The organism is Shimia aestuarii (assembly GCF_022814865.1).
GTDB lineage: Bacteria > Pseudomonadota > Alphaproteobacteria > Rhodobacterales > Rhodobacteraceae > Shimia > Shimia aestuarii_A.
The window spans coordinates 1-57,671 of record NZ_JAKVRD010000016.1; the positions used below are offsets into that span (position 1 = coordinate 1).

General features: G+C 61.0%; 47 protein-coding genes, 1 pseudogene and 1 riboswitch (1 of these 49 running past the window's edge). Of the genes and pseudogenes, 28 read left to right on the forward strand and 20 right to left on the reverse strand.

Annotated features, from left to right (window positions below):
• Positions 1-13 precede the first annotated feature (13 nt).
• Entirely contained in the window at positions 14-1,312 is a 1,299-nt protein-coding gene (locus MK745_RS14395) for a hypothetical protein (RefSeq protein WP_243613999.1), read from the reverse strand.
• Positions 1,313-2,202: 890 nt separating this feature from the next.
• On the opposite strand from MK745_RS14395, the gene MK745_RS14400 reads away from it, so the two are divergent.
• On the forward strand, positions 2,203-2,892 hold the full coding sequence (locus MK745_RS14400; protein ID WP_243614000.1) for a GntR family transcriptional regulator: 690 nt from the start codon (positions 2,203-2,205) through the stop codon (positions 2,890-2,892).
• 24 nt (positions 2,893-2,916) lie between these two features.
• On the opposite strand, the gene hutU is transcribed toward MK745_RS14400, so the two are convergent.
• Genes hutU through hutI form a run of 4 tightly spaced genes read right to left on the reverse strand, consistent with a single transcriptional unit; the run spans position 2,917 to position 8,118 of the window.
• Complete coding sequence (gene hutU / locus MK745_RS14405) at positions 2,917-4,581, reverse strand: urocanate hydratase (protein ID WP_243614001.1); 1,665 nt, start codon at positions 4,579-4,581, stop codon at positions 2,917-2,919.
• On the reverse strand, positions 4,581-5,378 hold the full coding sequence (hutG, locus tag MK745_RS14410; RefSeq protein ID WP_243614002.1) for an N-formylglutamate deformylase: 798 nt from the start codon (positions 5,376-5,378) through the stop codon (positions 4,581-4,583). The genes hutU and hutG overlap by 1 nt, the downstream gene beginning before the upstream one ends.
• A complete protein-coding gene (gene hutH, locus MK745_RS14415) occupies positions 5,375-6,913 on the reverse strand; it encodes a histidine ammonia-lyase (RefSeq protein ID WP_243614003.1) in 1,539 nt (512 codons plus the stop codon). The genes hutG and hutH overlap by 4 nt, the downstream gene beginning before the upstream one ends.
• Positions 6,901-8,118 (reverse strand): imidazolonepropionase, encoded by a 1,218-nt coding sequence (hutI, locus tag MK745_RS14420; RefSeq protein ID WP_243614004.1) that lies wholly within the window; start codon positions 8,116-8,118, stop codon positions 6,901-6,903. Before hutI ends, hutH begins: the two co-directional genes overlap by 13 nt.
• A gap of 89 nt (positions 8,119-8,207) precedes the next feature.
• Here hutI and MK745_RS14425 point away from each other — a divergent pair, with 89 nt between their 5' ends.
• Positions 8,208-9,563, forward strand: a complete 1,356-nt coding sequence (locus tag MK745_RS14425) for a formimidoylglutamate deiminase (RefSeq protein ID WP_243614005.1) — start codon at positions 8,208-8,210, stop codon at positions 9,561-9,563.
• Between the two features lie 28 nt (positions 9,564-9,591).
• Here MK745_RS14425 and MK745_RS14430 read toward each other — a convergent pair whose 3' ends face one another.
• Entirely contained in the window at positions 9,592-15,900 is a 6,309-nt protein-coding gene (locus MK745_RS14430; RefSeq protein ID WP_243614006.1) for an AMP-binding protein, read from the reverse strand.
• Positions 15,901-16,161: 261 nt separating this feature from the next.
• Positions 16,162-16,250: riboswitch (TPP riboswitch) on the forward strand.
• A 53-nt stretch (positions 16,251-16,303) separates the two neighbouring features.
• Between MK745_RS14430 and thiM the strand changes: the two genes are divergently transcribed.
• The 7 genes and pseudogenes from thiM to MK745_RS14465 all read left to right on the forward strand — a co-directional run bounded on the left by thiM (position 16,304) and on the right by MK745_RS14465 (position 21,637).
• Positions 16,304-17,089, forward strand: coding sequence for a hydroxyethylthiazole kinase (gene thiM, locus MK745_RS14435; RefSeq protein ID WP_243614007.1), 786 nt, complete (start codon positions 16,304-16,306; stop codon positions 17,087-17,089).
• Positions 17,086-17,718: a thiamine phosphate synthase gene (gene thiE, locus MK745_RS14440; RefSeq protein WP_243614008.1), complete on the forward strand. Its 633-nt coding sequence runs from the start codon at positions 17,086-17,088 to the stop codon at positions 17,716-17,718. Before thiM ends, thiE begins: the two co-directional genes overlap by 4 nt.
• Positions 17,715-18,545 carry a bifunctional hydroxymethylpyrimidine kinase/phosphomethylpyrimidine kinase gene (thiD, locus tag MK745_RS14445; RefSeq protein ID WP_243614009.1) on the forward strand — a complete coding sequence of 277 codons (831 nt, stop codon included), beginning with the start codon at positions 17,715-17,717 and terminating at the stop codon, positions 18,543-18,545. The genes thiE and thiD overlap by 4 nt, the downstream gene beginning before the upstream one ends.
• Entirely contained in the window at positions 18,542-19,480 is a 939-nt protein-coding gene (locus tag MK745_RS14450; protein ID WP_243614010.1) for an ABC transporter substrate-binding protein, read from the forward strand. The genes thiD and MK745_RS14450 overlap by 4 nt, the downstream gene beginning before the upstream one ends.
• A complete protein-coding gene (gene tenA / locus MK745_RS14455; RefSeq protein WP_243614011.1) occupies positions 19,477-20,160 on the forward strand; it encodes a thiaminase II in 684 nt (227 codons plus the stop codon). Before MK745_RS14450 ends, tenA begins: the two co-directional genes overlap by 4 nt.
• Before the next feature lie 47 nt (positions 20,161-20,207).
• A pseudogene (locus MK745_RS14460) lies at positions 20,208-20,888 on the forward strand (ABC transporter ATP-binding protein); the annotation flags it as partial.
• On the forward strand, positions 20,888-21,637 hold the full coding sequence (locus MK745_RS14465) for an ABC transporter permease (RefSeq protein ID WP_243614013.1): 750 nt from the start codon (positions 20,888-20,890) through the stop codon (positions 21,635-21,637). The pseudogene MK745_RS14460 and the gene MK745_RS14465, both read left to right, overlap by 1 nt.
• Positions 21,638-21,716: 79 nt before the next feature.
• On the opposite strand, the gene MK745_RS14470 is transcribed toward MK745_RS14465, so the two are convergent.
• The 3 genes from MK745_RS14470 to MK745_RS14480 are packed head-to-tail and all read right to left on the reverse strand — an operon-like array spanning position 21,717 to position 23,887.
• Positions 21,717-22,067 carry a RidA family protein gene (locus MK745_RS14470; RefSeq protein WP_243614014.1) on the reverse strand — a complete coding sequence of 117 codons (351 nt, stop codon included), beginning with the start codon at positions 22,065-22,067 and terminating at the stop codon, positions 21,717-21,719.
• Between the two features lie 44 nt (positions 22,068-22,111).
• Positions 22,112-23,137: a histone deacetylase family protein gene (locus MK745_RS14475; RefSeq protein ID WP_243614015.1), complete on the reverse strand. Its 1,026-nt coding sequence runs from the start codon at positions 23,135-23,137 to the stop codon at positions 22,112-22,114.
• Positions 23,138-23,188: 51 nt separating this feature from the next.
• Entirely contained in the window at positions 23,189-23,887 is a 699-nt protein-coding gene (locus MK745_RS14480) for a GntR family transcriptional regulator (RefSeq protein ID WP_243614016.1), read from the reverse strand.
• Between the two features lie 170 nt (positions 23,888-24,057).
• Here MK745_RS14480 and MK745_RS14485 point away from each other — a divergent pair, with 170 nt between their 5' ends.
• The 6 genes from MK745_RS14485 to MK745_RS14510 all read left to right on the forward strand — a co-directional run bounded on the left by MK745_RS14485 (position 24,058) and on the right by MK745_RS14510 (position 32,047).
• On the forward strand, positions 24,058-25,590 hold the full coding sequence (locus MK745_RS14485) for an ABC transporter substrate-binding protein (protein ID WP_243614075.1): 1,533 nt from the start codon (positions 24,058-24,060) through the stop codon (positions 25,588-25,590).
• An 88-nt stretch (positions 25,591-25,678) separates the two neighbouring features.
• Positions 25,679-26,662, forward strand: a complete 984-nt coding sequence (locus tag MK745_RS14490) for an ABC transporter permease (protein WP_243614017.1) — start codon at positions 25,679-25,681, stop codon at positions 26,660-26,662.
• Positions 26,659-27,498, forward strand: coding sequence for an ABC transporter permease (locus tag MK745_RS14495; RefSeq protein ID WP_243614018.1), 840 nt, complete (start codon positions 26,659-26,661; stop codon positions 27,496-27,498). Before MK745_RS14490 ends, MK745_RS14495 begins: the two co-directional genes overlap by 4 nt.
• A gap of 2 nt (positions 27,499-27,500) precedes the next feature.
• On the forward strand, positions 27,501-29,108 hold the full coding sequence (locus tag MK745_RS14500; protein ID WP_243614019.1) for an ABC transporter ATP-binding protein: 1,608 nt from the start codon (positions 27,501-27,503) through the stop codon (positions 29,106-29,108).
• Positions 29,109-29,150: 42 nt separating this feature from the next.
• Positions 29,151-30,566 (forward strand): amidase family protein, encoded by a 1,416-nt coding sequence (locus tag MK745_RS14505; RefSeq protein ID WP_243614020.1) that lies wholly within the window; start codon positions 29,151-29,153, stop codon positions 30,564-30,566.
• A gap of 104 nt (positions 30,567-30,670) precedes the next feature.
• The gene (locus tag MK745_RS14510) at positions 30,671-32,047 is read left to right on the forward strand and encodes an FAD-binding oxidoreductase (protein ID WP_243614021.1); all 1,377 of its coding nucleotides are present in this window, start codon (positions 30,671-30,673) and stop codon (positions 32,045-32,047) included.
• 32 nt (positions 32,048-32,079) lie between these two features.
• On the opposite strand, the gene MK745_RS14515 is transcribed toward MK745_RS14510, so the two are convergent.
• The 7 genes from MK745_RS14515 to MK745_RS14545 all read right to left on the reverse strand — a co-directional run bounded on the left by MK745_RS14515 (position 32,080) and on the right by MK745_RS14545 (position 43,030).
• Positions 32,080-32,727, reverse strand: coding sequence for a TetR/AcrR family transcriptional regulator (locus MK745_RS14515; protein ID WP_243614022.1), 648 nt, complete (start codon positions 32,725-32,727; stop codon positions 32,080-32,082).
• A 27-nt stretch (positions 32,728-32,754) separates the two neighbouring features.
• Positions 32,755-34,494, reverse strand: a complete 1,740-nt coding sequence (locus MK745_RS14520) for an aldehyde dehydrogenase family protein (protein ID WP_243614023.1) — start codon at positions 34,492-34,494, stop codon at positions 32,755-32,757.
• Positions 34,495-34,497: 3 nt separating this feature from the next.
• On the reverse strand, positions 34,498-36,126 hold the full coding sequence (locus MK745_RS14525) for a long-chain-fatty-acid--CoA ligase (RefSeq protein ID WP_243614024.1): 1,629 nt from the start codon (positions 36,124-36,126) through the stop codon (positions 34,498-34,500).
• A gap of 73 nt (positions 36,127-36,199) precedes the next feature.
• Positions 36,200-37,819, reverse strand: coding sequence for a GMC family oxidoreductase (locus MK745_RS14530; protein ID WP_243614025.1), 1,620 nt, complete (start codon positions 37,817-37,819; stop codon positions 36,200-36,202).
• Positions 37,820-38,000: 181 nt separating this feature from the next.
• Positions 38,001-41,093 carry an efflux RND transporter permease subunit gene (locus MK745_RS14535; RefSeq protein ID WP_243614026.1) on the reverse strand — a complete coding sequence of 1,031 codons (3,093 nt, stop codon included), beginning with the start codon at positions 41,091-41,093 and terminating at the stop codon, positions 38,001-38,003.
• Entirely contained in the window at positions 41,090-42,193 is a 1,104-nt protein-coding gene (locus MK745_RS14540; RefSeq protein WP_243614027.1) for an efflux RND transporter periplasmic adaptor subunit, read from the reverse strand. Before MK745_RS14540 ends, MK745_RS14535 begins: the two co-directional genes overlap by 4 nt.
• A gap of 129 nt (positions 42,194-42,322) precedes the next feature.
• The gene (locus tag MK745_RS14545; RefSeq protein ID WP_243614028.1) at positions 42,323-43,030 is read right to left on the reverse strand and encodes a sirohydrochlorin chelatase; all 708 of its coding nucleotides are present in this window, start codon (positions 43,028-43,030) and stop codon (positions 42,323-42,325) included.
• 223 nt (positions 43,031-43,253) lie between these two features.
• Between MK745_RS14545 and MK745_RS14550 the strand changes: the two genes are divergently transcribed.
• Entirely contained in the window at positions 43,254-43,979 is a 726-nt protein-coding gene (locus tag MK745_RS14550; RefSeq protein WP_243614029.1) for an NAD(P)-binding domain-containing protein, read from the forward strand.
• Between the two features lie 8 nt (positions 43,980-43,987).
• On the opposite strand, the gene MK745_RS14555 is transcribed toward MK745_RS14550, so the two are convergent.
• Positions 43,988-44,464 (reverse strand): MarR family winged helix-turn-helix transcriptional regulator, encoded by a 477-nt coding sequence (locus MK745_RS14555; RefSeq protein ID WP_243614030.1) that lies wholly within the window; start codon positions 44,462-44,464, stop codon positions 43,988-43,990.
• Positions 44,465-44,691: 227 nt separating this feature from the next.
• Between MK745_RS14555 and ectA the strand changes: the two genes are divergently transcribed.
• From ectA to MK745_RS14575, 4 genes are read left to right on the forward strand one after another with little or no spacing between them, the layout of a single operon-like run.
• Complete coding sequence (ectA, locus tag MK745_RS14560; RefSeq protein WP_243614031.1) at positions 44,692-45,222, forward strand: diaminobutyrate acetyltransferase; 531 nt, start codon at positions 44,692-44,694, stop codon at positions 45,220-45,222.
• A gap of 52 nt (positions 45,223-45,274) precedes the next feature.
• Positions 45,275-46,564, forward strand: coding sequence for a diaminobutyrate--2-oxoglutarate transaminase (gene ectB / locus MK745_RS14565; RefSeq protein ID WP_243614032.1), 1,290 nt, complete (start codon positions 45,275-45,277; stop codon positions 46,562-46,564).
• 6 nt (positions 46,565-46,570) lie between these two features.
• Positions 46,571-46,963 carry an ectoine synthase gene (locus MK745_RS14570; protein WP_243614033.1) on the forward strand — a complete coding sequence of 131 codons (393 nt, stop codon included), beginning with the start codon at positions 46,571-46,573 and terminating at the stop codon, positions 46,961-46,963.
• 48 nt (positions 46,964-47,011) lie between these two features.
• Positions 47,012-48,448, forward strand: a complete 1,437-nt coding sequence (locus MK745_RS14575) for an aspartate kinase (RefSeq protein WP_243614034.1) — start codon at positions 47,012-47,014, stop codon at positions 48,446-48,448.
• 62 nt (positions 48,449-48,510) lie between these two features.
• Here the strand turns inward: MK745_RS14575 and MK745_RS14580 are convergent, their stop codons facing one another.
• From MK745_RS14580 to MK745_RS14590, 3 genes are all read right to left on the reverse strand, one after another.
• Positions 48,511-48,828 (reverse strand): DUF1244 domain-containing protein, encoded by a 318-nt coding sequence (locus MK745_RS14580; RefSeq protein WP_243614035.1) that lies wholly within the window; start codon positions 48,826-48,828, stop codon positions 48,511-48,513.
• Positions 48,829-49,057: 229 nt separating this feature from the next.
• Entirely contained in the window at positions 49,058-49,411 is a 354-nt protein-coding gene (locus MK745_RS14585) for a 5-carboxymethyl-2-hydroxymuconate Delta-isomerase (protein ID WP_243614036.1), read from the reverse strand.
• A 3-nt stretch (positions 49,412-49,414) separates the two neighbouring features.
• Entirely contained in the window at positions 49,415-50,158 is a 744-nt protein-coding gene (locus MK745_RS14590) for an N-formylglutamate amidohydrolase (RefSeq protein WP_243614037.1), read from the reverse strand.
• 228 nt (positions 50,159-50,386) lie between these two features.
• Between MK745_RS14590 and pyk the strand changes: the two genes are divergently transcribed.
• The 8 genes from pyk to pheT form a co-directional block, all read left to right on the forward strand.
• A complete protein-coding gene (gene pyk / locus MK745_RS14595) occupies positions 50,387-51,832 on the forward strand; it encodes a pyruvate kinase (protein WP_243614038.1) in 1,446 nt (481 codons plus the stop codon).
• A 30-nt stretch (positions 51,833-51,862) separates the two neighbouring features.
• Entirely contained in the window at positions 51,863-52,096 is a 234-nt protein-coding gene (locus tag MK745_RS14600; RefSeq protein WP_243614039.1) for a hypothetical protein, read from the forward strand.
• Positions 52,097-52,228: 132 nt separating this feature from the next.
• Complete coding sequence (gene rpmI / locus MK745_RS14605) at positions 52,229-52,429, forward strand: 50S ribosomal protein L35 (RefSeq protein ID WP_243614040.1); 201 nt, start codon at positions 52,229-52,231, stop codon at positions 52,427-52,429.
• A gap of 14 nt (positions 52,430-52,443) precedes the next feature.
• Positions 52,444-52,809 carry a 50S ribosomal protein L20 gene (gene rplT / locus MK745_RS14610; RefSeq protein WP_243614041.1) on the forward strand — a complete coding sequence of 122 codons (366 nt, stop codon included), beginning with the start codon at positions 52,444-52,446 and terminating at the stop codon, positions 52,807-52,809.
• 138 nt (positions 52,810-52,947) lie between these two features.
• On the forward strand, positions 52,948-54,018 hold the full coding sequence (pheS, locus tag MK745_RS14615) for a phenylalanine--tRNA ligase subunit alpha (protein WP_243614042.1): 1,071 nt from the start codon (positions 52,948-52,950) through the stop codon (positions 54,016-54,018).
• A gap of 6 nt (positions 54,019-54,024) precedes the next feature.
• Positions 54,025-54,402 carry a hypothetical protein gene (locus MK745_RS14620; RefSeq protein ID WP_243614043.1) on the forward strand — a complete coding sequence of 126 codons (378 nt, stop codon included), beginning with the start codon at positions 54,025-54,027 and terminating at the stop codon, positions 54,400-54,402.
• 202 nt (positions 54,403-54,604) lie between these two features.
• Positions 54,605-55,381, forward strand: a complete 777-nt coding sequence (locus MK745_RS14625) for a type 1 glutamine amidotransferase (protein ID WP_243614044.1) — start codon at positions 54,605-54,607, stop codon at positions 55,379-55,381.
• A gap of 154 nt (positions 55,382-55,535) precedes the next feature.
• Positions 55,536-57,671 carry the 5' portion of a phenylalanine--tRNA ligase subunit beta gene (pheT, locus tag MK745_RS14630; RefSeq protein ID WP_243614045.1) on the forward strand. Its footprint extends 264 nt past the window's final position, so 2,136 of the gene's 2,400 nt are visible here — the first part of the coding sequence; the start codon lies at positions 55,536-55,538; the stop codon falls past the right edge of the window.

A 57,671-nucleotide genomic window follows, 5' to 3' on the forward strand; every position in this document is an offset into this window, starting at 1 on the left:
CCCCGTCAGAACCTCAACCTGCCTTAACTTCGTGACAATCTCTTCCGGCTTCGGTCGCTTGTTGGCCATGTGTTTCCTCCGTTTTCCTAAACATAGCGGAGGACCACTTCAGTGGGGGAGGATCAGCTTCGGGAAATGGGTTTTGAAAGTCTCTTGCAAGCGCAAGGCTTGCGTCTGGAAACGCTATGTCCAAACCCAAGCCTTCACACAAGCCTTCCCACTTTGCAAAAATGCGTTTCTTTCCGAGCTTGCTTGAAATGTTCAGGGCATGGTGCAGGCAATTCTTCAGTTGTCGAGCGCTTCTGAACTGAAACCAATCGGCCGCGCTATCGAATGCTTCTAGGGCCTCGGGGAGCTGAGCCATCTGCGCATGGTAGAGGCCGCGGAAAAAGCCGAGGCCAGCCAAGCGTGGCTGCCCCTCGAGACTGGTCTCAAGCATTTGGATAAGTCCAAGTGCACTTGTTGCGTCCTCGGCTTCTTTCGGGCGATGCGGATGTGTTAGCCAAGTGAGCTCATTGACCACATCCTCGCAGCGTTTGTCCAAACAGCAGGTGGAGGAATACTCGAGAGATTGTGTGAGTTCTTGGATCGCAGTTTGAATTTCAGAATAGTCGAATGGCAGTTCGTAACCGGGGCGGTGTTTGTGATGATCCACCATCTCGAGTTCGCAATATCTTCTATATAGCCGGGCGGCGAGAAGTGTTCTTGCGAACTTGCGATCCCAGTTTCTCATCAGCGCAAAAATAGTTGTGATCCGGGCATCATGTTGCCCCTTTAACCACCGGTCTATTGTTGCTTCCCAGTTTTCCTGCCCTTTGTGTAGCCCGGTAATGCTCTCGATTTCGGTTGCAATCTGTTTGAGGCCAAGGTCTTTGATGCGTGATTGCCAAAGGAGCTGCGTAGCTTGGTCTGGCTTGCCAAGAAGTTCGTTTGGGGCAACCCCAGTGATGGGGAGCAGGTTCTTGAAGAGCTCCAAGAAGCAACCACACGCGACACGATCAAACACACTCCGGATCACGTCTGTGGGTAAGGCTGAGCAATCTAGGTGCAAACATAATTGCGTGTAGCCCTTCAGCATTGGCAAAAAGTCGGTCGCCTCCCATTCGGTATTCCCATTTGCAGCATGGAATTCGCCCAGGTGTTTCTTGAGCATCGCGTTTGCAGCGCTTGGGGAGAGGGGCTTGCCCTTGCGAAGGCGTTGAAGCTCTTTCTTGAGCGCAAGCTCCTGCTCGTCACCAATGTGGGACATCGCGCGGATTAGGAATGCAACGATCTCGGAAGGCTGTGGTATAGGGGTGAGGGCATCTACCATGGAAATTCAGCCTGACATCTCTGTAGTCGCGTAAGTTCCGCTCTGACGTTGAGGTGCGTTCTCCGGTCGCTTGGTGTTCTTGATATGATGAGTAGTCCGCCACCGACAAGAAAGAGTTTTCCGTGCTTCTTTCCGTTCAGGAAACGCGCTCCGCGGGCGACTTCATCTGCAACGAGTCTGTCTAATTTTCTGTCTTTGGAATAGTGCATTTGTTGTCTCGAAAAGGGGTGGTGGTTGAACCACCGCCCGCTTGTGTCATTTGCTCTTGCCGCTACGGACAGCATTTTTTGCTGCGCTGCTTTGTGCTCGGGCGGCGAAACTTCCTTTGGAGGTCGTCCCACCGGTTCTGCGACTTGTCGAGGATTGAATGCGAGCCGCGGCCTTCGCGCTCATGGCTTTCGTTTTGGACATCCCGTTTTCCTTTCGATTTTGAGAATGCAGAATAAATGCGAAAGGGCGTGGGTGTTTTCAAAGGACAAGATGGGGACAGCGTTTCAGAGTTTTGCAAATACTGTTTCGGTTGGGTGCCGCATTTGCCAAGTATTGGGTGCGCGGACGTGCTTCACTGCTTCAGCTGGTCCCACAGCATATAGATGGGGTGCAATTTGGGGTATCTGTGGTGAGATATGGGTAAGATTATATTTCAAATCAATGAGATGGATATTTTTGGAGATTCCGCCCCCGGGCACCACTTATCAAGACTTCTTTTTGGGATGTTGGGCCGCTTGGGCGGTTTGTCTGCCGCTTTGCTTTGTGAGGGTATTTGCCTTTCGGGATGCGGCGGCGCGTGGGTCTTGGCTTCTTTCTTTGTGGCCGAGTCAGTATGGTGTGTGGCAAGAGGGTCAGAGCCATTGTGCCGGATCCGATTGCGGCAAGAGGGGGCGGCGCCAATGACTGTGAGCTTCAAGGAAGTCAAAGCCGATCTTCTCAATCAGATCGAGCGTGGTGTGATGCCGCCGGGGAGTCTGATGCCGAGTGAGATTGACCTTGCTGAAAGCTACGGTTGCGCACGCGCCACGGTGAACAGGGCGATGCGGGAGCTGGCCGACGAGGGGATTGTCGAGCGCAAGCGTAAGGCGGGGACGCGGGTGCGAACCTCTCCGATCCGGCAGGCGCGTTTCTCGATTCCGATTGTTCGGGAAGAGATCGAGGCGCAGGGGGCGGAGTATCGCTATGCCTTGGTCGCGCGGTCCTTGCAGGTGGCGCCCGACTGGCTCCGGGGGCGGCTCGATCTGGAGCCAGGGCAGGATATCCTACACCTTGTCTGTATGCATTATGCTGATGGTATGCCTTATCAGCATGAAGATCGCTGGATCAATCCGCGGACCGTTCCTGCCGTGCGGGATGCGGATTTCTCGGGGGCCGGGCCGAATGAGTGGCTTGTGGCAGAACTGCCGTTTTCAAACGCCGAGATCAGTTTCTCGGCGGTCGAGGCGGATCGCGATCTGGCCGATCATCTGGGCTGTTCCGTGGGCCAGGCGTTGTTTCGCACAGAGCGTACGACCTGGCTTCAGGGGAAGGCGATCACATTGGTGCGGCTGACGTATCAGCGTGGCCATAGGATGACCACGCAATACTAGACGCGCGCGCGGCGCGGCGCGCGGTCAGAGGATGCCGGGCAGGTTGAGCCCGTGCTCTTTCGCACAGTCCTTGGCAATATCGTACCCGGCATCCGCGTGTCGCATGACGCCTGTTGCGGGATCGTTCCACAACACGTTGGCGATGCGTCTGTCGGCGTCTTCGGTGCCGTCGCAGCAGATCACCATGCCGGAGTGCTGTGAAAAGCCCATGCCGACGCCGCCACCGTGGTGCAGCGAGACCCATGTTGCGCCACTTGCCGTGTTGAGGAGGGCGTTCAGGAGCGGCCAGTCGGACACGGCGTCAGAGCCGTCTTTCATCGCCTCGGTCTCGCGGTTGGGCGATGCGACGGAGCCGCTATCGAGGTGGTCGCGCCCGATCACCACCGGGGCTTTGAGCTCGCCGTTGCGGACCATTTCGTTGAAGGCGAGGCCGAGCTTGTGGCGCACACCCAAGCCCACCCAGCAGATGCGCGCGGGCAGGCCTTGGAAGCTGATGCGGTCGCGGGCCATGTCGAGCCAGTTGTGCAGGTGGGCGTCTTCGACAAGTTCTTTCACCTTGGCGTCGGTCTTGTAGATGTCTTCCGGGTCGCCAGAGAGGGCGCACCAGCGAAACGGGCCGATGCCGCGGCAAAAGAGCGGGCGGATATAGGCGGGCACGAAGCCGGGGAAGGCAAAGGCGTTTTCAAGCCCTTCTTCGAGAGCCACCTGCCGGATGTTGTTGCCGTAGTCCAAGGTTGGCACGCCTGCGTTCCAGAAATCGACCATCGCGGCGACATGGGTCTTCATCGAGGCGCGGGCGGCTTTCTCGACCGCCTTGGGGTCGCTTTCCTGTTTCTCACGCCACTCCGCGACGCTCCAGCCTTGTGGCAGGTAGCCGTGGATTGGATCGTGGGCCGAGGTCTGGTCGGTCACGATATCGGGGCGCACGCCGCGCTTGACCAGTTCGGGGAAGACATCTGCGGCATTGCCGATCAGGGCCACGGATTTGGCTTCGCCTGCTTTGGTCCAGCGGTCGATCATCGCCAGAGCTTCGTCGAGGCGATGGGTTTTCTCATCGACATAGCGGGTGCGCAGGCGGAAATCGGCGCGGGTTTCGTCGCATTCCACCGCAAGGCAGCAGGCCCCCGCCATCACCGCGGCAAGGGGTTGTGCGCCGCCCATGCCTCCGAGGCCGCCGGTCAGAATCCAACGGCCTTTGAGGGTGCCGTCATAGTGTTGGCGGCCTGCTTCCACGAAGGTCTCATAGGTGCCCTGCACGATGCCTTGCGATCCGATGTAGATCCAAGATCCGGCGGTCATCTGGCCATACATTGCGAGCCCTTTCTTATCGAGCTCGTTGAAATGGTCCCAGTTGGCCCAGTGCGGCACGAGGTTGGAATTCGCGATCAGGACACGCGGGGCGTCTTTATGGGTGCGAAACACGCCGACCGGTTTGCCGGATTGCACCAGCAGGGTTTCGTCGTCTTCAAGGGTCTTGAGGCTTGCGACGATGGTGTCGAAGTCGTCCCATGTGCGCGCGGCCCGACCGATGCCGCCGTAGACCACCAATTCATGCGGGTTCTCTGCGACCTCGGGGTGCAGGTTGTTCATCAGCATCCGCATCGGCGCTTCGGTCAGCCAGCTTTTGGCGGTGATCTCGGGACCGGTGTCGGGAAAGATGTCACGGATGTTGTGGCGGGGATTGGTCATCATTTGCCTCCAAGGATCGGGGCCAGGCTGGCCAGTGTTGCAAGTATTTCGGAGAGGTGAGGGCGGAGCCGCTCGGCCTTTGCGTCATCGAAGGCCCAGGGGGGTGTTTCCTCGGTGAGATAGGTCGATTGCGCCAGTTCCATCTGGATCGCGTGGATGCCTGTGTCGGGACGGCCGTAGTGGCGCGTGGTCCAGCCGCCCTTGAAGCGGCCATTGAGGGTTGTGCTGAACCCTTCCGCGGCTTGGGCGATCTTGTGTACCGCGTGCTCGATCTGTGGGGCGCAGGTGGTGCCGAGGTTCGTGCCGATGTTGAAGTCGGGCAGGAGGCCGTCGAAGAGGAACGGAATTCGGCTTCGGATCGAATGGCAATCATAGAGGATGGCGACGCCGTGCAAGGCGCGCACCCGCTCCAACTCGGCCTGTAGCGCGCGGTGGTAGGGGGCGTGATAGGCCTGTCGACGGGCCTCGATCTCGGTGTTGTCCGGTGGTCGATTCCAGATCGGTTCCCCATCGAAATCCGTCAGAGGCACCAGCCCGGTCGTGTTCTGGCCGGGATAAAGGCTATGGCCGGATGGATCGCGGTTGGCGTCGATCAGGTAGCGATGGAAGGTCGCGCGCACGGTGGTCACGCCGGGCAATAGCCCGTCGTAGAGCCTGTCGATGTGCCAATCGGTATCCTCGAGCCCTTGGCCGCGCGGATTCAGTTGGGCGCGAACCTCTTCAGGGAGCCAGGTGCCAGTATGCGGCAGTCCCAGAACGATCGGGCTGTCTCCGCGTGTGATTTCGACCGGTGTCATACGCAAAGCTCCGGCATGAGGGTTTGGGCTGCGCCGGTAAGGGCTGCGTCGCGCACCAGTGTGGCCGCCACTTCCAGATCGGGCGCCATGTAGCGATCTTCGGTGAGTGTCGGCACGCTTTTGCGCAGGTGGCTCAGGACGGCGGCAAGCGGTGGGCTTGTGCGAAGCGGGGCGCGGAATTCGATGCCTTGCGCCGCGCAGAGCAGTTCAACGCCGAGGATGCGTTCGAGATTGGCCACCATACGGCCTAGTCGCACCGCGCCATGCGCCGCCATGCTGACATGATCCTCTTGGTTTGCCGAGGTCGGGGTTGAGTCGGTCACACAGGGGTTTGCAAGATGCTTGTTCTCGCTCATCAGGGCTGCGGTGGTGACTTCTGCGATCATCAGGCCCGAGTTCAGTCCTGGCGCGGGGGTCAGGAAAGGCGGCAGATCGAAGCTCAGGGTCGGATCTACGATCAACGCGATGCGGCGCTGCGCTATGGCGCCGATCTCGGCGACGGCCAGCGCGATCATGTCGGCGGCGAATCCCACCGGCTCGGCATGAAAATTGCCGCCAGACACGATCAGGTCGGGGTCGCTCAGCACGAGCGGATTGTCTGTCGCGGCGTTGGCTTCGATCTCGAGCGTGCGGCCTGCCATGCGCAACATGTCGATGGCGGCGCCGGTCACTTGTGGTTGGCATCGGATGCAATAGGGGTCTTGCACCCGTGTATCGCCGGTGCGGTGGCTTTCGCGGATTTCAGAGCCATCCAGCAGGCTGCGCATGCAGGCGGCTGCCTCGATCTGGCCGGCGTGGCCGCGCAGGGCGTGAATCTCGGGTTGTAACGGAGCGGTTGAGCCCATGATCGCGTCGGTGGACATGGCCGAGGTCACCAGCGCCGATTGCATCGCGCGCCATGCGTCGAACAGCCCTGCAAGGGCGAAGGCCGTCGAAAACTGCGTGCCGTTGATCAGCGCGAGCCCTTCCTTGGCGCCGAACTCTACCGGCGCCAGCCCGGCACGGTTCAAGGCTTCGGCACCGGGAAGGGTTTCGCCTTGGAAGGTTGCTTCGGCGTGCCCCATCATCACCGCCGCCATATGCGCGAGCGGCGCCAGATCGCCAGAGGCACCGACCGAGCCCTGCACCGGGATCACAGGGGTCACGTCCCGGGCCAGCATCTCTTCGATGAGCACGACAAGGTCCATCCGCACGCCCGAGGCGCCGCGCCCGAGGCTCAGGAGTTTCAGCGCCATCATCAGCCGTGTCTGTGCGCGCGGAATCGGATCACCGACGCCGCAGCAATGGGACAGGATCAGGTTCCGTTGCAGCGTGGCCGTATCCTCGGCGGCAATCTTGACCGATGCCAGTTTGCCAAAGCCGGTGTTCACGCCATACACGGCCGCCTCGCCATTGGCGGCGGCTTTGATCCGCGCGGCGGCGGCGTGGATTGCGGCGTGGCTCGACGGGTCGAGACGCACGGCGGCGGCGTCGTGGTAGATATGGGCAAGATCGGCAAGTGTCGCTGTGCCGGGGGTCAGGGTCAGTGTCGACATGGAGCGTCTCCGAAAATACGCGTGTGCAGCGGGTTGAAGCCGATGCGGTAGGCAAGTTCTGCGGGGTCTTCGACAGACCAGACCGCCAGATCGGCGCGTTGGCCGCAGGCGATTGTGCCCACGTCTTTCAAGCCGAGGGCGCGGGCCGCATGCACCGTCACGCCGCGCAGGGCTTCTTCCGGTGTCAGGCGGAAGAGGGTGCAGCCCATATTCATCGTCAATAGGAGCGATGTCAGCGGCGAGGAGCCGGGGTTGGCGTCGGTGGCCAATGCGATTGGGACGCCTTGGTCGCGCAAAGCCGGGATGGGCGGCGCTTGGGTTTCATGCAGCGTGTAGAAGGCCCCCGGCAAAAGCACGGCGACGGTTCCGGATTTGGCCATGGCGGTGACGCCCGCGGTGTCGAGGTATTCGATATGATCGGCGGAGAGCGCGCCATAGCCTGCGGCCATCGCTGCGCCGCCGAGATTGGACAACTGTTCAGCGTGGAGCTTCACCGGGAGGTCGAGTTCCTTCGCCAGATCGAAGACGCGCGCGATCTGCGTGGGAGAGAAGGCGATGCCTTCGCAGAACCCGTCCACCGCATCGACAAGATCTTGTTCATGTGCGGCGCGTAAGGCCGGGAGGCAGATGTCGTCGATATAGGCGTCGGCGCGTCCCGTATATTCGGGCGGCACAGCATGGGCGCCGAGGAACGAGGTTCTGACCCGTACCGGGCGCTTTGTCGCCACCGCGCGGGCGACGCGCAACATGCGCAGTTCGGTCTCGATATCCAGACCGTAGCCAGATTTGATCTCGAGCGTAGTCACGCCTTCCGCGATCAGCGCATCGGCGCGGCAGAGGGCTGCGTCCAACAGCGCCTCTTCGCTCGCTTCGCGGGTGGCGCGCACGGTCGAGACGATGCCACCCCCTGCGCGGGCCACTTCTTCGTAGCTGGCTCCGTTCAGACGCATCTCGAACTCAGCGGCGCGATTGCCGCCATGGACCAGATGGGTGTGGCAATCGATCAATCCCGGCGTGACCAGGCGTCCGCCCAGATCGACCTGATCGCGAACGACCAGATCCTTGGGGAGGGCGGCGCGCGGGCCGACCCAACGCACGCGCCCGGCCTCGACCGCAATCGCCGCATCCGGGATCAGCCCATAGGGGCCGGGGGCGGTCAGTGTGGCGGCTGTCAAGTTGGTCAGCAGGTATGGGGCGGAGGTCATGGGGAACGTCTCTTGAGTTTACACTTTCCTAGTAGCGACGACTCGCTTATATGTCTATACATAACGATATTAAGTCCGGAAATAAACAGATGATACACGCGAAGCAAGCCTTGCTAGAGGATGGTTGGGCAACCGATGTGCGCCTGACAGTGGTGGATGGGCGTATTTCTTCGGTAGAGCGGGATGTGCCTGCGGTGGATGGCGATGCGCGGGTCGACGCGCTTTTGCCGGCGCTTGGCAACCTGCACAGCCATGCGTTTCAGCGCGCCATGGCGGGAATGACGGAGGTCCGGCAGGCGGGGCGCGACAGTTTCTGGACCTGGCGCGCGCTCATGTACCGGTTCATGGACCGCCTTTCGCCTGAACAGATCGAAGCGATTGCCGCGCAGGTCTATGTCGAGATGTTGGAAGCGGGCTATGCCAGTGTGGGAGAATTCCATTATGTGCATCACCAGCCCGGCGGCGCGCCCTATGACAATAGCGCGGAACTGTCAGAGCGCATTTTTGCGGCGACCTCTGAGACGGGTATCGGCCTGACGCACCTGCCGGTGCTTTATAGCTATGGTGGGGCGCAGCAGGCGGCCTTGGGCGCGGGGCAGACCCGTTTTGGCAATGATGTGGACGGGTTTCAGGCGTTGGTCGCGGCGGCGTCGTCCGGGCTTCGGGATTTGCCGAGCGATGCGCGTCTTGGCATTGCGCCGCATTCGTTGCGCGCGACTTCGCCGGAAGACCTTGGGCGTGTCGTTGCCGGGCATGGGGAGGGGCCGATCCATATCCACATCGCGGAACAGCCGCGCGAGGTCGAGGAGATCGAAGCGTGGCTTGGGGCGCGGCCGGTCGAGTGGCTCTTGGATCATCACATTGTGGACGCGCGTTGGTGTCTCATTCATGCCACCCATATGACCGGCACCGAGACCCGCCGTCTTGCAGGGTCCGGTGCGGTGGCGGGGCTTTGTCCGATCACCGAGGCCAATCTTGGCGATGGCCCGTTCAACGGACCGGACTATGTCGCGGCGGGAGGTCGGTTCGGGATCGGATCGGATTCCAACGTCAATATCTCGCTCACAGAAGAGCTTCGGACGTTGGAATATTCGCAGCGCCTTCGTGATACGAGCCGCAACGTCCTTACGCCCGGTGAAGGGTCGGTGGGGGCGTTTCTATACAGTTCGGCGGCGCGAGGCGGGGCGCAGGCACTTGCGCGGGAGGCCGGGGCGGTTGCGCCCGGCATGCTCGCCGATCTTGTTGCGATCAACAGTCAGGCCCCGTCGCTTTGTGCGCTGTCCCGCGACTCGCTTCTCGATGGGTTGGTTTTTGCCGCGAAGGACAATGTGGTCACGGATGTCTGGAGCGCTGGGCGGCATATGGTGCGCGACGGTCGTCATATCCGGCGCGCGCAGGTCGTTGAACGCTACCGGGCGGCGATGCGGGAACTGGTGCACGCGTAGGATGTGTTGCGGGCACCCGTGCGGGGCGTCATGCGGCCGACATCTCGGCGAGGCCACGGGTCCTAATCCCATGCGCAATTCTCTCGGCGCCTTCGGGTAGGACAAAACCTTCGTGCGGGCCGGGAAAGTCCACAACGGCAAGATCCCCGTCAATCACCTCACGCCAGAGCCTGATCTGTTCGGCGTCAATGCTGCCAGCTTCGGCTCTGAAGAAGATCGGCGCACGAATCCTGACGGGTTCAGGAGACCAACCGGCGAGCAGGGCGCGGAAGTGAAGGTGTCGGTATCCGCGGCGCAGATTGGTTTTGCCCCGCGCGCGGCGAGAGAGATGTTTCTGCCATTCGGCGATGTATTTGACGGGCACGGGCCAGCGGTTCTTTACAGAAGTGAAATCGGTGTCGACGATTGCGAGACAGCCGATCTCATACCCCCAGCCAACCAGAACACGCGCGGTTTCAAACGCAAGCACACCGCCGGCGGAACAGCCGATGAGGTCGATCGTTTTTCGATCTGTGGACTGGGCGATTGCGGTGGCTGCTTCTTCGGCGATGTTCTGAAGTCGATCAGAGGGGTTCCAACCGCCTTTGCCGAGCATCGGGGGTTTCACGCCGACGAGCCTTGCCGTGTCCGCCAGAGCGCGGGACAGGGCGAGGTACGCGCTATGATATCCGTTCAAGGGCGGTAGCGCATAGATTTCATGCGACGCCGTCGAATGGCCGATGGGAGAGATGACCCCTGTGACGTTGGTGTCCCGGCAAAACGCAATTGCGCGTGCCATGCTCTCGACCGTCGCGCCTTCTGCGAAGAGCAACTCGAACGGCAGGTCCATCCCGAGTTTTTGCTCAAGCTTCATCGCAAGGACCATCGCCTTGAGGGAATCGCCCCCCGCGTCGAAGAAGTCCTCTGTCTTGCCGATATGGGGACGTCGCAGGATTTGTGCCGTGTATTTGGCCACGACGGGTTCGTAGCGCGCGGACTCTGTGACGAGATGCAGCGTGGGGGCTGGCGCGCGCGGCGCCTCTTGCGTCGGGGCGTTTGCGGTGCTTCCTAAGGTCGGTGTCTCCCCTAGGATCTGGAGCACCTCCTTCTCAAGCGCAGCACTGAAGCGCGGGACGGCGTGGCCGTGTTCGTGTTGGCGGATTGATGCGGCTTCGCACCATTGGGTGATCTCGAGTTGTTGCGCCAGCGTATGTTGTTCGTCCGACCCCGAGACCAGATGCAGAGATCGGCAAGGGATCGGCGTGGTTGGGCCGTTCCAGGACGCATCGAGGCTTGAGGCCGGGCTTGGCGACATGCTGAGGAAGAACTCAAGCTCGGGGTGTTCCATCGCGATCAGGGCGGCCACGAGGGCGCCGTCGCAGATGCCGCCAATTGCGTCGATGGGGCCAAGATCTTGCAGGCTCTGGCGGACGGCGGACAGGCTTTGCTGCAAAGTGTCCGGCTCTGTCACGGCCCAGCTTCGGTAGGCCGGTTTCTTGTAGAGCCCCGCCTCGACGGCGATGGCATGAAACTCGGGCATTGGGGCGCAGAGGTGGGGGGCGTCCAGAAAGACGAATTCGACCTTGCCGGACAAGCGCCCGGTCCAATGCGTGGCGCGCAGGCTCTTTTCCATGAGGTCGGCGTCGGCACCTTCGCCATGCAGAAATAGCACACGTAGCGCAGAAGATCGCGGCGTTGCGGAGGGCGGCGGGTCTGTGCGCTCTTGTGGCGCCGGAGCGCCAGATCCCGGTGTTTTCAGGTCGGCGATCGCAGCAACGAGTCCGCGTGGCGTTGGGTGGTCGCTTAGGATCCATGTCGGGAGCTCAAGCTGAAACCGATCCCCGAGAAGTAAAGACAGCTCGACAGCAGCAAGCGAGTTGACGCCTGCGTCGGTCAGCGATGTATCCGGCCCCAAAGTGGTGCCCGCCCCGACATGCTGTTGGATCACCTCCAGAACCGCGGCGAGGCTAACCTCTGAGGCGGTTGCGGGGTGTGCGGATTGGACCGTCGCAGTGCGCGTGGAGTCGCGCAGGCGCGGGGCGGCCTCGTCATCTGACCAGATGTAGGTTTCGAGCAGTCCCGTCTGTCCCGGCGGCACCTTGGCATTGAAGCGCTCGGCGAACTGTGCCCGCTGTAGCTTGCCGTTGGGTGACCGGGGCAGGCTTGTGAGGTGCACGAGGGTTGTCGGGCGTTGTGGCGGCGGCAAATGTGCAACCGCCCAGCTATAGAGGTCGGATAGGGCCATTTCATCCGGGGCGCCGACCACAGCCAAGGCGACCTCTTCGCCAAGGTCATTGTGCTTGCGTGCAAAGGCCATCAGCTCTACGCGAACGCCATCGACAGTCCAGGCAGGATAGGGGGCCAGCACCCCTTCCACGTGGGCCGGGGGGATCGTTTCGCCTCCTGTGTTGATCGTGTCCTTGATCCGGCCCTCGATCCGGAGCCACCCGGAGCCATCGGCCGCAAGGCATCCTAGATCGCCGGTGCGGAAATATCCGCGCGGCGTAAAGCTATCGGTGTTTCGGCCACCGGTCTCGATATAACCGTCAAAGACACAGGGCCCTTTCACGGTGATCTCACCGACCTGACCCGGTGCCACAGGGGGTAGGGAGGGATCATCGTTGTCGACAATCTCGACGGAGACGGACGGCAGGACGCGACCGACGCTGCGCGGCTTTTCAAGGCGATAGGTCAGGGGCGGGGCGGCAATCGGCATCGCCTCGGTCATGCCATAGGTCGGCAGGACGGCGACGGCGTCTCCGAACAGATCTGCGAGGTCGCGGGCCATGGCATTCGGCAGGTCGGCGCTTGCGCTTCGGATGGCGCGCAAACGCGGCCAGGGGCGGGTGTCACGGAGTTCGGGATGGGTGCGGGCGTAGTCGAGCACCATGCCCCACATCGCCGGAACGAGATAGCACCAGGTTGCGCCTTGCGGGCCTGCGAGCGCGTCGAAAAAGGTCTTGGGGTCGAAGGCGGGCCGGTGGGTCATCCCGGCGGCGGCGAGAAGCGGGGCGATCAGGTTGCAGGCAATTCCGCCGACATGATGCAGCGGCAGCATGGACACCCCGATATCCGCAGGAGACAGGGTCAGCGAGGCCCCAATTCCGGCCCCGGAGCGCATCAGCCGCGATAAGGTAAACCCGACGCTTTTCGGCTCGCCTGTGGTGCCCGATGTGCGCAGGCGAAGCACCTCATCGTGCAAGCCATTCCTTGGCGTCTCTTGCGTTGGCACGGTCTTGGTGCGTGCTTGCGGTAGTTCGGCGAGGGCCAACCGGTTGATCGAGGTCAGTGCGATGATCGGCAGGCCCGGCCGTTTGGGGAGGCTTTTGGCCCTATCCGCGGCATCGCTTCCTGCGACGGTAAGAAGGGCGTCTAACCCGCCTTGTTCGATTTCGGAGGCGATCTGAGCGGCGGGGAGGGCGGCGTCGATCGGGACCGCAACATAGCGGTTCATGGTGGCAAGCAACGCAGCGGCAAGCTGAACGCCGTTCTCCACCAGAATGCCCACGCGTGCGCCGGGCGTGACATCCCACGGGGACAAATCGAACCCGGCAATGTAGCGGCGCAGCTCGCCGTAATTTACCCCTGCGGCAACGGACCAGAGCGCATGGGGCGCGGGCGGCAGGAAGGCTTCGATCCCCAACGTGTCTGGTGCGTTTTGGTCGAGGAGGTCCAGAGCGGTTTGGATCGGGTTGGTGTCCGGGGTGTCTTCGCCGCTTGGGAGGGGCTGCGCTGCACCATCCGGTTCAAGCCAGGCTGACTTCACGAGGGTGTTTGCCCAATCCGTATAGAACCCGCGCGGTTGCAACATATGCGGAAAGGTCGTGATTTCGCCCATGAGCGGCCCACGCACGCGATCGGCGTACCAATCAAGACGCACGAAAATCCCCATCTCACGCGCCAAGCGTTTGGAGTTGGCCAGCATGTCGGAAAGGCATGTGGGGTTTCTCGCGTCTACCATCGCCTGATCGGTGCAGACCAAGGTCCGGTGCGTGCGCCAGCAGGTGGCCGGATCCCATGCCGGTTGGGGCAACAGGCGAAACTCTTCGTCGAGGAAGGCGACCCAGTTGAAACCGTCCATGCGGAAATGCAGTTGAAGCCACAGGAACCTCTCGCCGATCATAAAGACCTTGTAGTCGGTCGGAGCGGGGAACCCTCTTTCGTCGAGGACGAAAGCCTCGATAAGGAAGGAGGAGAAGTTGAACGGAAAGACCTTGCCTTCGTGGCGACAGAATCCGCGCTCGGCCATCTTTGCGAGCTCTTGTCCGACGGTTGCCGGGTCGAAGGGAACGCCGCCTCGTGAGAGATCGATGCCGTTGCGCACAAGTGTCACGCCGAAGGAATGACCGGCGCCTACGGGTTTTATGACGAAGCTTTTCGGCAAATCCGGGGCCAGTTCGGTCAGCGCCTCTGCGATGCGGTCTTTCGGCACGATATGAAGTAGAACCGGCAGCGGCACATCGTGGCTTTCAAGAAAGCGGCGCTCTTTCAGCTTATCAAGCTGTGTGAAGGGGAACGGATTGCTTGGCGTGCCGATGAAGCGGTTTTCTGTGTCGCGGCGCAGTCGGAACTGCGCGTCGTGTTGATACCAGCGCTGTTGGCGGGCCACGAGCTTTTCATAGATGAAAGCCCCGCTCTGTGCGGCCTTGTCGACAAGGGCCGAGGTGTCGCGCACATGGGTGGCTGCGAAATCCGCGCGATCCACGACGCGGGCGATGATCTCGTGGATCTGGAGGCCGGCAAGGCGGTCTTCGGAAGCGGCGAGCAGGTCGCGCAAGATCTCGACAAGGCAATAGGGCACGAGGCCCGCCAAGACGCGATCTTCGGAGAACGCCCGGAAGATGGCCCCGACAGGATCGTGGGATTCTGACCCTGCCTTTGCAGGCAATGTGGCGCGCAGCAACAGGCCCCAGCGGGGTTGCTGCGGGCGTTGAACGGAATGCTCGATGATCTCGGATGCCGCGCCGGAGGCGGGTGTGGGGGTGCGGACGATATTGATATGCGGAAAACGTTCGATCAGTGCCGCGGCGCGCTGGCCCTCTGTTTCGGATGGATCGTCAGACCGTATCCAACCGCCGCGCGGCAGATCGGACACGCAGAGGTGCGCGCTGGAGAAGGCCTCGTGCGTCTTGTGGCAGAGGGAGGCGAGTGTCTCGTCCTTTTCCAGCCTGACCGCCACTGGCACCGAGGTGTCGAGGCAGCCAACGGTGTCCTTCAGCACCGGATCGCGTTCGCGGTTTGACACGACATGGCATAGGAGCGTGTCTTGGCGTCCTGAGAGCGCCTTGTCTTCTCCGGTGAGGCGAGCGATCAGCGCCGAGGCCAGGGTATGCAGCAGCAAGGGAAGCGTTGTGCCAAGGCGCGCGGCGCAACGTTCGAGCGCGTCGGTCTCGGAAAGGCGCAGCTCTGCCTTGGCGTCAAGGCTCGCGAAGATGTCCCAGGTTGTCTTGGCGACGCGTGGCAACGGTCTTGTGGTTGTGATGTCGGCGCGGGCAAGACATGCGTCGAGGGTGGTCGCGTGCTGTGCGCCGTCCGGGCCATTGGCGCGCTGGGCTTTCCAGATCGCGACGTCGGAGAAATCAAAACCCTTTGCTTCGGCGTTTTGCAGGCGGTTTGAGGCAATCATCTCGCGCAGCTGTCGAGCGAGCCTGTGCATGCTTATACGGTCCGAGAAGACATGGTGCATCGTGATGCACATCCAATGACGGCCTTCGCTATTCGGGTCGGAAAGGATCAGGGCGCGGGTGGATGGCTTGAACGGCGAGCAGGGCTTGCCTTCAAAGGCTTCGATCAGGCGCATGGCCTCTTGGTCGGATGCGGGTGCGTCCTTGACCTCGACCGGAAGCTGGAGACCGGGCAGCGCCTGTTGTTGTACCGTGTCGCCTGACTGCACCAGAACCATACGCATGGCCTCGTTCGCGTCGCAGAGGGACTGCGCGATTGCGGGCAGAAACGGCGCGCGGATAAGCGAGGCAGGCATTGATAGACAGAGGCTTATGTTCGCCCATGGCCCCCAGCTTTCTTGCTCGAGCTGCGCCCACAAGACCTGTGGCCCAGCGAGGGCAATAGGGGCGGATGGGTCTCGAAGATCGGACGGTGCGGGCCGGGCTGCGGTTTTTTCGCCAAGGGCCTCAAACAGGAGGTCAATGCTGGTCTCACTGAGGAGAAATTCATAGGCTACGTCGTAGCCGAGCAATTGAAGCTCTTCCAAAAGCTCCGCAGCGCCGAGCGAGTCGAGCCCTTGAGAAACAAGGGACCGTTCCGCATCAACGGGCGTTTGCAGAATTCTCGAGGCAAGGTCGATCAGGGACGTCCGGGAGATCGGATCGGACAGCTCATCTCTGAGCTTTGAGGCCATGGCAATGATCCTCTACAAAAAATCGTTAAACACATACTTTAGCATTACCAGCGTCGAAAAAAACTTATCCAAAATACACCATTACGGCAATAGAAGAGTGGTCTGTATGTATCAAATTGAAACGGTGCCAAGGGCGCTTGTCCAGACATGAGTGTGAGATGTTTTGGACTCCGATCGTGTTTTGACCGCGTGCCTGATTTCCGCGCGGTGCCGCCTTGTGACGCTTACCACTTTGACACGGTCAGACGAACCCGTTACCCCTTCGAATACCAGGGGCGCCGTGAGGCTGAGATGTACCCTTTGAACCTGAACCGGATAATGCCGGCGGAGGGAGGTACCGGTCAGTTCGCGCATCGCCCTTGATGTCTTTCGACCGTCTCTCCCGTGCGGCGGGAGAGAGATCATGACCCAAACCCTGCTTAAAGACATGCGCGCCAAGGCTCCCTTGGTGCATTGCATTACCAACTATGTGGCGATGAATATCGCCGCGAATGTCGTCCTTGCGGCGGGCGCCTCTCCGGCGATGGTGCATGCGCCGGAAGAGATGGAGGCCTTCACCCCTTTGAGCGGTGCTGTCACGGTCAATATCGGCACGCTTTCTGCGCAGTGGCTCGAGAGCATGCGGGTGGCGGTGCGGGTGGCCAACGCCCATGGGATACCTTGGGTTCTGGACCCGGTCGCGCATTTCATCAGCGGCTTTCGCAAGCAGGCGGCGCAGGATCTTCTTGGGATGCGCCCCGCTATTTTGCGCGGCAACGCCTCGGAGATCATGACCCTTGCCGGAGAAGCCGGGGCCGGAAAGGGCGCGGATAGCGGTGATGCGGTCGCAGATGCCGAAGGGGCGGCCAAGGCACTTGCTCGCGAATATGGCTGTGTCGTCGCCGTCACGGGGCCAGAGGATTTCGTGACCGATGGGGCACGCATGGCGCGGGTGGCAGGCGGTTCCGCGTTGATGCCTCAGGTCACTGCGCTGGGCTGTTCACAGACAGCATTGATGGGAGCCTATGCCGCTGTCGGGCCGGCCTTTGACGCCGCTCTTTCGGCACTGGCGCATTTCAAGGTTGCCGGGGCGCAGGCCGCCGCGCATGCCGAGGGGCCGGGCAGTTTCCAAGTCCATTTTCTCGATGCTCTGGCCTCGGTTGAACCATCACAGCTTGAGGCGGCGATCATGGACGCGGCCCTGTCATGAGCGATCTGCGAGAGCACTTGCGGCTCTATCTGGTGACCGATCCGGAGATGTGTCGAGCGCGAGGCGTCGTGGAAACGGTCGGGCAGGCTGTCGCCGCCGGAGTGACCATGGTGCAGTTGCGGGACAAGGACATCAGCACGCGTGACCGCATTGCCTTGGCTCTGGCGCTGAAAGACGCGTTGCAGGGGACCGGGGTGCCGTTGGTCATCAATGATGATGTGGAGGCCGCGACCGCTGCAGAAGTGGATGGGGCCCATATCGGTCAGGGCGACATGTCGTCGGTAGAGGCGCGTGCGCGGCTTGGCGCAGGAAAGATCCTTGGCCTGTCCTGCGAGACGCCCGAGGCCGTTGTCGCGGCAGACCCTGCCCTTGTCGACTACCTTGGGTTGGGGCCGGTTTTTGGTACGGCGACCAAAACCGATCATGCGACGCCCATCGGCCTATCGGGTCTTGCAGAGCTTGCGGGGTTGAGCCGGTTGCCGAGCGTAGCGATTGGCGGGATCAAGGCCATGCACCATGAGCAGGTGTTGGCCGCCGGGGCCGATGGCTCGGCCGTTGTGTCGGCCATTTGTGGCCAGCCGGATATCGCCGCCGCAACGCAGGCCTTTTTCCCAGAGGCGCAGCCATGATCCCGAATGTTCTTAGTATCGCGGGATCCGATCCCTCGGGCGGAGCGGGAATTCAGGCGGACCTGAAATCCATCTCGGCCAATGGCGGGTTTGCCATGGCTGCGCTCACCGCGCTGACAGTGCAGAATACGGCGGGCGTGTCGGGTATCCATCTTGTGCCTGCCGAGTTTGTGCGCGCGCAGATCGACGCGATCTTTGCGGATATCCGGGTCGATGCGGTGAAGATCGGCATGATCGCCACGGCAGAGATCGCAGAGGCCGTGGCCGATGCCTTGGAGGGTCGGGCCGTTCCGGTCGTGCTTGACCCGGTGATGATCGCCAAGGGCGGCGCGGCGCTGTTGCAGCCAGACGCCGTGGCGATGATACGCACGCGCCTGTTGCCTTTGGCGACGGTGGTGACACCGAACCTGCCGGAGGCGGCGCATTTGCTGGACAGTGAGATCACGACCAGCCGTGCCGAGATGGAAGAGCAGGGCCGGGCGCTGCGTGCCCTGTCGCCAGGGGCGGTCTTGATCAAAGGCGGCCATCTCGAAGGCGCGGGCAGCCCTGACTGCCTTGTGTTTGAGGACGGATGCCGATGGTTCGAAAGCCCGCGCAGGGAGACGCAAAACACCCATGGCACGGGCTGCACACTGTCCTCGGCGCTGGCCACGCAGATCGCCAAAGGCGCGGATCTGCCGAAAGCGACCGAAGCCGCCAAAGCCTATGTATCGCACGCCATTGCACATGCGGACGACCTCAGGGTTGGGCATGGGCATGGTCCGACACACCATTTCGCCGCGCTTTATGCGGCGTATTCCTCAGACCAGAATGGATCCCCCTCATGAGAACGCTACTATACGCCACCGTCTTTTCGCTCTTGTCCTTGCCCGCCATGGCGCAGGACAAGGTCACGCTGCTGCTTGATTGGTTCGTCAACCCGGATCATGGCCCGGTCATCATTGCGCAGGAGAAGGGCTTTCTTGCCGAGGCGGGGCTAGAGGTTGAGATGATTGCCCCGGCCGATCCGTCCGATCCGCCGAAGATGGTGGCTGCCGGGCGGGCGGACCTTGCGATTTCCTATCAGCCGCAATTGCATCTGCAACGTCACGAGGGTTTGCCGCTGCGGCGGGTCGGGACGTTGGTGGCGACGCCTTTGAACTGCTTGCTGACGCTTGCGGACGGAGAGGTGGCCACACCTGCGGACCTGAAGGGGGCCAAGATCGGCTTTTCCGTTGGTGGCGTCGAGGAGGCGGTGTTGGGGCGCATCCTTGAGACCTACGGCCTGACGCTTGGGGATGTAGAGCTCGTCAATGTAAACTTCTCTCTCTCGCCGGCGCTCATGTCGGGGCAGGTGGATGCGGTGATCGGGGCGTTTCGCAATTTCGAGCTGAACCAGATGGAGATCGAAGGTCGGCCGGGGCGCTGTTTCTATGTCGAGGAAGAGGGGCTGCCGTCCTATGATGAGTTGATCTATGTGGCCAATGCGGATCGCATGGACACCGACATGATACGCCGCTTTCTCGCAGCGACAGAGAAGGCCACGCAGTATATCGTCAACCATCCCAAGGACAGCTGGGACGTGTTTTCGGCAACTTCGCCAGAGTTGGCGGATGAGTTGAATCGCCGTGCATGGATCGACACGCTGCCCCGCTTTGCACTGCGTCCAGCGGCGCTTGATGCGGGCCGCTATGCTCGGTTCGAGGCCTTTCTGCTTGAGGCGGGCCTGACGCCGGGCCTGCATCCGGTTTCCGAAATCGCCATCGATGTGACAACGCAATGAGCGGCGTTTCCTATGGGGCCGTCTTCGAACGGTGGCGCGCGGGCTGTGCCGAGACATGGCAGGCCTATACGCGGCATGCCTTTGTCCGAGGAATCGGCGATGGCAGTCTGCCGCGCGCGGCCTACCTGCGCTACCTCGTGCAGGACTATGTGTTTCTCGTGCATTTCGCTCGTGCGTGGTCCCTCGCTGTGGTGAAGGCGGAAACGCTTGAAGAGACAAAGGCCTGCACTGGAGTTCTCGATGCTTTGGTGAACCACGAGATGGCGTTGCATGTCGCGACCTGTGCGGACGAGGGGATTGACGAAGAAGCGCTCTATACCGCGACTGAAGAGATCGAGAACCTCGCCTATACGCGCTATGTTCTTGATGCCGGGTTGCAGGGGGATTTCATCGACCTGATGGCCGCGCTCGCGCCGTGTTGTTTTGGATATGGGGAGATCGGGCGCCGTCTTGCACATGAGGCCGCGCCGGGCACGCCCTACCGCGACTGGATCGAAACCTACGCGGATGAGTCATACCAATCTTCCATGGTGATGCTTGGCAAAATGGTCGATGGCGCCGTGTCGCGACGTCTGGGGGCTGAACCTTGGCAGGCGCCCCGGTGGGCGCAGGTGCAACAGCGGTTCACGACCGCCACGCGGCTCGAGGTTGGTTTCTGGGAGATGGGGCTTAGGGTGTGATGAGCGCAGTGGCGCCCGGTATCGCGCTTCGGGGTCATCATGAGATTGCGGGAACGCCTCTGTTTGCGCCAGTGTCCTGCCATCTGCCTGCGGGGCAATGGACCTGCCTTCTCGGGAGATCAGGCACCGGTAAGACAACGCTGCTCCGCCTGATTGCCGGGCTTGAGGTTGCGGGGCAGTTCGTCGGGGACATCGCGGTTTCAGATGGGCTGCCGATTGAGGGGCGTTGCAGTTTCATGGCGCAGACGGATCTGCTCTTGCCGTGGCTCTCGGCGCTGGAGAACGCCGTGTTGGGGCAGCGTCTGCGGGGAGAGCCGCCGGATTTGCCCCGCGCGCGCCGACTATTGGAACGTATTGGCCTCGGCGCGTATCTCTCGGCGCGGCCAAGCGCGCTCTCTGGAGGGATGCGGCAGCGGGTGGCTTTGGCGCGAACCTTGTTGGAGGATCGGCCTATCGTCCTGCTCGACGAGCCGTTCTCGGCGTTGGATGCAAGCACGCGGGCCGCGATGCAGGAATTGGCATGCGAGATGTTTCGCGACAAGACGGTCTTGCTTGTGACGCATGACCCTGCCGAGGCGATACGTCTCGGTCATCAGGTCATCTTTCTGACCGGCGAAGGCGCAAGGATTTGGCCCGTGCCCGAGACCCCTCCGTTGCGTGATTCCTATGCGCCAGACAGCGTCAAGGCGCAGGCAGAGTTGATGGCCGCGTTGCGGAGGCTTGCGTGATGAGGTGGGCGTATGGAGTCCTCGCTGCGGGGGTCGTGCTTGGCGTGTGGCAGGCGGTTGTCTGGGGCATGGAAATGCCACCCTTTATTCTTCCCTCTCCCCTGCGCGTCGCCGAGGCGTTTTGGCAGAACCGGTTGATTTTGCTCGGCCATGCGGGGGTAACGCTGGCTGAGGTTCTTCTCGGCCTGCTGATTGGCAGTGTGCTTGGGGCAGGTACGGCGATCGCGATTGCGGGGTCGGAGCGGTTGAGCCGTCTGGTGATGCCGCTTTTGGTCTTGACCCAAGCCGTGCCGGTCTTTGCGCTCGCACCGATCCTGACGCTTTGGTTTGGCTATGGGATGGCGTCGAAAGTGCTTATGGCGGTGCTCATCATTTTCTTCCCTGTCACCAGCGCATTTCATGATGGGCTGACACGCATTCCCAAAGGGCTACGCGATCTGGCGCGCACCATGAATGCAACTCCGTTTCAGGAGATGCTCCGCCTGCGCATTCCCCATGCGCTGCCGTCGCTGGCGACAGGCCTGAAGATGGGGGCGGTCTATGCGCCCATCGGGGCGGTGATCGGGGAATGGGTGGGCGCCTCGCAAGGCTTGGGATACCTGATGCTTTTGGCCAATGGTCGGGCGAAAACCGATCTCATGTTTGCGAGCTTGCTGCTGCTCGCGCTGATGACTGTAACGCTTTACCAAGTCGTCTCATGGGCCGCGGATCGCGCATCCTTTCGGGATAAGGATTTGCACGCTGCCTAGCCGCGTTTCGGTAGGTGCTGGGCAGGAACATATTCGCGGGGGCGCGCGGCGAAGCGAGAGGCCACGCCGCGCGATTGGATTAGGCCTTGGCGGCGGTCACGATGACTTCGACCAAATATTCCGGGGTTGCCAGTTTCGATTCGCCGCAGGCGCGGGTTGGCGCGTGGCCCTTGGGAACCCAAGCATCCCAGACAGCGTTCATTTCGGCGAAATCCTTCATGTCTGCGAGCCAGATCACCGCTTGTAGGATGCGCGTGTTGTCGCTGCCTGCTTCGGCAAGCAGGGCATCGACCTTGTCGAGACAGTCCTGAGTCTGCTGGGCGACGCTGGCCCCGGCGGTGCCGACTTGGCCCGCGAGGTAGATGGTCTCGCCGTGGGTGACGATCTGGCTCATGCGATCGCCGACATGTTTGCGCGTGATTTCAGTCATGGTCTTTCCTGTTTGGTTGAGTCGTCTGAATAGGGTCTAGCGTGTCAGGTGCTTGCCTGAAAGCCGCTCAGGGTTCGGGTCAGATTTTCGCCGAGGGAGTCCGACAGGTAGCCACCTTCTTGCACGAAGAGAACGGGCAGACCTGTCTTGGCGAGCGCCGCGCCAATGCGGGAGAAGCCCTCTTTGGTGACGCGAAGCCAGTCGAAAGGATCATCGATGGATGCGTCGAGGCCGAGGGCGACCACGAGAACGTCCGTTCCGAAATCATCGATGCGATTTAGGGCCGTGTCCAACGCCACGAGGTAATCCTCGTCGCCAATGCCGCGGGAAAGCGGGATGTTGAGATTGTAGCCGAGCCCGGCGCCTTCGCCGCGTTCATGGGCATGACCCCAGAAGAAGGGGTAGAACTTGGTCGGGTCGGCGTGAATCGACACGGTGAGCACATCGTCACGGCGATAGAAGATGTCTTGGGTGCCGTTGCCGTGGTGCACATCTACATCGAGAATCGCGGGGCGCAGACCGGCTTTGCACAGGCGTTCGGCGGCGATACCCGAGTTGTTGAGGAAGCAGAAACCCGCTGCAAGATCGCCATAGGCGTGGTGCCCCGGCGGGCGCGAGAGCACGTAGGCCGCATGTTCGCCGCCAAGAAGCAAATCGGCCCCCGTGATGGCGGATTGGGCCGACCAGTAGGCCGCTTCCCAAGTGCCTTCTGCAATCGGGCAAGCGGTATCGCCTTGGTGGTATCCAGCCTGACCTACGGGCGAGGTGGGGTAGCTATTGCTGCGGGCGAGGGGGTGGATGTTGGGAATAACCTCTTCGCCTGCGTCCGGAAGTGCGCGCCAGCGGGGGTAGATGGTTTTCAGGAAGGCAAGGTATTCGGGAGAATGCAGGGCCGCGATGGGGCCGATGCCGGCGTCCTTGGGGGCCTCGAACTGGCAGCCCGCCGCAAGCGCGCCCGCATGCAGCACTTCGATTCGTTTGGGTTGTTCTGGGTTGGGGCGAATGGCGCCGCTTGCGATGAAGTGCTTTGGGTCGTGGCGCCATTGCCGTTCGTCGAAGACTGCTTTCACGTCGTTCCTCTCAGGGCCGGAAGCCCGGCCTCGTCCGTTGTTTCTTGAGTTTCAATCCCGGTCGGCCGTTTCCAGCCCGCTGAAATGCGCCACGATCACGTGACGCGCCAGCCCGATGTGATAGTCCATCGCGTTGCGGACCTGTTCCACATCACCGCTCTCGAGGGCTTCGATGATGTGGCCGTGATTGCTCGCGATGTTGTCTGGTGCGTTTTCCATCCTCCCGATCAGCGAAAGACCGAGTTGGATCTCCGAAGAGATCTGCTGGAAGATCGCAAGAAAACGGGGGTTGCCAGACGCCTCGATGAGAAGGCGGTGGAACTCGAGGTCTGCGGCAGACGTCTCGGGTTCGCGCCCGGCATCTGCCAAGGCGATCATCTTTTCAAGCTGTTGGCGCAGGACGGGTATCACATCCGCCGCGCCCTTGCGCACGACAAGCGCCGCAGCTTCGCGTTCGATCGCCAAGCGCAATTCATAGAGCGAACCGAGGTCTTCGGAGTTCATGGTGCGCACAAAGAAACCGCGATTGGGATGGGACACCAACAACCCCGTGCTTTCCAGCATGCGCCCGGCTTCGCGCACTGGTGCGCGGCTGACACCGAGCTCTCGCGCGATGACAGATTCGGACACTCTTTCACCGGGTCGAAGGCGACCGGACAGGATGTGATCGGTCAGAAGTGTCGCGATTTCTTGCGAGAGCGATCTCCGCTCGAGGTGATCTAGTCTCAGGGGGTTGGTTTTTGTGCTCATTCGTTCAAACTACGCCTCAGATTGTCGACTGTCGACAATATTGTTGACATTCGGTGGGAACCTCCCCGAGCATGGAGGCGTGAAGCGTGGGGTGCCCGCGCACAGTCTGCGAAGTGAAAGAGACCGGAAGAAATAATTCGGTCGCCACCAAAACAGGGAAGAATCAAATGATGAAACGACTAGTCACAAGCCTTATGGCGATGACCTTGGCGGGTGCTGTGCATGCCGAGAATCGCCTCGATATCGTGGTCCAGCCAGAGCCGCCCAGCTTGATGCTCGGCCTCGTGAGCAACGGGCCGACGCAGTTGGTCGCGGGCGATATCTATGAAAGCCTGCTGCGCTATGACACTGATCTCAATCCGATGCCGTCTTTGGCTTCCGAGTGGGAGATTTCGGACGATGCGCTTACCTATACGTTCAAGCTCCGTGAGGACGTGACATGGCATGACGGCGAGCCGTTCACCGCCGAAGACGTGGTGTTCTCGGTCGACAAGTTCCTGCGCGAGACCCATGCGCGCCTGCGTGTCAGCCTCGAACATGTCGAAAGCGTCACAGCGCCGGATGCGCACACCGTGGTCTTTAAGTTGAAACAGCCGTTTGGCCCGTTCATCGGGGTTTTCGAGGCTGGCACGATGCCGATGATCCCGAAGCACATCTATGAAGGCACCGACTACAAGACCAACCCGGCCAACAATACGCCGATCGGTACAGGCCCGTTCAAATTCGAAGCCTGGGAAAAGGGCAGCTATATCCACCTCGTGAAGAACGAGGATTACTATCTCGACGGTAAACCGGCGATTGACGATGTCTATTATCGCGTGATCCCCGATGCCGCGTCGCGCGCGGTGGCGTTCGAGAATGGCGATGTCGATGTTCTGCCGGGTGGCTCGGTCGAGAACTGGGACGTGAAGCGCCTGATCGAGATGGATGGCGTCTGTTCGACGGGGCATGGCTGGGAATATTTCGCGCCGCATGCGATGGCGTGGATGAACAACCGTGAGGGGCCGACCTCGAGCAAGGCATTCCGCAAGGCAGTCATGTATGCGACGGACCGCGAATTCGTCAAAGACGTGATCTGGAACGGGTATGGCAAGGTCGCGACGAGCCCGGTTTCGTCCAAGACCAACTTCTATAGCGACGATACGGTCATGTATGACTATGACCCGGACAAGGCGCGCGAGCTTCTTGCAGAGTCGGGCTATGATGGCGAGACCGTTCGCATCCTGCCGCTGCCTTATGGCGAGACCTGGCAGCGCTGGGCCGAAGCGATGAAGCAGAACCTCGAAGAGGTTGGCGTCAACGTGCAGGTCGTGGCGACCGATGTTGCGGGCTGGAACCAGAAGCAGGCGGAGTGGGATTTCGATATCGCCTTCACCTACCTCTACCAGTATGGCGACCCGGCGCTTGGTGTCGCACGTAGCTATCTCGCGAGCAACATTGCCAAGGGTAGCCCCTGGAACAACGTCGCCGGGTATGAAAACCCCAAGGTGGACGATCTCTTCGCCAAGGCCGCTGTTGCGGCGACCCCCGAAGAGCGCCAGGCGCTTTATACCGAGATTCAACAGATCCTCGTCGATGACGTGCCTGTCGCATGGCAGCTCGAGATCGAATTCCCGACGATCTATCGTTGCAACGTCAAAGACCTCGTCACCACGGCGATCGGCGTGAATGACGGTATGCGCGACGCGTATCTCGAAGACTAAGCGAAAGCAGACGAGAAAGACCGGCCTGGTCAGAGATCGGGCCGGTCTTTCTTTCTAACGCAACAAGTGAAGCAGGCATTGGCACAGTATGGACATCGTGACAGCTATCGTGGGGCGATTGTTGAAGGCGGTCATCACGCTCTTGATGATCGTCATTCTGAATTTCTTTCTCATTCATGCGGCTCCGGGGGATCCGGCGGCCGTCATGGCAGGCGAAGCGGGTGCGGCGGACGCCAAGTATATCGCCCAACTGCGAGAGCAGTTCGGGCTCGATCAGCCGCTCATGGTGCAGTTCTGGAACTACGTGTCGGGGGTCTTGCAGCTTGATCTGGGCTATTCCTATCGCCAGCAGATGCCGGTTCTGGATCTGATCCTCGAACGCCTGCCCGCGACCTTGATCCTCACACTGACCGCCTTTGGCATGTCGCTCTTGCTTGGGATCGTGTTCGGCCTTGCCGCCGCCGCGCGCCAGGGCAAGTGGAGCGATACGGTTATTACCTCGCTCTCGTTGCTGTTTTACGCCACGCCGCTTTTCTGGGTCGCGCTTATGGCGGTGGTGCTATTCTCGGTGAAGCTCGGTTGGTTTCCCGCCTTTGGCTATGAGACCGTGGGGGCCGACTATGTGGGTTTCCAAATGGTGCTCGACCGGCTCAAGCACCTTGTGTTGCCGGCTTTCACGCTCGGCCTTTTCTTCATGGCGGTGTACCTGCGCATGACGCGATCCTCGGTTCTTGAGGTGAGCCAGATGGATTTCGTCAAGACGGCCCGCGCCAAGGGCTTGCAGGAGAATGTCATCCGTCGTCGCCACATCCTGCGCAATGCGTTGTTGCCGGTGGTCACACTGGCCGGTCTTCAGGCCGGGCAGCTTGTCGGGGGCGCGGTCCTTACGGAGACGGTTTTTGCCTGGCCGGGGATCGGGCGGTTGATGTTCGAGAGCCTGACGGCTCGGGACTATAACACGCTTCTTGGCGTGTTCCTGATCTCGGCGGCGATGGTGATCCTTTTCAACGTGGTCACGGACCTTGTTTATCGGCTGATTGATCCGCGTATCGGCGCAGGAGGTGCAGCATGAAGGACTTCTTCAAACGCTTCTCGCGCAATCGTGGCGCGTTGATCGGGCTATTCATCCTTGTGGTCGTGATCCTTGTCGCGGTCTTTGCGCCGCTCCTTTATCCGGACAGCCCGTGGAAGATGGTGCAGCGTCCTTTCCTTGCGCCCTTTAGTGTCGATGGCTTCCCGCTTGGGACCGACACGCTTGGTCGCGACGTGGCGGCGGGGCTTGCGCATGGGGCGCGGGTGTCGCTTATCGTCGGGCTTGTTTCGACGCTGGTCGCCTTGTTGATTGGTGTGCCGCTTGGCGCGCTGGCGGGGTTCTATGGCGGGCTTGTCGATGATGGCGCGATGCGCTTCACCGAGTTTTTCCAGACCATTCCGAATTTCGCGTTGGCCATCGTGCTTGTCGCGATCATGGAGCCGACGCTTCCGACAATCACGCTTGCCATTGCAATTGTGAGTTGGCCGCCGGTGGCGCGCCTTGTGCGGGCGGAGGTTCTGTCGCTTCGCAGGCGCGAGTTTGTCGATGCCGCGCGTTTGGCGGGGCTTTCGAACATGCGCATCCTGTTCGGGCATATCCTGCCCAATGCCATGTCGCCGATCATCGTCATGGCTTCGCTCATGGTGGCGACGGCGATCCTTCTTGAAAGCTCGCTTTCCTTCCTTGGGCTCGGCGATCCCAACATCATGAGCTGGGGCTATATGATCGGGGCGGCGCGGACCGTCATCCGCAATGCCTGGTGGCTGAGCTTTATTCCGGGGGTGGCGATCCTGATGACCGTTCTTGCCCTCAACCTGATTGGCGAAGGCCTCAATGACGCGCTCAACCCGCGTCTGGCACGGAAAGGACGATAACCATGGATTCAGTGCTTTCTATTCGTGACCTCGCCATCTCCTTGCCGCCCGGCGCGGACCGGGACTATGCGGTGCAGAATATCGAATTCGACCTGACGCCGGGGGAAATCCTCTGTGTCGTGGGCGAGTCCGGTTCGGGGAAATCCATGACGGCGAATGCGCTCATGGGGCTTTTGCCGGATCTTGTGCATGTGACCCGTGGCGAAGCGTTCTTTGAGGGGCGCGATGTGCTCGCGCTTCCGGATGCGGAGCGGCGCAAATTGCGCGGGGATCGGATCGGGATGATCTTTCAGGAGCCAATGTCGGCGCTCAACCCCCTGATGCGGATCGGGGACCAGATCGCCGAGACCTACGAGGCGCATGGGCGCTACACCCCGTCCGAGCGGCGTGAACGGGCGCTCGATCTGATCCGCGAGGTGGGCCTGCCAGAGCCGGAGAAGATCATCCGCGCCTATCCGTTCCAGCTTTCGGGCGGGCAGCGGCAGCGGGCGATGATTGCGATGGCGCTTGCGATGGACCCTGCGGTTCTTATCGCGGACGAGCCGACGACGGCGCTTGATGTGACCACGCAGGCGCAGATACTCGACCTCATCAAATCCCTGCAGGAACGGCACGGCATGGCAGTGATGTTCATCACCCATGACTTTGGTGTCGTGGCGGAAATCGCCGATCAGGTCATCGTCATGCGCTATGGCGAGATTGTCGAACAGGGCGGGGCCGCGCAGGTGCTTGAGAACCCGCAGCATGACTATACCAAGGCGCTCCTCGCGGCGGTGCCCTCGGATGTTGTTCCAAGCGGGCAGGAAACGTCAGAGCAGCATGTTCTCGAGGTGCGCGATCTGCGTAAGACCTACAAAACGCGCGGTGGCCTTTTCAAGGCGACCCGCGAGGTCCGGGCGATTGATGGCGTGTCCTTCACTGTTGGCAAGGGCGAGGTTCTCGGGATCGTGGGCGAAAGCGGATCGGGCAAGTCCACGGTGGGGCGGTCGATCGTGCGCCTTGTCGAGGCCGATAGCGGGCAGATCCTCCTTGATGGGGAAGATATGAACGCGCTTTCGACCGAGGAATTGCGGAGTGCACGGCGTCGGGTTCAGATGATCTTTCAGGACCCTTACGCCTCGCTCAACCCGCGCAAGAAAATCCTCTCGGCGATCAGCGAGGGGCCGATCACAATGGGCACGCCTGTGGCAGAGGCCCATGCGCGGGCGCGGGACTTGCTTGAGACAGTCGGCTTGGATGCCAGCGCGGCAGACCGCTATCCGCACGAGTTCTCCGGCGGACAGCGGCAACGAATCGGGATTGCCCGCGCGCTTGCCATGGACCCGGACCTGATCATTGCGGATGAGGCTGTTTCGGCGCTCGACGTGTCGATTCAGGCGCAGGTTCTCGAATTGCTGCGCGACCTGCAGCAGCGGTTGCACTTGTCCCTGCTCTTCATCACCCACGATTTGCGTGTAGCGGCACAGCTTTGCGACCGGATCGCGGTTATGCAGCACGGGAAACTGGTCGAGATTGGCTCGGTGGCGGAGGTCTTCCTGTCGCCGAAGCAGGACTATACGCGCAACCTTTTGGCTGCGGTGCCGGGCACTGAATGGGGCGGGGCGGCCTAGGCGGCTGCAAAGCTCTGGAGGATTTGGGGGGGAGATGACGGAATGAGCGAACTTTGGTCCCTGACCGCCACAGAGATCGGTGCGGGCCTGCGCGCGGGAGACTTTACCGCGCGGGCCGTGGCAGAGGCGACATTGGCGCGGATCGACGCCGTAAACGGCCCGATCAACGCGGTTGTCGAACGCTGCGATGCGCAGGCCTTGGCGGCTGCGGAGGCCGTAGATGCGGCGCTTGCCACGGGAGACCCGCTTGGACCGCTCGCCGGGGTGCCGGTGACGATCAAGGTCAACGTCGATCAGGCCGGTATGGCGACAACCAACGGGCTTCAACTTCAGAAGGATCTTGTCGCGGCTGAAGATAGCCCCGTTGTCGCCAATCTCCGCAAGGCAGGGGCGATGATTGTCGGGCGCACCAACACGCCGGCGTTCTCCCTGCGTTGGTTTACCCGCAACAGCCTTCACGGAGCGACCCGCAACCCGCGCAATGCGGCGCTGACACCGGGCGGATCGTCCGGCGGGGCGGCGGCGGCGACAGCGGCGGGTATAGGGGTCATCGGGCATGGCACTGACATCGCGGGTTCTATCCGCTACCCGGCGTATGCTTGCGGTCTGCATGGGTTGCGCCCGTCTCTAGGCCGTGTGCCCGCGGTCAATTTTTCGGGCCCCGATCGCCATATCGGAGCGCAGTTGATGGCGGTATCCGGACCGATCGCTCGGTCTATCCCCGACCTGCGATTGGCGCTTGAGGCGATGGCTGCGCCCGATCTGCGCGACCCGTGGTATGCGCCGGTATCTTTACAAGGACCATCCGTTCCGCGACGCGTGGCGCTTTGTGTTGCGCCGGATGGCATGGAGGTCGATCCGGCCGTGGAAAGCGCTTTGCGCGATGCAGCGGATCGGCTCTCACGAGCGGGTTGGATCGTCGAGGAACAGGAGACGCCGCCGCTAAGAGAGGCAGTGCGTCATCAGCTTACTCTTTGGCTTGCCGAAACGCGGCGGGGCGCGGATGAAGCGATCCGGGAAGAGAACGATCCGGACTCTTCATTGGTCTACGAACGCCTGTCTGCGATGACGCCAGCCGTGGACGTGAATGGGCTTCTCGATACGCTTCAGGCGCGGGCAGGGCTAAGCCGTGCGTGGCGTCAGTTCCTTGGTCAATGGCCTGTGATGCTCTGTCCGGTGTCGGGGCAGCTTCCGTTCAAGGATCATCTCGACACCGAGAGCCAGTCCGCCTTTGAGGGGATTGTCGCGGCGCAGATGACTCAGATTGGTTTGCCGTTTATGGGCCTGCCGGGTCTTACCGTCAGCACGGGCACAGTCGATGGCCCGCATGGCAAGACGCCGATTGGCGTGCAGCTTGTCGCGAACCAATTTCGAGAGGACCTGCTTTTGGAAGCGGGGGAGGCCCTTGTCGGTGCGACAGCCGTGAACTATGCGGCGGTTGATATTTCTGCGGGCTAGACACCCGCTTCTCATTTTCAAAGAAGTCATCTTATGCCTGAAATCCTGACGATCCCGAACGCTGCCACCCGTCCTTTTGCACATCGACAGGGGGGATCGCGCAGATGACGCTTGTTGAGGACCTTATCGAAATTGTCGGGGCGGCGCAGGTCTTTACCGGGACAGACGCCAAGCGCTGGTCCGAGGACTGGACCGGTCAGTACAAGGGAATGCCGCTTGCGGTTGTCCGTCCCGCAAGAACCGGGGAGGTCGCCGCAGTGGTCAAGCTCGCCAATGCGCGTGAGATTCCGGTCGTGCCGGTTTCGGGAAATACCGGCCTGAATGGTGGCGCTCTGGGCACAGATTCCATCATGATTTCCTTTGAGCGTATGAACCGTGTGCGCGAAATTCGCGCTGATGCGCGGGTCGCTGTCGTCGAAGCAGGGGTAATTGTGGACGCGCTCAACACCGCTACGGAAGAGCACGATCTTTTCTTCCCGTTAAGTTTCGGCGCGTCTGGGTCGGCCATGATGGGCGGTGTCTTGTCGACGAATGCCGGTGGCGCCAATGTCTTGCGCTACGGGAATACGCGCGATCTGTGTCTTGGGCTTGAGGTTGTGCTGGCGGACGGCCGGGTGATGGACCTGATGCAGGCGCTTCACAAGGACAACTCCGGCTTTGACCTGCGCAACTTGATGATCGGTGCGGAGGGGCAGCTTGGGCTTATCACAGCAGCGGTGGTCAAGCTTCACCCGCGTCCAGTCGACCACGTCACCGCCATGGTGGCGATGGATTCCCTGGAGCGGTCGTGTGAGTTGCTCAACGCAATTCAGGACGCATCCGATAGCGCGGTTGTGGCCTTCGAGTTCATGCCCCGCGCATATATCGAGGGGCATTTCCTTGTCAGTCTCGACGCGCGCGAGCCGTTTGAGGCGGCACACCCTGTGAATCTGCTCGTCGAACTTGCCGTGATGTCTCCCGGTGCGCTGGAAGATGTGCTCGAAGAAGTTCTGGCGGAGTGGATGGAGGAAGGCGCTGTGACGGATGCTGTCATCGCCCAGAATGAAGCGCAACGGACCGAAATGTGGGCCCGGCGGGAAGCCGCTGCGGAGATCGCGTTTCGCCAGCAACCGGTCCTGAGCGCGGATGTGGCCGTCCCGAGAGAATCTGTCGCCGCATATCTAGATGAGATCGAACCGCGTTTGCGCGCGATTGATCCCTCTTGCGAGGTTCTGTCGGTGGCGCATCTGGGCGACGGCAATATCCATTGCGGGTGCCACACGAAAGATGCGTCTCTGATCCCGGCCCTGCGTGCAGAAATCGACGCCCTTGCCGTCGAAATGAAAGGTACGTTCTCGGCAGAGCACGGTATCGGCCTTTCGAAGCTTGCGGCGATGGCCCGTTTCAAGGATCCGGTTGCACAAGACGTAATGAAGGCGATCAAGAGCGCACTTGACCCCAAAGGGATTTTGAACCCGGGCAAGACGCTTGCCCCGGAGTGAGTGCAGCGTTCTTGTGCCGTGGGAACAGGGTATCAGAGCAGTTTCTCGAAGATACCGCGGAAGACCGCTGCAACCTCTGCCGTGTCCTGTGGGCCATCGCTGATCTGACGCTGCATGAGATGCAGAAAGACCCCATCAATCAGCGCGTATTGAATGGCCAAGGTCTCGTCGATGGGATGCCCGGCTTTCTCGAGCGCATCCGCGACGATCCCGACGAGCATCTCTTCGATTTCGCGGACGATGGGCCGGAATGTCTCGTCGAACATGGCTTGCGAGCGGATGTCATACCAGAGGCGGTGCGTCATCGCGTCATCCGTAATCGACTCGGCGAGCGCGTTTGAAAAAGTCTCGATAACCGAGTCGCGCCCTTCGGCGCCTGCGAGCGCGTCCACGATATTGCTGACGAATTGCTGTTTGTAGATGCTCACGCAGTAGATGATGAGCTCGGAGCGATCCTCGAAATAGTAGTGCAGCATGCCGAGCGACATGTCGCTTTTCTCGGCGATGTCACGCAAGGACGTGTTGGCATAGCCCAACTCTTGAAGCGCGAGGATCGCACTTTCTGCGATCTGGCGCTTCTTGACGTCTCGCTTGGCGTTTTTTCTTTCGGCGCGGGCTTTGAGTTTCGAGGGCATTTCGTTCATGGGCGAGAAAATGAGGGTTTCCGAGGCCAAAAGCAAGCTGCATCCGGCCTCGGGGAGGGCAGGTTATCCAAGAAGGGCGTTCAGGAAAATCCGCGGGAGTTTGAGCCAACCAGGCTTGTACTGGAAACGTGTCAGGAGTTTTCCGACTTTATCCTGTTTCCGGTTGGTGATGAACCACGGTGGGCGCGGCAAGAGCGTGAACTGCAAGGACAAGAGCCCGCGCGGGAAAGGGCGGAATGGGGCGCTGACAACGGTGCGTTCGACGTTCTCGAACATGAAAGTGTTGTGCACCGTGCCGATGCCCGATTGAACATCCTCCAGCGTATGGCCCGGGAAGGCGCCCCAGGGACATGGCGTCATCAAGAACCCAAGCCCCGTCCACGCGTTGATTGCGATTGTGCCATAGCGGAACTCGGCGATGATCTCCTCGAACCGCTTCTTTCCGATTTTGCGAATGGTGCGTGGGTGGATGATGATATTGCCACCGAGCGTGCCATAGAGGTTTTCATTGGCCCATTGGATCGCGTTGACCAGATAGGTTTCAGGGTCCGGGTCATCCATTGCGTGGGTGGACATGGCGGGGGCAAAGACCTCGTTGGTCTTGAAGTAGTCATCGTCCTGCATCGGGTTGATGACACAGGCAGGCGCAGCCCCGCGCGCGACCTCTTCGGTGCTGTCGGCATGATCCGCGAATGTCGCGATACGATCCTCGGCACCGGGGTAGTAGGCAAGGCGCGTCGAGGAGGCCATGACGGACTTCAGGTTCGCCATGAAAGTCTTGGTCTTGTTCCATGTCTTCGGTGTGATGAGGACTTGGCAAGCGACACAGTTGAAACCGGAATTGTGCAGTTTCTGGGTCGCGACGTTCTCGGCCTGAAAGCGCAGGTCGGCTCGGCTCCACGGGCCGGGGACGATGATCGTCGGGCAGACGGCGCCAAGCTCGGAGGTGAACCGCTTGGTGTTCTTCGGCGTGCCGGCCTCCTTGTTCTTGATGCCTTCTGCGCCCGGACCCCAGACGATGGCGTCATGTGTCGCGCCTGCACCGGTGATGTGGAGTTCTTCGACGATGGGGTGTTCGGTCAGCCACGCGCCAGCAACCCCGTCGCCTTTGACGATGCGCAGGGCGTTGCGGTCGATCAGCGGTTTCAGCGCGGCCTTGAGATAGTCGGTCAGGTAGTCGTTGACCGGGTTCATCTTGAGGATCACGACCTGGTTCTCGTTGAAGACCTTGTGGAAGACATCAAGCGGCGTGATGGCATTGATGTTGCCTGCCCCGAGGACGAGCGCGACCTTGCCTTTCCGTTTCACGGTCGGCACGTCGTATTCGACCGCCGTATGCTTGGCGAGATTGCCTCGGTTGACCCCTTTCTGCATCCAGATCTCGGCATTCACACCGGACAGAAGCAAGCGATCCCAGATCGAATGTGGCACAACGCGCACAGCGGTTTGGCCTGTGGCCAATTCCCGGGTCTTCAGGTGATCGAGGTAAGACTTTCGTTCAAGCTCGGCGAAGGTCTGCATGTAGCCGTTACATGCGGACATCACCGCGTAGGGGCCGGAGGTCCACTCTTCGCCCACCAGCGGCGAGCCTTCAGGAATCATCTTTTTGCGGGCGGCCGTTTCTGCCCAACCCTCAGCGACGCTCAGGAGATTGTCCTTGATGTGTTGCAGGATTTGCAGGCGCTCGGCGTTGGAGGTGCGCGCCCAGTTGTCCTTGCCCGCGTCTAGCGCGGTCAGGGCGGCTTCATACTCTTCGAGCCAGAAGGGCTGGGCCTCGACGGGTTGTTGTATGGCTTGGGTCATAGGTTACTCCTCCCTTTCGATGAGCAGGTTTCCAAACTGTTCGCGCAGTTGGTTCTTGAGCATCTTGCCAGTGGCGTTGAGTGGGATGGCATCGGTAAAGACCACCGCGTCAGGAATCTGCCACTTGGCGACCTTGCCGTCGAAGAGGGCAAGAATATCGTCCTCTTTCGGGTCGGCCCCTTCGGCCTTGACCGCGACGACGATCGGGCGCTCGTCCCATTTCGGGTGCACGGCACCGATGGCGGCTGCCATGGCCACACCGGGATGCGAAACGGCAATATTCTCGAGATCGACCGACGAGATCCATTCGCCACCGGATTTTATGATGTCCTTGGTGCGGTCACGGATCACCATGTAGCCGTCGGCGTCGATGGTGGAGACGTCTCCGGTATCGAACCAGCCATCTTCGGTCGTCGCGCTCTGGTCCTTGCCGAAGTAGGTCTCGACAACCCAGTGACCACGGACCTGAAGCGCGCCCTGTGCCTCGCCATCATGCGGCAATGGGTTGCCCTCGTCATCGACGATGCGCAGGTCGATCCCGAAGGGCGGACGCCCTTGTCCGAGGCGCAGCGCCGCGAGCGTGTCTGCGTCGAGATCGTCATGCTTGCCCTTCGGCACGTTGGCCGAGCCGAGAGGCGAGGTTTCTGTCATGCCCCAAGCGTGGATCGTGTCACAGTCATATTCGTCGCGGAACGCGGCGATCATCGAGGGGGCGGCTGCGGATCCGCCGATGACATTGCGCTTGAGGCTTTCCATTTTGGAGCCGGACTTGGCGGCAGAGGCCAAGAGCATCATCCAGATCGTTGGAACACCGAGGGCAAGCGAAACGCCATAGTCGTCGATCAGGTGCAGGAGGCTATCGCCGTCGAGGCCCGGTCCGGGCATGACAAGCTTAGCGCCTGTCATCGCTGCAGCGTAGGGGATGCCCCAGGCATTGGCGTGGAACATTGGCACCACGGGCAAGATCGTCTCTCGCGAAGAGAGCGAGAGCGCATCGGGTAGTGAGATCGCGAGCGTGTGGAGCATCGTAGAGCGATGGTAATAGAGGACACCCTTTGGGTTTCCGGTCGTGCCGGAGGTATAGCAGAGCGAACAAGGGGTATTTTCGCTGAATTGCGGCCAGTCGTAGTCTGCGTCGCCCTTCTCGATCAGTTCATCAAAGAAGATCGCTTCGGGCAGGGCGGCGGCGACCTCTTCGTCTCGCGGCCCCATGAAGATGAAATGTTCGATGGTCTTGAGGTGTGCCTTGGTGCCGGTGATGAGCGGCATGAAGGTCTTGTCGAAGAAGATCGCCTTGTCCGCGGCATCATTGCAAATGAAGATGAACTGTTCCGGGGGAAGGCGCGGATTCAGCGTGTGGCAGACGAGGCCACTGCCGGAGACCGCGAACCAGATCTTGAGGTGGCGATGATTGTTCCAAGCGAGCGTCGCGACGCGGTCACCGTGATCCAATCCCAGCGTGCCAAGTGCAGAGGCCAGTTGACGCGAGGAAGACGCAACCGCGCTCCACGTTGTTGTGTTCATGTCGCCTGTGGTCTCTCGCGATACGATTTCCGTATCGGCATGGTATTTTCCGGCATGGACGATCAGGTCGCTGATCAAAAGGTCCTTGTGCATCATCGCGCCAAGCATGGTGTGGCCTTCTTTCTTTCTAGACGTGTCGAGAGACGCCGCCAGTCGCGTAAACGCCGGCAGCGTCTTTGGATCAGGCGGCGTATTCGGCCTTGATCATGTCGGCAGCTTTTTCCGCGATCATGATCGTGGGGGCATTGGTGTTGCCGCCAATCAGGGTCGGCATGACAGAGGCATCGACGACGCGAAGCCCTTCCATACCGTGCACCTTGAGTTTGGGGTCGACGACGGACATGTCATCCACGCCCATCTTGCAGGTGCCAATCGGGTGGTAGATCGTGTCGGCACGGGCGCGGATATGAGATTCCCACTCGGCGTCCGTCATGTTGTCGGTCACGCCGAAAAGCTCCTTGTGACGATACTTGGACATGGCCTGCGATTGCAGGATGTCACGGGTCATCTTGGCACCCTTGATCGTGGTCTCGAGGTCGCGCTCGTCGGAAAGGAACTTCGGGTCGATGCCCGGAGCGGCCATGGGATCGGCGCTTTGCAGGAAGACCTCGCCGCGCGAATGCGGGCGCACGGCGCAGACATGGCAGCTAAAGCCATAGCCCATGTGCAGCTTGCGCGCGTGGTCATCGACGACCGAGATCACGAAGTGAAGCTGGATATCCGGGCGGTCGAGCGACGGGTCGGTCTTGAGGAAAGCGGCCCCTTCGGCGAAGGGTGTCGCGATCATGCCGGTGCCATCCTTGCGCCATTTGAAGATATGCTTCGTCAGGCCGATCGTTCCCGCAAGGCCGATACCGAAGTTATCGGTATCCTTGGTCTTGTAGCCGAGGATGAAGTCGAGGTGATCCTGAAGGTTCTGGCCGACACCGGGCAGTTCGTGGACCATCTCGATGCCGTGCGGACGGATATCCTGCGCCCGACCGACGCCCGAAAGCTGAAGCAGTTGCGGCGAGTTGAAGGCACCGCCGGAGAGGATCACTTCCTTGCCCGCCATGGCACGATGGGTCTTCTTGCCGATACGGTATTCCACGCCGGTCGCACGTTTGCCTTCGAAAAGAACCTTGGTTGCGTGCGCCTTGGTGATGATCGTCAGGTTGGGGCGCGAACCCATCACCGGGAACAGGTAGGCCGCCGCGGCAGAGCAGCGCTCGCCGTTCTTTTCCTTGGAATGGAATTGGGTCACCTGATAGAGGCCAACACCTTCGTTGTCGCCGGTGTTAAAGTCACTGACCTCGCGATGTTGAAGCTCGGTCGCACCCTTGATGAAGGCGCGCGTGATGTCCCGAGGGCTTTTCTGGTTGGAGACCTGAAGCGGCCCGTCATGGCCATGCACATCATCCGCGCCGGTTTCGTTGTTCTCGGATTTCTTGAAGTAGGGCAGACATTCGTCCCAAGACCAGCCGTCACAGCCCATTTCGGCCCAACCGTCATAATCGGACTTGTGACCGCGGACGTAGAGCATGGCGTTGATCGCTGACGAGCCACCGAGCGCCTTGCCGCGCGGCTGATAGCCTTTGCGACCGTTGAGGCCCGGCTGTGGCACGGTGTTGAAACACCAGTTTGAAATCTTGCCGTGCCCGGGCAACATCCCGACAACGCCAGCAGGCGCGCGGATCAAAAGGTGGTTTCCGCCACCGCCAGCTTCGAGCAGGCAAACTTTGGTGTTTGGGTCTTCTGACAAGCGCGACGCCAAGGTCGCGCCGGCGGATCCACCGCCAACAATCACGAAATCGTAACTCATTCTTTCCTCCCTGTGTCCGCCCCTCTCCCTGAGGCGAAACGCTTGCGAATCCAGAGTGGAGTCAGGCAAGCAAAATCACTTAACAAAAAAATTTGGACAAAAGTCCAGAAAAAATGTTCAGATGACTTTTCAAGCCCCGCGCGAGCTACGGGCTCTGGCATTTTCATGCGGGTGGGATTTCTTAGCCCGCCTGCTCCAGCTCACGTTCAAGTGCCTTTTCAACGGCGCCACGCGGCTTGGTGAAGCGTGCGAACAAGTCATAAAGAGTTGGCGTAACGATCAGCATCAGGACGGCAGAAAGGGTCAGGCCGGCGATGATGACCGTGCCGATGGCATTGCGGCTTTCGGCGCCTGCGCCTTCTGCAAGGACGAGAGGCAAGGCGCCGAGGATCGTTGAAAGCACTGTCATCATGATCGGGCGCAGACGCAGGACGGCGGCTAGGATTGCGGCCTCGTGCACGGACTTGCCCTCGTCGCGTAGCTGGTTGGCGAACTCGACGATCAGGATGCCGTTCTTGGCCACGAGGCCGATCAATAGGATGATGCCGATCTGGCTATAGACGTTGAGTGATAATCCTCCGAGCGCCATCGCGTAGATTGCACCGGCGACACCGGCAGGCACACTGAGAAGGATAATCGCCGGGTGCACGAAGCTCTCGAACTGCGCGGCAAGAACCAGGAAGACAATCAACAGCGCCATCGCAAAGACGGCGGTCGCACCGGCTGTGGTGTCCTTGAAGGTTCGCGATTGCCCTTCATAGCCGAGCTTCCCCGTTGCTGGCACGATGTCATCGGCAAGCGCTTCGATCTCGCCCAGTACGGCACCGAGATCAGCACCGGGTGCGAGCGCGCCGGAAAGCTGGATAGAGGGCAGGCGGTCAAAGCGGCGCAAGGACGGGGCCGCTGCGTTCTCTTGCAAGGTGACAAGAGCGCCGAGCGGCACAAGCGTTTCGCCATCTCCGGAACGGATATAGATGTTGTCGATATCCGAGGGCGAACGGCGATCCTGCGCCTCGGCCTGAAGGATGACAGGGTATTCGCGTCCGCGACTGATAAAGGTCGTGGCCTGCCGAGATGCGAGCATGGATTGCATCGTGGAGGCAATGGTCTCGATGGAAATCCCAAGATCATCGGCGCGCTGCCGGTCGATGTTGATCTCAAGCTGTGGCAGGTTCTGTTCGTAGTTGATCTCTGGATTGACGAGACCTTCAATGGATTCCGCGCGGGCGAGAAGCGTGGTGGACCAGTCTTTGACGCTCTCGAAATCAGGGCCGCTGATCACGATGCGGACCGGAGTCGAGTTGCCGCGCAGGCCGAGACCCGCAGGAGTAATCGGGAAACCGCGCGCGGCGGTGATTTGTGCCATCTTGGGAGCGATCTCGCGGGCGACCTCTGAGGCGGATTTCTCGCGCGCTTCCCACGGTGCCAGACGAAAGACGACAAAAGAGCGCCAGGCACGATTGCCCCAGCCGGTAAAGGTAAAGACGGTTTCGATCGTGCCTTCTTCGCGTAGCGGATCAAGCAGGGCCTCGACCTGTTGTGCGGCTCGGTCGGTATAGGCCGTGGTGCTGCCTTGCGGAGCGGTCAGGGGAATAAAGCCGACACCACGGTCCTCGCGCGGGGCGAGTTCACGCGGCAGGCTATCATAGAAGAAGAACGCGCCGCCGCTGATCGCTGTGCCAAGAACGATGACGACAAGGGGCATCCTCAGGCAGTATCGCAGGAGCGCGGCATAGGCACGTTGCACCGGGCTTTCGGGGTGTGCTGTGGTTGCAAGGGGCGCGCCGTCGCTTTGTTTTCTTGCCCGCAAGATCTTGGAGGCAAGTGCCGGGCAGGCCGTCAGGGCAACGAAAGTTGAGATGGCCACCGTGCCCGCCATCACCCAACCGAACTCGATAAAAAGGCGCCCGACCTGACCCGGCATGAAGGAGAGCGGCACGAAGACCGCAATCAACGTGACCGAGGTCGCCAACACTGCAAAGGTGACCTGTCGCGCGCCCTTGAGCGCAGCAACAAGCGGCGTCTCGCCGTTCTCGATCCGGCGTTGGATGTTCTCGAGTACGACGATGGCGTCGTCCACTACGAGGCCGATGGCGAGGAGCAGTGCAAGCAGTGTCAGGGTGTTGAGAGAGAACCCCCAAGCCCCAATCAGGACAAACGCACCAATGAGAGAAACGGGAATGGTGATCGCGGGAATGAGCGTGGCCCGGAACGAACGCAGGAAAAGGAGGATCACGAGAACGACGAGGCCGAGCGAGATCATCAAGGCATTGACCACTTCGCGGATCGAAGCGCCGACGAAAAGCGCATCATCGGAGCCGATCTGAATCTTCATACCTTCGGGAAGGGTGGGGTTGATGCGGTCGACTTCGGCGCGCACGGCGTTGGAAATCTGCAGTGTGTTGGACTGGCTTTGGCGTTGAACGGCGATGCCAACCGCATCTCGACCGTCACTGCGCGCGATGGTGGTGTCCTCGGCGACACCGGGCTCTACTCTGGCAACATCGCCAAGGCGCACAGGGTATCCTGCGACCCGGTCGAGTACGACATCCCGGAAATCATCGACGCTCTGAAGGCGGCTGTTGAGCCGCACGGTCAGTTGCCGGTTGCGAGAGGTGACCTCTCCGGCTGGTAGCTCGACGTTGTTGCGTTTGAGGGCGTTCTCGACATCCGCCACCGTCAGTTTGCGCGCGGCCAGCGCGCGGCGGTCGAGCCATATCCGCACGGCAAAAGATCGTTCGCCGTAAATGCGTAAGCTGGCGACACCGTCAAGTGTGGCTAGGCGATCGGATATGAAGCGATCCACATAGTCGGTGATTTCGGCGGTTGTCATTCGGTCGGACACCACCGCAAGACGCATCACCGGGTCGGCGTCGGCGTCGCTCTTCTCGACTTCGGGTTGATCGGCCTCCTGCGGGAGGTTGTCTCGGATGCGCCCCACGGCGTCGCGCACGTCATTGGCGGCGACATCCACATCGCGCCCGGCCTCGAACTCTATGGTGACCCGAGAACGGCCCTGTCGGCTTTCTGAACTGATCGACCGGATGCCCGAGATGGAGGCAACTGCCCCTTCGATTGTTTCGGTGATGTCGGTGTCGATGACTTCTGGCGCGGCGCCGCGATAGGTCGTCGTGACGGTCACAACGGCGTTGTCGACATCTGGCAATTCCCGCACAGGGATGTCGCGCAGCGCAATGATGCCGAACACAATGAGCAACAAATTTGCGACCGCGGCGAGAACCGGTCGGCGCACCGATATGTCGGAGAGAGTCACGACTCGCCCTCCGCCCCATCCGGGGTCTGCCCTTCTGCACCGACCTCCCTGACAGGGGATCCATCACGTACTCGGTGCAGCCCTTTGACGACCACCCTGTCGCCTGCCTCCAATCCGCTGAGGATCGCGACAAGCCCATTGCGGCGTTGGCCCGCTTTCACAGTGGTGCGTTTTGCGATGCCATCATGAACCGCAAAGACATAGGTCTCGGCGGCCTGAAACAAGATGGCTTCTTCAGGGACAACAAGGTGATCTGTCCGCAAGAGTGTGAGTTCAAGCGACATGAACATGCCGGAGGGCAAGGTGCCGCTTGGGTTCGGGATGACGGCGCGGGCGCGGAACGAACGGCTCTGGGGGTCAATACGGCTATCTACCGCGTCGATGGCCCCGTCAAACCGCTGTCCGGGAAATGCGGCGCTCGTGGCGACGATGGTTTGCCCTCTCGAGACGCGGGCGAAAAGGGTCTCGGGAAGCGCGAACTCAACCTCGACATGAGAAAGGTCGTCGAGCCGCGCGATGAAGGTTCCGGCATTCACGCGCGCGCCTTCATCGACTTCTGCAAGGCCGATGGTCCCGTCAAAAGGCGCGCGCAGGCTCCGTTGGGCAAGGCGTTGCTCAGCGCGATCAAACTCGGCATGGGCTTCGGCTTGACGGGCCGTGGCATCCTCGAGCGTGGCTTCGGCCACAGCACTTGCGCCGCGTAGCTGTGTCATACGTTCAAGCATCCTATCACGCTCGGTGACTTGGGCGCGGGCCTCGGCAAGGTCGGCGCGTGCAATCGTATCATCAAGGCGGACAAGGACGGCGCCAGCCTTTACCTTTTGGCCAGAGGAGAACGTGATTTCTTCAATTCGACCGCTCGCCTCGGGCACGATATCGACGGATTGCCGCGCACGTGTGGTTCCGACGGCCTCGACCGCATCGGATAGTGTTTCGAGACGCACTTCGGCGAGTTCAACAGGTGCGGCGCCCGACCGGCGCGGCGCGGTTTGTGCCTCGGAAGCGGTGTCGGCGGCGATAAAGCGCTGGTAACCTTCGTAGCCGCCATAGCCAAGCGCCGCACACACGGCCAAGATCAGAACCTGTTTCCAGATAGACATAAGAGTCGACACCCGTTTTGACGTTCCAGCGATCAGCAGAACCAGTCATTGAGGGTAGAGGAACGGGCCGGATAAGCAATCTTAACCTTGCGGGTCGGACCGCAGCGACCACCCCGCTCTTTACGCCGCTCAAGCGTTGGTCACATGTGTTCGCAAGCTTTGGGCAATCAAGGCCGGTGTCTGTGGCCATTCGATGAAGGGCGGCAAAAGTGGACCGCTGAACGCGGCAGATGCGAGAGCATCGGGGACATCCTCGATGTAGTGCCCGGCACGAAGTGCAAAGAACGGCAGGCAAATCGCCTGACCAAGGTCTTGCGCGGCATCGCCGAGGAAAGGCTCCTGCTCCACAAATCCGGGGTGCGCGGAGCTGAACCCGAGCGCCGATTCAAGCCGTGATGTGAGGGCTTTTGTGGTTTCGGCATTCTTTTCGGAGACAGCGCTCCCATGTGCAGCGACAAGAAGCGCCGTGTCCTTGGCGTGCCACTCATTTGCGGCAAGGCACTCTGTGAGCGCAGCCATGATGGTATCGGTCAAGGCCGGCTCATGGCCGAAGGGGGGTAGAACGCTGAGCCCCAGCGCCTCGGCTTTCTTGCCGATGACGCGTCCGACGAAATAACCATCGGCCATGAAGAACGGATAGAGCAGCGGTGCACCAAGCTTCTCCACCGCAGCTTCAAAGCGGCCCGGTGCAGCGAGCGTTGCGCTTGACACCTGAATGTCAGGCAGAAGCGCATCGACCTTTGCAGCAAGAGCAGCAAGTGCGTCTTCCTGCACTTCTGGATCAGAGGGGCTTCCATGGGCAACGATGAGAACAGAGGGGGTATGGGTTTGTTGCATTTGAGGGCCTTTGGTGCGGCTGATGCGGTTTGTTGTATCCTAGAGGCTCTGTCCTGAAAGCTGAATGGTGCGTTTACAGCGGAGGGCGCAAAATCCGTCTATAGTCCGTCTATAGGATGGCATTGTCCCGCGTCCTCACAAGGACTTGATTGATGGCTGCAAGCAGGACATCTTCTTTTCTCTGGCGGAAATGACGAAAGCAAAGCTTTGCGCGGGGTGTCAAATGCGGATCGGATTTCTCGGAACTGGCACAATCGCAAGCGCGGTTGTCGAGGGAATCGCTGGCGACGGGCATGTGATCATCGTGTCTCGGCGCAGTGAGGCCAGATCAAGCGCTTTGGCGGAGGCTTATTCTTCGGTGCACGTCGGTGAGAACCAAGAGGTCTTGGATCAGAGCGACGTGGTGTTCCTTGGCCTCATGGCGGAAACCGCAGCGGAGACGCTAGCACCGCTGACGTTCCGCGAGAATCAGGCTGTGATCTCTTTCATGGCGGGCGCGACATTGGAGGCGGTTGGGGAAATGGTGCGCCCGGCGCGGGCGGCGGCAGGGATGATGCCCTTCCCCGGGATCGCGCAAGGCGGCTCACCGATCATGATGCAGGGCGATGCGGGCCTCGTTAAAACGATCTTCGGGGCGCGGAATAAGGTTTTCGCTCTTGGGGATGACAGCGAGTTACAGGCCTATCTCGCAGCGCAGGCCGTGTTGTCGCCGGTGGCGGCGATGGTCGGCGAAGCGGCGGCTTGGCTTGGGGCGCGCGTGGAGGATCTGGGTCAGGGTGAGGCCTTCCTGCGGTTGCTCGTTGCGTCGAGCCTTGCCGAGACCGGCTGCGCCGATCTCGTGGCGGCGCTCAATACGCCCGGCGGATATAATCAGCGGTTGCGGGTGCATATGGAAGAGGCGGGGATAGGCGCGGCCCTGACAACAGGTCTCGACGCCTTGGAGGGCTGAGACGCGCGTCAATGCGTAGAGCGGATTTCCCCGGTGTCGAGAACGGGCGCCACATCAAGATCTTCTGCGTCGAGCATAGAGGCGACACGTTCCAGAGCCGCAATGAGCGCCGCTTGTTCCCAATCTTCCATCGCGTCGAACTTGCGCACGAATCGTTGTTGTAGTGGATCGGGCGCGTCCGCGATGGCCTGACGCCCTTTTTCTGTGGCGACGATGTTGGTTTGGCGGCGGTCGGTCTCTGAACGCTGACGCTCGACCATATCTTGCCGCACCAGCTTGTCGACGAGCGAAGTCACCGTAGCCTGCGAAATGCGCATTTGTTGCGCGATCTTGGTGGCGGTGCATTGGCCATTCTCGGCCACGATCTGCAGCACTCGGAACTGCGCGCCAGTCAGGCCAACCGACTGTGCCAGCTCACGTGAGAACATCTCTGTCGCCCGAAGAATACGGCGAATGGCAATAAGGCTTGTATCAACGCGATCCATGCTTTCACGTTCTCAGGTTTCGCTGGTGAAGGCAAGAACAGGCGTTCTGTTTACACTTTGATAAGCAAAGCAATTGAATTCGGCCGAAACCCCTAGTTTGCAACGCTCATAGCGCGTTTATCGCTCAAAAAGGGCTGATTTATCGCTCAAAAAGGGCTGAAAGGTTGACTTTTGAGGGGCTGCAATATACTTAGCCTATCAAAGCAAATCTGGAGGCCTCGAAAGAGATGCAGAATACATTGGAGTTTTTTCGCAAGTCCGTGCCGGTGCTTCGCAAGCCTGAAGCAGAGGATGGTGCAGATATTTGGGCTCTCGTGCGCGCGTGCAAACCGCTCGACGAGAATTCCATGTATTGCAACCTGATCCAGTGCGATCACTTCCGCGATACCTGTATCCTGGCCGAGCTTGATGGCGAGGTTGTGGGCTGGATCTCTGCCTATATTCCCCCTGCCGACCCAGAGACGCTCTTTATTTGGCAGGTGGCCGTGTCCGAGAAGGCGCGTGGCATGGGCCTTGGCACGCAGATGCTCGACGGGCTTCTGCACCGCGATGCCTGCCGGAAGATCACGCAGCTTCAGACCACGATCACCGGGGACAACTCGGCGTCTTGGGGGCTGTTCCGCAAATTTGCCGATAAGCACGGGGGCGATCTCGATGCGGAGCCCCACTTCACCAAAAAGGACCACTTCCGAGGCAAGCATGACACCGAGAACATGGTGACGATCGACCTCGAGGAGCGGATGCGCAAAGCGGCCTGAGCCGATGCTGCGCCCGCCCGTCCTGAACTCAACAATCCCAAAAGGATCCAACATGTCGACTGATAAGTCAGCCGAAATTTCCGTATTCAAACGTCGTGAATCCGAGGCGCGCAGCTACTGCCGCGGCTTCGATACGGTGTTCAAAAAGGCCCAAGGTTCCGAGCTCACCGACGAGCGCGGCCGGACCTATATCGATTTTCTTGCCGGGTGTTCCTCGCTCAACTACGGGCACAATGACCCGGACATGAAAGAGGCGCTTGTCGATCACATCTCGTCGGACGGGATCGCGCATGGCCTTGACCTGCACACCGATACCAAGGGCGCATTCCTCGAAGCCTTCGAGAGCCATATCCTCAAGCCGCGCAACATGGACCACAAGGTCATGTTCACCGGCCCGACCGGCGCCAATGCCGTCGAGGCGGCGATGAAGCTCGCCCGCAAGGTGACGGGGCGCACCAACATCATCTCGTTCACCAACGGGTTCCACGGTGTGACGCTCGGCGCGCTGGCCGCGACCGGCAACAGCTATCATCGTGGTGGCGCAGGCACGTCGCTTGGCGATGTGACCCGGATGCCGTTTGACAAATACATGGGCAATGGCTGCGACACGGCCGATTTCCTCGAGGCGATGCTCAATGACCGCTCCGGCGGCATGGATGCCCCGGCGGCGATCATGTTCGAGACGGTACAGGGCGAAGGCGGTCTCAATGCCGCGAGCCCGGAATGGATCAAACGCGTGGCCGACCTTGCCAAGGAACATGGCGCGCTGCTCATCATCGACGATGTGCAGGCGGGCTGTGGCCGTGCCGGTTCGTTCTTCTCGTTCGAGGACATGGATGTGACCCCGGATATCGTCACCATGGCGAAATCGGTTTCGGGCTTCGGTCTTCCGATGGCGCTTATGCTGGTGCGTCCGGAGCATGACATCTTTGGTCCGGCCGAGCATAACGGCACGTTTCGCGGCAACACCCATGCCTTCGTGACCGCCCGCGTCGCGATCGAAAAATTCTGGAGCGACACGTCCTTCCAGGAAGAGATTGCTGCCAAGGCGCGCCTTCTTGAGGTCGTGCTCGGCGAGATGGTCGAGATGGTGCCGGGGGCCGAGATCAAGGGCCGTGGCATGATGCAGGGCGTCGATGTGAAATCCGGAGCGCTGGCTTCGGAAATCTGTGCGCGCGCCTTTCAGAAGGGTCTCATCATCGAGACCTCAGGCAACGAAGATCAGGTCGTGAAGGTTCTCGCGCCGCTGACCACGCCGGATGCAACGTTCCGCAACGGCCTTTCCATCCTCCTCGACGCCACGCGCGAGGTCACCGACAACAACAAGATCGCGGCGGAGTAAGACACCATGATCGTTAGAGATTTCAACAAGATCATCGAGACCGAGAAAGAGCGCGTCGTCTCAGACGCCCAGTGGTCTTCGGTTCGCATGTTGCTCGCGGATGATGGAATGGGGTTCTCGTTCCACATCACCTTTCTTGAAGCCGGTTCGGAACACACGTTCGAATACAAGAACCACTTCGAAAGCGTCTACTGCATGCAGGGGACAGGGTCGATCACGGATCTCGCCACCGGCGAGACCTACGAGATCAAGCCGGGCGTGATGTATGCTCTGAACGAGCATGATCGCCATATCCTGCGCGCCGAGGAAGAGCTTGTCATGGCTTGTGTGTTCAACCCTCCCGTAACGGGGAAAGAGGTTCACCAAGCCGACGGTTCCTACGCGCTCGAAGACGCTTAACCCAGTTGAAACGGAGGCCCCGGTTCGAAAACGGCCGGGGAAATCCCATTGACCTTTCCTGACCATACCGTCGAAAAAATCGGCGGCACTTCCATGAGCCGCATTGATGAGCTTGTGGAAACCCTCATCATCGGGGATCGCAAACCCGAGGATCTTTATCACCGCGTTTTCGTGGTGTCCGCCTTTGGCGGGATCACGAACCTGCTTCTTGAGCACAAGAAGACGGGGACACCAGGCGTGTTCGCGCTTTTCTCCAATGACGACAACGACCATAGCTGGCTCGATGCGCTGACCAAGGTGTCTGACGCGATGAGCGAGGCGCATAATGCGGTGCTTACCGAGGCTGCCGATCAGTCGGCCGCGGATGACTTCGTGCGCGAACGGATCGAGGGTGCGCGCAGTGTGCTCTTTGACCTGCGCCGCCTGTGTTCCTACGGCCATTTCCGCCTGTCGAGCCACATGCAGATCGTGCGCGAGCTGCTGTCGGGGCTTGGCGAGGCGCATTCCGCCTTCGTCACCAGCCTGATGCTGCAACGCGCCGGTGTGAACGCGCGGTTTGTCGACCTTTCGGGGTGGCGCGACGAGACGGAGTGCTCGCTTCAGGAGCGGATCGCGGGCGGTTTCGCCGATGTCGATCTTGCACGCGAAATGCCGATCGTGACGGGCTATGCCCAATGCCGCGAGGGGCTTATGAAAGAGTATGACCGCGGCTATTCCGAGGTCACCTTCTCGAGCATCGCGGCCTATACGCAGGCGCGCGAGGCGATCATCCACAAGGAGTTTCACCTCTCCTCAGCGGACCCGAACCTTGTAGGAGAGAGCTCGGTTCAGAAGCTTGGCCACACGAATTACGACGTCGCAGATCAGCTTTCAAACATGGGGATGGAGGCGATTCACCCCAATGCCGCCAAGACCTTACGCCAAGCGAGCGTCGCGCTGCGTGTGACCAACGCGTTCGATCCGGGCGACCCTGGCACGTTGATTGATGACGAGGCTGGAGAGGCGGCAGGCGTCGAGATCATCACCGGCCTCGATGTCTTTGCGCTCGAGCTTTTCGAGCAGGACATGGTGGGCGTCAAAGGCTATGACGCGACAGCGCTGGAGGCGTTGACGCGGCATAATGTTCGGATTGTTTCGAAGACGTCGAATGCGAACACGATTACCCATTATGTCGAGGCGACGTTGAAGTCGGTGCGGCGGGTGATTGCGGAGTTGGAAAAGGCCTATCCGTCTGCTGATATCAGCGCCCGCAGTCTTGCGCTTGTTTCGGCGATCGGACGCGACCTTTCGGGGACGCGGGCCTTTAGCCGGGGGCTTTGTGCGCTTGAAGAAGCGGGCATCGGTGTCGTCGCGGCGCATCAGACACCGCGCAATGTCGATATTCAGTTCGCGGTGGATCGTTCGGACGCTGACAAGGCCATCAAGGCGCTGCACGAAGTGCTTATCGAAGAGCCATCGAAACCGGTTCTGAACGTCGCGGCCTAAGGCCCGGCAGCAGGCCAGTTCATGCGCCCCCGTCGCGTCCCTCGCGGCGGGGGTTTTCCGTCTTAGCCTTTGTTTTCGCCTACGTTTTCTGCAAAGGCGACCTTGAAGGCCTCTTGCTTTTCGGGGCTGGCCTCGGTCTGGTTCTGGGCCTTCCAGTCGTCGTAGGGCATGCCGTAGTAGATCTCGCGGGCCTCGTCCTTGGACATCTCGATGCCGCGCTCGTTGGCGGCTTCCTGATACCAGCGCGAGAGGCAGTTGCGGCAGAACCCGGCGAGGTTCATCAGGTCGATATTCTGCACGTCGGTGCGTTTTTCCATGAGGTGTTCGCGCAGGGTCCGGAAGGCGGCGGCCTCAAGTTCAATGCGGGTCTGGTCGTCCATGAAAAGCTCCGATCTGGTCTGGCGGGTATGTTCCCCATCTAGGGAAGTGGCGCGGTCAGGGCAAGTGTGAGGGCGATTCGGCGCAGAGTGGTAAACGGAGGAAAACGCCTGCTGTATCGCGTCGGTATAACGTCGGTATTGCGTCGGTATGGACCCCGGAAATGCCATGATGAACGCAGCGCACGCCCTGCGGAGAGGTAAACAAAACCCTAATGGGTTTTCGGGTCGCTCATTCCTCTTCGATGGTGCGCTTGGCGTAGGTCTCGGTTTGCATGTCCTGCGTATCGACGGAGAGCGCGCCAACTGTGGGCAGGTGCTGATCCATCACCGCGAGGAGGGACGCAGACAATTCTTGCTTGGCCTCCACCGTGCGGCCCGAGAGCATCCAGACCGTCAGGTGGGCGAAGGTCGCGGGGGCGGTGCCCATGTGGACATTCTCGCAGGCGATTGTGCGGGTCTTGATGGCGGCGATGTTGTGAAAGACGGGGCTTGCCGCCGCCGCATCAAACAGCGCCTTGGAGAGCGCGTCGAGGTCATGAGTTCCGGCGAGTTCGGCGGAATGTTCGAGAACGAGATGCGGCATGGTTCAAAGACCCGTGAGTTGGAGCGTTTCGGTCAGGAGCGGCGCGAGGCGCGCGGCCCAGGCGTTTTGCTTTGCCTCGGCGTCGATCTCGTCATGGCGCAGCTCGATCAGCGCGTTGAGACGGCCATGGGCAAAGCAATGCTTGTCGACGGAATCGCCGGGCAGGTGGCCAGCATAGGGTTCGTTGTCGCCCACGGTCAGGTCGCCTTCGCGGTTCAGGCGGTCAATGAGGGCGACGCCAAAGCGTTCTTCTTGCGGGGCGTGCAGGATGCCGATCTCCCAAGGGCGCGGGGCGCGGCCATTGAGCTTGGGCGAAAAGCTATGCATGGCGATGATCACGGGATCCTTGCGCGCGGCGGCGAGGCCGGAGAGGGCCTCGTGGTAGGGGCGGTAGTAGGCCTGTTTGCGGCGCTCGATCTCGGTCGCGTCGATATGGCGGTTGGCGGGGATGATCGTACCGTCATAGAGCCGCATCACGAGGGTCGGATCGTCTTCGCCCCGGTTCGGATCAATCACGAGGCGCGAGAAATTCGACGAGATGACCGGCGCGTCGAGCAGTTCACCGAGCCGAAGAGAGGTGCCGAGCGCGCCGATGTCATAGGCGATATGGCGTTGCATGTCGGCAGGAGCGAGGCCGAGGTCGCCGCCGTTGATTTCCTCGGGGACGTGGTTCGAGGCGTGATCGACGGTCACAAGGAAGCGCGATTTGCGGTCTGCGCCGTGAATGTGAAAAGGTTGGTATGTCATGAGCCTGTTATTTCCTTACGCGACAGACTTAAGATGTTTCTGGGGGAAACTGAAACAGAGATTTTCCGGAAACGGCCAGAGGTGTAGATGTGAGGCAGGTTCGGGGGCACGGGTGCCCGGCAATTCAGCCCCGCGACGCTTCGGCCCGTTGCTCCCGAAGGGGAATTGGGCGATAAGCCCAGAGAGATACGTTAGCGGTAACAGGTGCCGCGAGAAAGCAAAGACGATATGAGAAGACTTCGAAATACCAAGATCGTGGCGACCCTCGGGCCGGCAAGCGAAACCTATGAGATGATCCGCGCCCTGCACGAGGCGGGGGCGGATGTGTTCCGGCTCAACATGAGCCACGGGAGCCATGAGGAAATCCGCGAGAAGCACCGGATCATTCGTCAGGTCGAGAAAGAGCTCAACAGCCCGATTGCGATCCTTGCGGATTTGCAGGGGCCGAAACTGCGCGTTGGGGTCTTTGCCAAGGGTAAGGAAAAGCTCGTCAACGGGGCGAAGTTCCGCATGGACCTTGATCCGGCAGAGGGCGACAAGCATCGTGTCTGCCTGCCGCATCCGGAGATTTTTGCCGCACTTGAGCCGGGCAAGACGCTCCTCGTCAATGACGGCAAGATCCGGCTGCGGGTCGAGGGGTGTGGCGCGGACTATGCCGATTGCGTCGTGGTCAATGGGGGCAAGATCTCGGACCGCAAGGGCGTAAATGTGCCGGACGTGGTTTTGCCGTTGGCGGCGCTTTCGGAGAAGGATCGCGACGACCTCGAGTTTGTCTGTGGTCTTGGGATCGACTGGCTTGCGCTTTCTTTCGTGCAGCGGCCTGAGGATGTGGACGAGGCGCGCGCGTTGGCGCAGGGGCGGGCGGCGATCCTGTCGAAGATCGAAAAACCCTCGGCGGTCGAGCATTTCGAGGAGATACTCGCGGCGTCGGACGGGATCATGGTTGCGCGGGGCGATCTTGGGGTTGAATTGCCGGTAAGCCATGTGCCGCCGATCCAGAAGCGCCTTGTACGGAAGTGCCGTTTTGCGGCCAAGCCTGTGATCGTCGCGACGCAGATGCTCGAGAGCATGATCGACAGCCCGATGCCGACGCGGGCCGAGGTCAGCGACGTGGCGACGGCGATCTACGAGGGCACGGATGCGATCATGCTTTCGGCGGAATCGGCGGCGGGGCATTTCCCGATTGAGGCGGTGAAGACGATGAATGACGTCGCCGCAGAGGTCGAGGAAGACGAGACCTATCGCACCATTATCGAGGCGTCGCGCTCTGCGCCGCGCTCGAGCGTGGCGGATGCCATCGTGTCGGCGGCGCGGGAGGTTGCGGAGACCACGGATATCGAGGCGATCTGCTGTTTCACGGAAAGCGGGACCACGGCGCTCAAGACGGCGCGGGAACGGCCGCGCGTGCCGATCCTTGCCATGACATCCTTGCGTGGCACGGCACGGCGGTTGGCGCTGAGCTGGGGCATCAACTGTGTGATGACGGGCGAGGTCAAACGCTTCAAAGAGGCCGTTGTCGCCGCGGCGCGGGCCGCCACGGCGCAGGGCTTTGCAGGGCCGGAAGATCAGATCGCGGTCATGGCGGGCCTGCCGTTCAACGTTCCGGGGACGACGAATATCCTGCGTGTCGCACCCTGCGATGAGCGTTTGATTTACAATATGGAAACAGAGTAGGTTCGTCCGAGGATTAAGACAGGCGGGCAAATGCTAAGCGACTACTTGCTGACGAGCGGGCTTGTGTTGGGGCTTTTCTCGATCCCGGCGATGCTTGCCGCCTATGCGGATCTGCGCACACCGCGCGCGTCGATGGCGGCCTTCATCCTCGCCTGTGCGATCATCGCGTTCGCCTATATGAGTCACCCCGGTGGCTATGTGATCGCCGATGTGCCCAACGTGGTGGTGTCGGTGATCGCGGATATCATCAAGGTCACCCAGTAGCGCCACGCGCGAAAGGTGCAAGAATCCCCTTGCAGCTTGGGGTTTTGCCCCGTATACGGCGCCTCTATCCGCGCGACCGGCCCGAGAGGCATGCCGAGTCGCGTTTGTAACCGACCATCGAAGGAGACGGAAATGCCCAAGATGAAGACAAAGTCGAGCGCCAAGAAGCGCTTTAAAGTGACGGCGAAAGGCAAGGTCATGGCAGGCCAGGCCGGCAAGCGCCACGGTATGATCAAGCGTACCCGCAAGTTCATCCGCGACGCCCGCGGCACCACCACCCTGTCCGCCCCTGACGCAAAGACCGTCAAGGGCTACATGCCCTACGACCGCTAAGAGGAGTACGAGAGATGTCCCGAGTTAAAGGTGGAACCGTCACTCACGCCCGTCACAAGAAAATCACGAAGGCAGCGAAGGGCTATTACGGCCGTCGCAAGAATACCTTCAAGGTGGCGACGCAGGCCGTTGATAAGGCCAACCAGTATGCAACCCGCGACCGTAAGAACCGCAAGCGCAATTTCCGCGCGCTGTGGATCCAGCGTATCAACGCTGCTGTGCGCGCACATGACGCCGATCTGACCTATTCGCGCTTCATCAACGGCCTGAACCTGGCCGGGATCGAAGTCGATCGTAAGGTCCTTGCCGATCTCGCCGTGCATGAGCCGGAAGCGTTCAACGCTATCGTCGATCAGGCGAAAGGCGCGCTGGCCGCGTAAGTTTTCCCGATAAGGGATTGAGGAAACGCCGCTGACCGAAAGGTTGGCGGCGTTTTTCGTTGGGCCGGATGGGCCGTGCGCGCTCTTGCATTCGTGGCCCTCTGTGGTAGCAGAGAGCCGACGAATTTGGAGGGTCCGATGGACGATCTCAGAGACAAGTATATCGCGCTCATTGCGGAGGCCGGGAACGAGGCCACGCTCGAAGAGTTGCGGGTGCAGGCCGTGGGCAAGAAGGGCGAGATCAGCCTCAAGATGCGCGAGCTTGGCAAGATGACCCCGGAAGAGCGGCAGGTCATGGGGCCAAAGCTCAACACGCTCAAGGACGAGATCAATTCGGCGCTTGCCATGAAGAAAGAGGCGCTGGCCGATGCAGCGCTTGATGAGCGGCTCAAGGGCGAATGGCTTGACGTGACGCTTCCCGGGCGCGCGCGCCGCGAAGGCACGATCCATCCGGTGTCACAGGTCATGGAAGAGGTCACGGCGATCTTTGCCGATCTTGGCTTCTCGGTGGCCGAGGGGCCGCAGATCGAGACCGATTGGTACAACTTCGACGCGCTCAACATTCCGGGCCATCACCCGGCCCGCGCCGAGATGGACACGTTCTATACCCATCGCGCAGAAGGCGATAATCGCCCGCCGCACGTGCTTCGCACGCATACCTCGCCGGTGCAGATCCGGTCGATGGAAAAGCACGGCGCGCCGATCCGCATCATTTGTCCGGGCCGTGTTTATCGCGCGGATTATGACCAGACGCACACGCCGATGTTCCATCAGGTCGAGGGCCTCGCGATTGGTAAGGATATTTCCATGGCGAACCTGAAATGGGTTCTCGAGGAGTTCTTCTCGGCCTTCTTTGGCACCCATGTGGATACCCGTTTCCGCGCCTCGCATTTCCCGTTCACGGAGCCGTCGGCGGAAGTCGATATTCAGTGTGAATGGGTCGATGGGCAGGTCAAGGTCGGCGAAGGCAATGACTGGCTCGAGGTGCTTGGCTCGGGCATGGTGCATCCCAAGGTGCTCGAGGCGGGCGGCATTGATCCGAACGAATATCAGGGCTTTGCCTTTGGGATCGGGATCGACCGGCTTGCGATGCTGAAATACGGTATCCCGGATCTGCGGGCGTTCTTTGATAGCGACCTGCGCTGGCTGCGCCACTACGGGTTTGCGAGCCTCGATCAGCCGACGCTGCATGGCGGGTTGTCGCGGTAATCGGACGTGTCCAAGTTTGACGAGATCGTTGCGCTTGATGGAACGGTCTGGTCCATTGCTTGGGGAGTGGATGATCACCCCGATGTTGCGTCTGAGGTTCTGGGCGTGCCCCTGAAACCGAAAGGGCGCATCGGAGCAGTCGCATTTTACGAGCCGCGATATGGCGAAGAGAAGACGCTCTCGATCTATGACTGTGGCGCGTATCTATGGGCTGCCGCTGAGATTACCCCTGGTGTCTATGCGCAGGCGGTGCGGCCCAAGAACGGCAAGGTGGTAAGCACTCCCGAGGTTCCGAAACCCGATCCTGTAGAGCGTCGTACCAAAGTTCTTAAGACGATGCTCGTTCTGATAGGGGTTGCGATCATCTATTGGTTTCTTGGGTAGTTTTCAGTGGTCTAAGTGCAGTGGCGGGCTGAGGCCCGCCCTACGGGTGGACGGCCATGTCGGGATGGTTGAAGGGGGCGCGTTTGGCGTCCCTTTTTTGGTTTCGCGACAGAGGCCGCAGATAGGCGAAACTTGGTCGGGATCGGTGGGGTTTTTGCGCGGGCTATCGGGCAGGGTTTTTCCGAGATAAGGAGACCTGCCGATGACGACGATTCTTATTGTGGAGAGCAATTCGCCCGATCTTTTGGCGATTGGGAAGTCGGCGGCGTCGAGTTTTTTGCGGACATTTCAGGCGCTTGTGCCGGAGGCAGAGCTGCGGGTGGCGTGCCCATATGCGGCGGCGTTGCGTGAGGATGCGCTCGACGGGATCGACGGGGTCGTGTTCTCGGGCTCGGGTGTGATGTGGTCGACGGATGGTCCCGAGGCGGCGCCGCTACGGGCCGAGATGGAGCGGGTTTTCGCGGCGGGTTTGCCGGTTTGGGGATCGTGCAACGGGATGCAGCTTGCCGCGTCGGTACTCGGCGGGCGGGTCGGCGCGTCGCCCAACGGGTTCGAGCTTGGCACCGCGCGGGATGTGCAGGTTACCGAAGAGGGCGCAGCGCATCCGATGATGGCGGGGCGCGCGGCGGGGTTTGCCGTGCCGTGTATCCATCGCGACGAGGTGCAGAGCGTGCCGGAGGGCGCGGTTCTCATGGCCGGGAACGGCCATTCGCCGGTGCAGGCGATGGTGTATGAGAGCGGTGGCGTCGATTTCTGGGGCACGCAGTATCACCCGGAGATGAGCCTTCAGGAGATCGCGGCAGCGGTGCGGGGCAAGGGGCTTTTCGAGGCGGCGGACCGGATGGCGGATCGCCTCGAGATTGCCGATCAGGACGCGGGCGCGGCGGCGGAGTTCGGCACCAGCCCCGAGGCGCTTGCCGTGCCGGTCCGGGGGCGGGAGCTTGTCAACTGGATCGCGCATCTGCACGGGCGGCGCTAGGGGCTTTGCCCCTCTGGCCGCAAGCGGCCATTCACCCCAGGATATTTTCGGCAAGAGGAAGAGCGGGCGCAGTTTCGGCGCAACGCGCCCTTTCCCCTGTGATCCATATCCGGTAAAGCCCCTATGACCCGGTTTTGAACGACGGACGGATACGATGAAATTCACGCTTTCCTGGCTCAAGGATCACCTTGAAACGCAAGCGACCCTGGATGAGATTCTCTATGCCCTGACTGATCTTGGGCTTGAGGTTGAGGGGGTCGAGGACCCGGCGGCGAAGCTTGCAGGCTTTACGCTTGCCAAGGTGGTGCATGCCGAGCAGCACCCGGATGCGGATCGCCTGCGGGTGTGCAAGGTGGCGACCGATGAGGGCGAGAAACAGATCGTCTGTGGCGCGCCGAATGCCCGCGAGGGGATCACCGTGGTGCTTGCCAAGCCGGGCGACTATGTGCCGGGGATCGACGTGACGCTTTCGGTCGGCAATATCCGCGGTGTCGAGAGCCATGGCATGATGGCCTCGGAGCGCGAGCTGGAATTGTCGGATGAGCATGACGGGATTATTGAGCTTCCGTCGGGCGAGGTTGGCGAGAAGTTCGTGGATTGGCTTGCCGCGAATGATCCTGCGAAGGTCGATGCGGTGATCGAGATCGCCATTACGCCGAACCGTCCGGATGCGCTTGGCGTGCGGGGCATTGCGCTTGATCTTGCGGCGCGGGGGCTTGGCACGATGAAGCCGGCGCCAAAGGCAGAGATTGCGGGCGGCTGTCCCTCGCGGATCAATATCACCATCGACGACGAGGCGCGCAAAGATGGCTGTGAGGTGTTCGCGGGCCGTCTCATCAAAGGTGTGACAAACGGGCCGTCGCCCAAGTGGCTTCAGGATCGCCTTCGCGCCATCGGGCTTCGCCCGATTTCGGCGCTTGTCGATGTCACCAACTTCTTCACTTTCGACCGCAACCGCCCGCTGCACGTGTTTGACGCGGACAAGGTCAAGGGCGACCTGCGCGTGCATCGCACCAAAGGCGGCGAGACGCTCGTCGGTCTGGACGAGAAGGAATACACGTTCGGGGCCGGTCAGGTTGTGATCTCGGACGATGAGGGGATCGAGAGCATCGGCGGGATCATGGGCGGCTTGCCCACGGGCTGCACCGAGGAGACCACGAATGTGTTCCTTGAGGCCGCGGTCTGGGACCGGGTGCAGATCGCCTATACGGGGCGCGCGCTCAAGATCAATTCGGATGCGCGTTACCGCAATGAGCGCGGCATTGACCCGGCGTTCAACATGGAAGCGATTGACCTCGCGACGCAGATGATCATCGACCTGTGCGGCGGGGAGCCTTCGGAGGTTGTCGTCGCGGGCGAAGTGCCGGATGTGAGCCGGGCCTACAAGCTCGACACGGATCGGGTGCAGTCGCTTGTCGGGATGGAAATCCCCGCCGAGACGCAGCGCGCGACGCTGACGGCGCTTGGCTTTGTGATTGAGGGCGACATGGCGCAGGTGCCGAGCTGGCGGCCCGACGTGATGGGCGAGGCGGACCTTGTGGAAGAGGTGGCGCGTGTGGCGTCGCTGACCAAGCTTGAAGGTAAGCCGATGCGCCGCCCGGTCGAGGGTATCCCGGCGCCGATCCTGTCACCGATGCAGAAGCGCGAACAGATCGCGCGGCGCACGGCGGCGGCTTTGGGCTATAACGAATGCGTCACCTATAGCTTTATCGACAAAGCGTCGGCGGAACTCTTTGGCGGTGGCAGCGATGCGACCATGCTCGAGAACCCGATTTCGAGCGAGATGAGCCATATGCGCCCGGCGCTTCTTCCGGGGCTGTTGCAGGCGGCGGCGCGCAATCAGGCGCGCGGGTACATGGACATGGCGCTTTTCGAATGTGGCGCGGCGTTCCATGGTGGCGAGCCGGGGGAGCAGCATCTTCTGATCTCCGGTCTTCTCGTCGGGAAGACCGTTGGCAAGGATGTGCATGGCGAGAGTCGGGGCGTCGATCTTTATGATGTGAAGGCCGATGCCGAGGCGATCCTCGCGGCGATTGGTGCGCCCGCGAAGGTGCAAATCCTGCGCGGCGCGCGGGAATGGTGGCATCCGGGGCGGCACGGCAAGATCTGTCTTGGGCCGAAGAAGGTTCTTGGCGTCTTTGGTGAACTGCACCCGAAAGTCCTTGCGGCAATGGATGTGAAGGGGCCGGCGGTTGCCTTCACGATCTGGCCGGAAGAGATTCCGATGCCGCGCAAGAAGAACGCGACGCGCCCGGCGCTGGCGATCAACGATCTTCAGGCGGTCGAGCGC

Excerpts from the sequence above, each read along its gene's own strand:
- MK745_RS14450 (WP_243614010.1), top strand. The coding sequence starts at position 18,542 with ATGAGAACGCTACTATACGCCACCGTCTTTTCGCTCTTGTCCTTGCCC.
- MK745_RS14545 (WP_243614028.1), bottom strand. The coding sequence starts at position 43,030 with ATGCAACAAACCCATACCCCCTCTGTTCTCATCGTTGCCCATGGAAGC.
- tenA (WP_243614011.1), top strand. The coding sequence starts at position 19,477 with ATGAGCGGCGTTTCCTATGGGGCCGTCTTCGAACGGTGGCGCGCGGGC.
- MK745_RS14585 (WP_243614036.1), bottom strand. The coding sequence starts at position 49,411 with ATGCCGCATCTCGTTCTCGAACATTCCGCCGAACTCGCCGGAACTCAT.
- pyk (WP_243614038.1), top strand. The coding sequence starts at position 50,387 with ATGAGAAGACTTCGAAATACCAAGATCGTGGCGACCCTCGGGCCGGCA.
- hutU (WP_243614001.1), bottom strand. The coding sequence starts at position 4,581 with ATGACCAATCCCCGCCACAACATCCGTGACATCTTTCCCGACACCGGT.
- MK745_RS14490 (WP_243614017.1), top strand. The coding sequence starts at position 25,679 with ATGGACATCGTGACAGCTATCGTGGGGCGATTGTTGAAGGCGGTCATC.
- pheS (WP_243614042.1), top strand. The coding sequence starts at position 52,948 with ATGGACGATCTCAGAGACAAGTATATCGCGCTCATTGCGGAGGCCGGG.
- MK745_RS14555 (WP_243614030.1), bottom strand. The coding sequence starts at position 44,464 with ATGGATCGCGTTGATACAAGCCTTATTGCCATTCGCCGTATTCTTCGG.
- MK745_RS14485 (WP_243614075.1), top strand. The coding sequence starts at position 24,058 with ATGAAACGACTAGTCACAAGCCTTATGGCGATGACCTTGGCGGGTGCT.
- MK745_RS14500 (WP_243614019.1), top strand. The coding sequence starts at position 27,501 with ATGGATTCAGTGCTTTCTATTCGTGACCTCGCCATCTCCTTGCCGCCC.
- ectA (WP_243614031.1), top strand. The coding sequence starts at position 44,692 with ATGCAGAATACATTGGAGTTTTTTCGCAAGTCCGTGCCGGTGCTTCGC.
- MK745_RS14600 (WP_243614039.1), top strand. The coding sequence starts at position 51,863 with ATGCTAAGCGACTACTTGCTGACGAGCGGGCTTGTGTTGGGGCTTTTC.
- MK745_RS14495 (WP_243614018.1), top strand. The coding sequence starts at position 26,659 with ATGAAGGACTTCTTCAAACGCTTCTCGCGCAATCGTGGCGCGTTGATC.
- thiM (WP_243614007.1), top strand. The coding sequence starts at position 16,304 with ATGACCCAAACCCTGCTTAAAGACATGCGCGCCAAGGCTCCCTTGGTG.
- MK745_RS14530 (WP_243614025.1), bottom strand. The coding sequence starts at position 37,819 with ATGAGTTACGATTTCGTGATTGTTGGCGGTGGATCCGCCGGCGCGACC.
- thiE (WP_243614008.1), top strand. The coding sequence starts at position 17,086 with ATGAGCGATCTGCGAGAGCACTTGCGGCTCTATCTGGTGACCGATCCG.
- MK745_RS14465 (WP_243614013.1), top strand. The coding sequence starts at position 20,888 with ATGAGGTGGGCGTATGGAGTCCTCGCTGCGGGGGTCGTGCTTGGCGTG.
- MK745_RS14625 (WP_243614044.1), top strand. The coding sequence starts at position 54,605 with ATGACGACGATTCTTATTGTGGAGAGCAATTCGCCCGATCTTTTGGCG.
- hutG (WP_243614002.1), bottom strand. The coding sequence starts at position 5,378 with ATGACACCGGTCGAAATCACACGCGGAGACAGCCCGATCGTTCTGGGA.
- MK745_RS14505 (WP_243614020.1), top strand. The coding sequence starts at position 29,151 with ATGAGCGAACTTTGGTCCCTGACCGCCACAGAGATCGGTGCGGGCCTG.
- MK745_RS14480 (WP_243614016.1), bottom strand. The coding sequence starts at position 23,887 with ATGAGCACAAAAACCAACCCCCTGAGACTAGATCACCTCGAGCGGAGA.
- rpmI (WP_243614040.1), top strand. The coding sequence starts at position 52,229 with ATGCCCAAGATGAAGACAAAGTCGAGCGCCAAGAAGCGCTTTAAAGTG.
- MK745_RS14540 (WP_243614027.1), bottom strand. The coding sequence starts at position 42,193 with ATGTCTATCTGGAAACAGGTTCTGATCTTGGCCGTGTGTGCGGCGCTT.
- MK745_RS14425 (WP_243614005.1), top strand. The coding sequence starts at position 8,208 with ATGATACACGCGAAGCAAGCCTTGCTAGAGGATGGTTGGGCAACCGAT.
- rplT (WP_243614041.1), top strand. The coding sequence starts at position 52,444 with ATGTCCCGAGTTAAAGGTGGAACCGTCACTCACGCCCGTCACAAGAAA.
- MK745_RS14430 (WP_243614006.1), bottom strand. The coding sequence starts at position 15,900 with ATGGCCTCAAAGCTCAGAGATGAGCTGTCCGATCCGATCTCCCGGACG.
- MK745_RS14580 (WP_243614035.1), bottom strand. The coding sequence starts at position 48,828 with ATGGACGACCAGACCCGCATTGAACTTGAGGCCGCCGCCTTCCGGACC.
- MK745_RS14470 (WP_243614014.1), bottom strand. The coding sequence starts at position 22,067 with ATGACTGAAATCACGCGCAAACATGTCGGCGATCGCATGAGCCAGATC.
- hutH (WP_243614003.1), bottom strand. The coding sequence starts at position 6,913 with ATGTCGACACTGACCCTGACCCCCGGCACAGCGACACTTGCCGATCTT.
- MK745_RS14510 (WP_243614021.1), top strand. The coding sequence starts at position 30,671 with ATGACGCTTGTTGAGGACCTTATCGAAATTGTCGGGGCGGCGCAGGTC.
- MK745_RS14395 (WP_243613999.1), bottom strand. The coding sequence starts at position 1,312 with ATGGTAGATGCCCTCACCCCTATACCACAGCCTTCCGAGATCGTTGCA.
- MK745_RS14525 (WP_243614024.1), bottom strand. The coding sequence starts at position 36,126 with ATGCTTGGCGCGATGATGCACAAGGACCTTTTGATCAGCGACCTGATC.
- MK745_RS14550 (WP_243614029.1), top strand. The coding sequence starts at position 43,254 with ATGCGGATCGGATTTCTCGGAACTGGCACAATCGCAAGCGCGGTTGTC.
- MK745_RS14570 (WP_243614033.1), top strand. The coding sequence starts at position 46,571 with ATGATCGTTAGAGATTTCAACAAGATCATCGAGACCGAGAAAGAGCGC.
- MK745_RS14520 (WP_243614023.1), bottom strand. The coding sequence starts at position 34,494 with ATGACCCAAGCCATACAACAACCCGTCGAGGCCCAGCCCTTCTGGCTC.
- MK745_RS14590 (WP_243614037.1), bottom strand. The coding sequence starts at position 50,158 with ATGACATACCAACCTTTTCACATTCACGGCGCAGACCGCAAATCGCGC.
- MK745_RS14400 (WP_243614000.1), top strand. The coding sequence starts at position 2,203 with ATGACTGTGAGCTTCAAGGAAGTCAAAGCCGATCTTCTCAATCAGATC.
- hutI (WP_243614004.1), bottom strand. The coding sequence starts at position 8,118 with ATGACCTCCGCCCCATACCTGCTGACCAACTTGACAGCCGCCACACTG.
- thiD (WP_243614009.1), top strand. The coding sequence starts at position 17,715 with ATGATCCCGAATGTTCTTAGTATCGCGGGATCCGATCCCTCGGGCGGA.
- ectB (WP_243614032.1), top strand. The coding sequence starts at position 45,275 with ATGTCGACTGATAAGTCAGCCGAAATTTCCGTATTCAAACGTCGTGAA.